51 protein-coding genes (2 of these 51 cut by a window edge) are annotated in these 56416 nt (G+C 71.8%); 28 read left to right on the top strand and 23 right to left on the bottom strand.

Annotated elements, in window-relative coordinates; translation table 11 throughout:
- Positions 1 to 1232, top strand: partial view of an ABC transporter ATP-binding protein gene (locus ACFYOP_RS02505; protein ID WP_356890071.1) — the 3' portion only. The gene continues 502 nt to the left of window position 1, outside the view; 1232 of the gene's 1734 nt are visible here — the last part of the coding sequence; its start codon lies off the left edge, out of view; the stop codon is at positions 1230 to 1232.
- A complete protein-coding gene (locus ACFYOP_RS02500) occupies positions 1229 to 3151 on the top strand; it encodes an ABC transporter ATP-binding protein (RefSeq protein ID WP_356890069.1) in 1923 nt (640 codons plus the stop codon). Before ACFYOP_RS02505 ends, ACFYOP_RS02500 begins: the two co-directional genes overlap by 4 nt.
- 328 nt (positions 3152 to 3479) lie before the next feature.
- Here ACFYOP_RS02500 and ACFYOP_RS02495 read toward each other — a convergent pair whose 3' ends face one another.
- Complete coding sequence (locus tag ACFYOP_RS02495; protein WP_356890067.1) at positions 3480 to 4583, bottom strand: RNA polymerase sigma factor; 1104 nt, start codon at positions 4581 to 4583, stop codon at positions 3480 to 3482.
- A 170-nt stretch (positions 4584 to 4753) separates the two neighbouring features.
- Here ACFYOP_RS02495 and ACFYOP_RS02490 point away from each other — a divergent pair, with 170 nt between their 5' ends.
- Both ACFYOP_RS02490 and ACFYOP_RS02485 read left to right on the top strand, forming a co-directional pair.
- A complete protein-coding gene (locus tag ACFYOP_RS02490) occupies positions 4754 to 5368 on the top strand; it encodes a hypothetical protein (protein ID WP_356890065.1) in 615 nt (204 codons plus the stop codon).
- Positions 5369 to 5421: 53 nt separating this feature from the next.
- Positions 5422 to 6339 carry a nucleotidyl transferase AbiEii/AbiGii toxin family protein gene (locus ACFYOP_RS02485; protein WP_356890063.1) on the top strand — a complete coding sequence of 306 codons (918 nt, stop codon included), beginning with the start codon at positions 5422 to 5424 and terminating at the stop codon, positions 6337 to 6339.
- A 6-nt stretch (positions 6340 to 6345) separates the two neighbouring features.
- Here the strand turns inward: ACFYOP_RS02485 and dnaG are convergent, their stop codons facing one another.
- The 5 genes from dnaG to ACFYOP_RS02460 form a co-directional block, all read right to left on the bottom strand.
- A complete protein-coding gene (dnaG, locus tag ACFYOP_RS02480; protein ID WP_356890061.1) occupies positions 6346 to 8256 on the bottom strand; it encodes a DNA primase in 1911 nt (636 codons plus the stop codon).
- Positions 8257 to 8291: 35 nt separating this feature from the next.
- Positions 8292 to 9572 (bottom strand): FAD-dependent oxidoreductase, encoded by a 1281-nt coding sequence (locus ACFYOP_RS02475; protein ID WP_356890059.1) that lies wholly within the window; start codon positions 9570 to 9572, stop codon positions 8292 to 8294.
- Between the two features lie 181 nt (positions 9573 to 9753).
- Positions 9754 to 11151: a deoxyguanosinetriphosphate triphosphohydrolase gene (locus ACFYOP_RS02470; protein WP_356890057.1), complete on the bottom strand. Its 1398-nt coding sequence runs from the start codon at positions 11149 to 11151 to the stop codon at positions 9754 to 9756.
- Positions 11152 to 11198: 47 nt separating this feature from the next.
- Positions 11199 to 11969: a sirohydrochlorin chelatase gene (locus ACFYOP_RS02465; RefSeq protein ID WP_356890055.1), complete on the bottom strand. Its 771-nt coding sequence runs from the start codon at positions 11967 to 11969 to the stop codon at positions 11199 to 11201.
- A gap of 1035 nt (positions 11970 to 13004) precedes the next feature.
- A complete protein-coding gene (locus ACFYOP_RS02460; protein WP_356890053.1) occupies positions 13005 to 13715 on the bottom strand; it encodes a hypothetical protein in 711 nt (236 codons plus the stop codon).
- Between the two features lie 125 nt (positions 13716 to 13840).
- On the opposite strand from ACFYOP_RS02460, the gene ACFYOP_RS02455 reads away from it, so the two are divergent.
- The 3 genes from ACFYOP_RS02455 to ACFYOP_RS02445 all read left to right on the top strand — a co-directional run bounded on the left by ACFYOP_RS02455 (position 13841) and on the right by ACFYOP_RS02445 (position 17362).
- On the top strand, positions 13841 to 14455 hold the full coding sequence (locus ACFYOP_RS02455) for an ElyC/SanA/YdcF family protein (RefSeq protein ID WP_356890265.1): 615 nt from the start codon (positions 13841 to 13843) through the stop codon (positions 14453 to 14455).
- Positions 14456 to 14516: 61 nt separating this feature from the next.
- A complete protein-coding gene (locus tag ACFYOP_RS02450; protein WP_356890051.1) occupies positions 14517 to 15098 on the top strand; it encodes a TIGR03086 family metal-binding protein in 582 nt (193 codons plus the stop codon).
- A 140-nt stretch (positions 15099 to 15238) separates the two neighbouring features.
- A complete protein-coding gene (locus ACFYOP_RS02445; protein WP_356890049.1) occupies positions 15239 to 17362 on the top strand; it encodes a molybdopterin oxidoreductase family protein in 2124 nt (707 codons plus the stop codon).
- Here the strand turns inward: ACFYOP_RS02445 and ACFYOP_RS02440 are convergent.
- From ACFYOP_RS02440 to ACFYOP_RS02430, 3 genes are all read right to left on the bottom strand, one after another.
- Positions 17310 to 17792 (bottom strand): gamma-glutamylcyclotransferase family protein, encoded by a 483-nt coding sequence (locus ACFYOP_RS02440; protein ID WP_356890047.1) that lies wholly within the window; start codon positions 17790 to 17792, stop codon positions 17310 to 17312. The genes ACFYOP_RS02445 and ACFYOP_RS02440 overlap by 53 nt on opposite strands.
- Positions 17789 to 18091, bottom strand: coding sequence for a divalent-cation tolerance protein CutA (gene cutA, locus ACFYOP_RS02435; protein ID WP_356890263.1), 303 nt, complete (start codon positions 18089 to 18091; stop codon positions 17789 to 17791). The genes ACFYOP_RS02440 and cutA overlap by 4 nt, the downstream gene beginning before the upstream one ends.
- Before the next feature lie 214 nt (positions 18092 to 18305).
- A complete protein-coding gene (locus ACFYOP_RS02430; RefSeq protein WP_356890045.1) occupies positions 18306 to 18908 on the bottom strand; it encodes an NAD(P)H-dependent oxidoreductase in 603 nt (200 codons plus the stop codon).
- A 281-nt stretch (positions 18909 to 19189) separates the two neighbouring features.
- Here ACFYOP_RS02430 and ACFYOP_RS02425 point away from each other — a divergent pair, with 281 nt between their 5' ends.
- The 4 genes from ACFYOP_RS02425 (at position 19190) to ACFYOP_RS02410 (ending at position 21502) form a co-directional block, all read left to right on the top strand.
- Positions 19190 to 19693, top strand: a complete 504-nt coding sequence (locus ACFYOP_RS02425; RefSeq protein WP_356890043.1) for a hypothetical protein — start codon at positions 19190 to 19192, stop codon at positions 19691 to 19693.
- 147 nt (positions 19694 to 19840) lie between these two features.
- The gene (locus ACFYOP_RS02420) at positions 19841 to 20491 is read left to right on the top strand and encodes a class F sortase (protein ID WP_356890041.1); all 651 of its coding nucleotides are present in this window, start codon (positions 19841 to 19843) and stop codon (positions 20489 to 20491) included.
- A gap of 40 nt (positions 20492 to 20531) precedes the next feature.
- Positions 20532 to 21029 carry a MarR family transcriptional regulator gene (locus ACFYOP_RS02415; protein WP_356890039.1) on the top strand — a complete coding sequence of 166 codons (498 nt, stop codon included), beginning with the start codon at positions 20532 to 20534 and terminating at the stop codon, positions 21027 to 21029.
- A 2-nt stretch (positions 21030 to 21031) separates the two neighbouring features.
- Positions 21032 to 21502 carry a MarR family transcriptional regulator gene (locus ACFYOP_RS02410; protein ID WP_356890037.1) on the top strand — a complete coding sequence of 157 codons (471 nt, stop codon included), beginning with the start codon at positions 21032 to 21034 and terminating at the stop codon, positions 21500 to 21502.
- A 23-nt stretch (positions 21503 to 21525) separates the two neighbouring features.
- Here ACFYOP_RS02410 and ACFYOP_RS02405 read toward each other — a convergent pair whose 3' ends face one another.
- Entirely contained in the window at positions 21526 to 22317 is a 792-nt protein-coding gene (locus ACFYOP_RS02405; RefSeq protein WP_356890035.1) for a TSUP family transporter, read from the bottom strand.
- A 546-nt stretch (positions 22318 to 22863) separates the two neighbouring features.
- Here ACFYOP_RS02405 and ACFYOP_RS02400 point away from each other — a divergent pair.
- The 3 genes from ACFYOP_RS02400 to nirD are packed head-to-tail and all read left to right on the top strand — an operon-like array spanning position 22864 to position 27018.
- Entirely contained in the window at positions 22864 to 24060 is a 1197-nt protein-coding gene (locus ACFYOP_RS02400; RefSeq protein WP_356890033.1) for an FAD-dependent oxidoreductase, read from the top strand.
- Between the two features lie 10 nt (positions 24061 to 24070).
- Positions 24071 to 26662 carry a nitrite reductase large subunit NirB gene (gene nirB / locus ACFYOP_RS02395; protein WP_356890261.1) on the top strand — a complete coding sequence of 864 codons (2592 nt, stop codon included), beginning with the start codon at positions 24071 to 24073 and terminating at the stop codon, positions 26660 to 26662.
- Complete coding sequence (gene nirD, locus ACFYOP_RS02390; RefSeq protein WP_356890031.1) at positions 26659 to 27018, top strand: nitrite reductase small subunit NirD; 360 nt, start codon at positions 26659 to 26661, stop codon at positions 27016 to 27018. The genes nirB and nirD overlap by 4 nt, the downstream gene beginning before the upstream one ends.
- Positions 27019 to 27210: 192 nt before the next feature.
- Here the strand turns inward: nirD and ACFYOP_RS02385 are convergent, their stop codons facing one another.
- Positions 27211 to 27636 (bottom strand): VOC family protein, encoded by a 426-nt coding sequence (locus ACFYOP_RS02385; RefSeq protein WP_356890029.1) that lies wholly within the window; start codon positions 27634 to 27636, stop codon positions 27211 to 27213.
- A gap of 270 nt (positions 27637 to 27906) precedes the next feature.
- Here ACFYOP_RS02385 and ACFYOP_RS02380 point away from each other — a divergent pair, with 270 nt between their 5' ends.
- Entirely contained in the window at positions 27907 to 29067 is a 1161-nt protein-coding gene (locus ACFYOP_RS02380) for an alkaline phosphatase PhoX (RefSeq protein WP_356890027.1), read from the top strand.
- On the opposite strand, the gene ACFYOP_RS02375 is transcribed toward ACFYOP_RS02380, so the two are convergent.
- From ACFYOP_RS02375 to ACFYOP_RS02360, 4 genes are all read right to left on the bottom strand, one after another.
- On the bottom strand, positions 29033 to 30058 hold the full coding sequence (locus tag ACFYOP_RS02375; RefSeq protein WP_356890025.1) for a winged helix-turn-helix domain-containing protein: 1026 nt from the start codon (positions 30056 to 30058) through the stop codon (positions 29033 to 29035). The two genes, ACFYOP_RS02380 and ACFYOP_RS02375, sit on opposite strands and share 35 nt — an antisense overlap.
- A gap of 607 nt (positions 30059 to 30665) precedes the next feature.
- The gene (ppdK, locus tag ACFYOP_RS02370; protein ID WP_356890023.1) at positions 30666 to 33374 is read right to left on the bottom strand and encodes a pyruvate, phosphate dikinase; all 2709 of its coding nucleotides are present in this window, start codon (positions 33372 to 33374) and stop codon (positions 30666 to 30668) included.
- Between the two features lie 1098 nt (positions 33375 to 34472).
- Positions 34473 to 35627, bottom strand: a complete 1155-nt coding sequence (dusB, locus tag ACFYOP_RS02365) for a tRNA dihydrouridine synthase DusB (protein WP_356890021.1) — start codon at positions 35625 to 35627, stop codon at positions 34473 to 34475.
- A 126-nt stretch (positions 35628 to 35753) separates the two neighbouring features.
- Positions 35754 to 35984 carry a DUF6243 family protein gene (locus tag ACFYOP_RS02360; RefSeq protein ID WP_356890019.1) on the bottom strand — a complete coding sequence of 77 codons (231 nt, stop codon included), beginning with the start codon at positions 35982 to 35984 and terminating at the stop codon, positions 35754 to 35756.
- Positions 35985 to 36338: 354 nt separating this feature from the next.
- Between ACFYOP_RS02360 and ACFYOP_RS02355 the strand changes: the two genes are divergently transcribed.
- Together ACFYOP_RS02355 and ACFYOP_RS02350 are read left to right on the top strand one after the other, a co-directional pair.
- The gene (locus ACFYOP_RS02355; RefSeq protein WP_356890017.1) at positions 36339 to 37361 is read left to right on the top strand and encodes an aldo/keto reductase; all 1023 of its coding nucleotides are present in this window, start codon (positions 36339 to 36341) and stop codon (positions 37359 to 37361) included.
- A gap of 52 nt (positions 37362 to 37413) precedes the next feature.
- Entirely contained in the window at positions 37414 to 38022 is a 609-nt protein-coding gene (locus ACFYOP_RS02350) for a TetR family transcriptional regulator (RefSeq protein WP_356890016.1), read from the top strand.
- A 418-nt stretch (positions 38023 to 38440) separates the two neighbouring features.
- Here the strand turns inward: ACFYOP_RS02350 and ACFYOP_RS02345 are convergent, their stop codons facing one another.
- Entirely contained in the window at positions 38441 to 38653 is a 213-nt protein-coding gene (locus ACFYOP_RS02345; protein ID WP_356890014.1) for a hypothetical protein, read from the bottom strand.
- Positions 38654 to 38789: 136 nt separating this feature from the next.
- Entirely contained in the window at positions 38790 to 40172 is a 1383-nt protein-coding gene (locus ACFYOP_RS02340) for a glycine--tRNA ligase (RefSeq protein WP_356890012.1), read from the bottom strand.
- Between the two features lie 144 nt (positions 40173 to 40316).
- Between ACFYOP_RS02340 and ACFYOP_RS02335 the strand changes: the two genes are divergently transcribed.
- The 4 genes from ACFYOP_RS02335 (at position 40317) to ACFYOP_RS02320 (ending at position 43579) form a co-directional block, all read left to right on the top strand.
- The gene (locus tag ACFYOP_RS02335; protein WP_356890010.1) at positions 40317 to 41342 is read left to right on the top strand and encodes a metal ABC transporter substrate-binding protein; all 1026 of its coding nucleotides are present in this window, start codon (positions 40317 to 40319) and stop codon (positions 41340 to 41342) included.
- A 29-nt stretch (positions 41343 to 41371) separates the two neighbouring features.
- Positions 41372 to 42136, top strand: coding sequence for a metal ABC transporter ATP-binding protein (locus ACFYOP_RS02330; RefSeq protein ID WP_356890008.1), 765 nt, complete (start codon positions 41372 to 41374; stop codon positions 42134 to 42136).
- A gap of 2 nt (positions 42137 to 42138) precedes the next feature.
- The gene (locus ACFYOP_RS02325; RefSeq protein WP_356890259.1) at positions 42139 to 43050 is read left to right on the top strand and encodes a metal ABC transporter permease; all 912 of its coding nucleotides are present in this window, start codon (positions 42139 to 42141) and stop codon (positions 43048 to 43050) included.
- 97 nt (positions 43051 to 43147) lie between these two features.
- A complete protein-coding gene (locus ACFYOP_RS02320) occupies positions 43148 to 43579 on the top strand; it encodes a Fur family transcriptional regulator (protein ID WP_356890006.1) in 432 nt (143 codons plus the stop codon).
- 65 nt (positions 43580 to 43644) lie between these two features.
- On the opposite strand, the gene ACFYOP_RS02315 is transcribed toward ACFYOP_RS02320, so the two are convergent.
- The 5 genes from ACFYOP_RS02315 to ACFYOP_RS02295 form a co-directional block, all read right to left on the bottom strand.
- The gene (locus ACFYOP_RS02315; RefSeq protein ID WP_356890004.1) at positions 43645 to 43980 is read right to left on the bottom strand and encodes a hypothetical protein; all 336 of its coding nucleotides are present in this window, start codon (positions 43978 to 43980) and stop codon (positions 43645 to 43647) included.
- A complete protein-coding gene (locus ACFYOP_RS02310; protein ID WP_356890002.1) occupies positions 43977 to 44528 on the bottom strand; it encodes a YcxB family protein in 552 nt (183 codons plus the stop codon). Before ACFYOP_RS02310 ends, ACFYOP_RS02315 begins: the two co-directional genes overlap by 4 nt.
- 195 nt (positions 44529 to 44723) lie before the next feature.
- Positions 44724 to 45569, bottom strand: coding sequence for an isoprenyl transferase (locus tag ACFYOP_RS02305; protein WP_356890000.1), 846 nt, complete (start codon positions 45567 to 45569; stop codon positions 44724 to 44726).
- Positions 45570 to 45599: 30 nt separating this feature from the next.
- Complete coding sequence (gene recO, locus ACFYOP_RS02300) at positions 45600 to 46346, bottom strand: DNA repair protein RecO (RefSeq protein WP_356889998.1); 747 nt, start codon at positions 46344 to 46346, stop codon at positions 45600 to 45602.
- A 45-nt stretch (positions 46347 to 46391) separates the two neighbouring features.
- The gene (locus tag ACFYOP_RS02295; protein WP_356889996.1) at positions 46392 to 46661 is read right to left on the bottom strand and encodes a DUF1905 domain-containing protein; all 270 of its coding nucleotides are present in this window, start codon (positions 46659 to 46661) and stop codon (positions 46392 to 46394) included.
- Positions 46662 to 47013: 352 nt separating this feature from the next.
- On the opposite strand from ACFYOP_RS02295, the gene sbnA reads away from it, so the two are divergent.
- The 5 genes from sbnA to ACFYOP_RS02270 all read left to right on the top strand — a co-directional run bounded on the left by sbnA (position 47014) and on the right by ACFYOP_RS02270 (position 53592).
- Complete coding sequence (sbnA, locus tag ACFYOP_RS02290) at positions 47014 to 48084, top strand: 2,3-diaminopropionate biosynthesis protein SbnA (protein WP_356889994.1); 1071 nt, start codon at positions 47014 to 47016, stop codon at positions 48082 to 48084.
- Between the two features lie 12 nt (positions 48085 to 48096).
- The gene (sbnB, locus tag ACFYOP_RS02285; RefSeq protein ID WP_356889992.1) at positions 48097 to 49098 is read left to right on the top strand and encodes a 2,3-diaminopropionate biosynthesis protein SbnB; all 1002 of its coding nucleotides are present in this window, start codon (positions 48097 to 48099) and stop codon (positions 49096 to 49098) included.
- Positions 49095 to 51032 (top strand): FAD/NAD(P)-binding protein, encoded by a 1938-nt coding sequence (locus ACFYOP_RS02280; protein WP_356889990.1) that lies wholly within the window; start codon positions 49095 to 49097, stop codon positions 51030 to 51032. Before sbnB ends, ACFYOP_RS02280 begins: the two co-directional genes overlap by 4 nt.
- Positions 51029 to 52231, top strand: coding sequence for a PLP-dependent aspartate aminotransferase family protein (locus ACFYOP_RS02275; RefSeq protein ID WP_356889988.1), 1203 nt, complete (start codon positions 51029 to 51031; stop codon positions 52229 to 52231). Before ACFYOP_RS02280 ends, ACFYOP_RS02275 begins: the two co-directional genes overlap by 4 nt.
- Before the next feature lie 197 nt (positions 52232 to 52428).
- Positions 52429 to 53592, top strand: coding sequence for a benzoate/H(+) symporter BenE family transporter (locus tag ACFYOP_RS02270; protein WP_356890257.1), 1164 nt, complete (start codon positions 52429 to 52431; stop codon positions 53590 to 53592).
- 43 nt (positions 53593 to 53635) lie between these two features.
- Here the strand turns inward: ACFYOP_RS02270 and ACFYOP_RS02265 are convergent, their stop codons facing one another.
- Positions 53636 to 53857, bottom strand: coding sequence for a hypothetical protein (locus ACFYOP_RS02265; RefSeq protein WP_356889985.1), 222 nt, complete (start codon positions 53855 to 53857; stop codon positions 53636 to 53638).
- A 594-nt stretch (positions 53858 to 54451) separates the two neighbouring features.
- On the opposite strand from ACFYOP_RS02265, the gene ACFYOP_RS02260 reads away from it, so the two are divergent.
- Both ACFYOP_RS02260 and ACFYOP_RS02255 read left to right on the top strand, forming a co-directional pair.
- Complete coding sequence (locus tag ACFYOP_RS02260) at positions 54452 to 55819, top strand: FAD-dependent oxidoreductase (protein WP_356889983.1); 1368 nt, start codon at positions 54452 to 54454, stop codon at positions 55817 to 55819.
- Between the two features lie 125 nt (positions 55820 to 55944).
- Positions 55945 to 56416 carry the 5' portion of a LuxR C-terminal-related transcriptional regulator gene (locus tag ACFYOP_RS02255; protein WP_356889981.1) on the top strand. Its footprint extends 1322 nt past the window's final position, so the window shows 472 of its 1794 coding nt (coding positions 1-472); it begins with the start codon at positions 55945 to 55947; its stop codon lies off the right edge, out of view.

Below are 56416 nucleotides of genomic sequence, written 5' to 3'. Positions count from 1 at the left end.
TCGGCATCTGCGTCTCGCTGATCGTGCGGAGGATGCGGCCGCTGTTCCGCACCATGCAGGAGCGGCTCGACACGGTGAACCGGGTGCTGCGCGAGCAGATCACCGGCAACCGCGTGATCCGCGCCTTCGTCCGGGACGAGTACGAGAAGAAGCGCTTCCGCGGGGCGAACGAAGAGCTGACCGACGTGTCGATGTCCACCGGCCGGCTGATGGCGCTGATGTTCCCGACGGTGATGACGGTGGTCAACGTCTCGTCCGTCGCCGTCGTCTGGTTCGGCGCCCATCGCATCGACAGCGGTGCCATACAGATCGGCGCGCTCACGGCGTTCCTCGCGTATCTGATGCAGATCGTGATGGCCGTGATGATGGCCACCTTCATGTTCATGATGGTGCCGCGCGCCGAGGTGTGCGCCGAGCGCATCCAGGAGGTGCTGGACACCGACTCGAGCGTGGTGCCGCCGCTCGCTCCGGTGACGGCGCTGCGCGACCGCGGGCACCTCGAGGTGCGGGGCGTCGACTTCGGCTACCCGGGCGCCGAGGAGCCGGTGCTGCGCGGCATCGACCTGGTGGCGCGCCCGGGCGAGACGACCGCGATCATCGGCTCGACGGGCAGCGGCAAGTCGACGCTGCTCGGCCTCGTTCCCCGGCTCTTCGACGTGACGAACGGGGAGGTCCTCGTCGACGGAGTCGATGTGCGCGACCTGGACCCGGCGCTGATGGCGAGGACCGTGAGCCTCGTACCGCAGAAGCCGTACCTCTTCTCCGGGACCGTGGCGACCAATCTGCGCTACGGGAAGCCCGATGCCGACGACGACGAGCTGTGGCAGGCGCTCGAGGTGGCGCAGGCGGCCGACTTCGTGCGCGGACTGGAGGGCGGACTGAACGCGCCCATCGCCCAGGGCGGCACCAACGTCTCCGGCGGGCAGCGCCAGCGGCTCGCCATCGCGAGGACTCTGGTGCGGCGGCCGGAGATCTATCTGTTCGACGACTCCTTCTCGGCGCTCGACTACGCCACGGACGCGGCGCTGCGCGCGGCGCTGGCCCGCGAGACCGCGGAGGCGACCGTGGTCATCGTCGCGCAGCGGGTGTCTACCATCCGCGACGCGGACCGGATCGTGGTCCTCGACGAGGGACGGATCGTGGGGGCGGGCAGCCACCACGAACTGATGCGGAGCAATGAGACGTACCGGGAGATCGTGCTCTCGCAGCTGACGGAGGCTGAGGCCGCATGAGCGGGCCGGGTGGACGCATGATGACGGGGCCCGTCGAGCGGTCGATGGACTTCAAGGGCTCGGGCAAGCGGCTGCTGCGGCAGCTCGCGCCGGAGCGGGCGACGCTGTGGGTGATGCTCGCCGCCGGTGTGCTGAGCGTGGCCTTCGCGGTGGTCGGACCGAAGATCCTCGGCCGGGCGACCGACCTGATCTTCGCGGGGATCGTCGGCCGGGAGATGCCGGCCGGCGCCTCCAAGGAGCAGGCCGTGGAGGGCATGCGGCAGGACGGCGGCGACGGCCTGGCCGACATGCTCTCCGGTGTGGACTTCGTCCCGGGCCGCGGCATCGACTTCGACGCCGTGGGCGATGTCCTGCTGCTGGCGCTGGCCGTGTACGTGGCGGCGGGGCTGACGATGCTGGTGGCGACACGCCTGTCGATCAAGGTGATCAACCGGAGCGTGTACCGGATGCGCGAGGAGGTGCAGGCGAAGCTGTCACGGCTGCCGCTGTCGTACTTCGACAAGTCGAAGCGCGGCGAGGTGCTGAGCCGTGCCACGAACGACATCGACAACATCTCGCAGACCCTCCAGCAGACGATGGGGCAGATGATCAACTCGCTGCTGACCATCGTCGGCGTGCTGGCGATGATGTTCTGGATCTCACCGCTGCTGGCGCTCGTCGCGCTGGTGACCGTGCCGGTGTCGGTGTTCGTGGCGGCCAAGGTCGGCAAGCGTTCGCAGCCGCAGTTCGTGGCGCAGTGGAAGTCGACGGGCACGCTCAACGCGCACATCGAGGAGATGTACACGGGACATGCGCTGGTGAAGGTCTTCGGCCGCCAGGAGGAGTCGGCGCAGGCGTTCGCGGAGCAGAACGAGGCGCTGTACGAGGCCGGATTCAAGGCGCAGTTCAACAGCGGCATGATGCAGCCGCTGATGTTCTTCGTCTCCAACCTGAACTATGTGCTGGTGGCGGTCGTCGGCGGTCTGCGGGTCGCGTCCGGTGCGCTGTCGATCGGTGACGTGCAGGCGTTCATCCAGTACTCCCGGCAGTTCTCGATGCCGCTGACGCAGGTCGCCTCGATGGCGAATCTGGTGCAGTCGGGTGTCGCCTCCGCGGAGCGGATATTCGAGCTCCTCGACGCGGAGGAGCAGGAGGCGGACGCGCCGTCCGCGAAGCGGCTCGGGCGGCCGCGGGGCCGGGTGTCGCTGGAGCGGGTCTCCTTCCGGTACGAGCCGGACAAGCCGCTCATCGAGGACCTGTCGCTGACGGTGGAGCCGGGGCAGACGGTCGCCATCGTCGGCCCGACCGGCGCGGGCAAGACGACGCTGGTCAATCTGCTGATGCGGTTCTACGAGGTGACCGGCGGGCGGATCGCGCTCGACGGGGTCGACGTCGCGAAGACGTCCCGGGAGGACCTGCGCTCCGGCATCGGGATGGTGCTGCAGGACACCTGGCTGTTCGGCGGCACGATCGCGGAGAACATCGCGTACGGGGCGTCGCGGGACGTGTCCCGCGAGGAGATCGAGGAGGCGGCGCGGGCCGCGCACGCGGACCGCTTCATCCGCACCCTGCCCGACGGCTACGACACGGTCATCGACGAGGAGGGCGCGGGCGTCAGCGCGGGCGAGAAGCAGTTGATCACGATCGCGCGGGCGTTCCTGTCCGACCCGGTGATCCTGGTGCTGGACGAGGCGACGAGCTCCGTCGACACGCGTACGGAGGTGCTGATCCAGAAGGCGATGGCGCGGCTCGCCCACGGCCGCACGAGCTTCGTGATCGCGCACCGGCTCTCCACGATCCGGGACGCGGACGTGATCCTGGTGATGGAGGACGGCGCGATCGTCGAGCAGGGCACGCATGAGGAGTTGCTGACGGTGGGGGGCGCGTATGCGCGGCTGTACTCGGCGCAGTTCGCGCAGGCGGTGGTGGAGGTGGAGTAACGCGGGGCGGGTCGCCCCTGCGGGGCCGTTTCCCCACCCCTTCCCCGGCTGTACCGGATGTGCGGCTCCGTCCGCGTGGGGCCAAGCCCCGGACCCCTACCGCCCTCCGGGCGGCGGGCCGGGCTCCGCCCGGGCCCGGTACCGCGCTTCGCGCGGTGGCCTCAATCGCCGGCCGGGCTGGAGTTGCCCGGCAACTTCAGCCTCGCCGGCGTTCGAGGCGCGGGGTTCGGGGAGCGCCCCGACAAGACCGGCTCGCCCGGGGGCCCCACGGCCGCCAGGCCGTGGGGGGAGATTGAGGCGGCGGGGGCCCGGGGCCGCAACGCCGCGGTCAGTCCAGGTAGCCGCGGAGTTGGTCCGCGAACGCGTGGTCGCGGAGCTTGTTGAGGGTCTTGGACTCGATCTGGCGGATGCGTTCACGCGTCACGCCGAAGAGGCGGCCGATCTCCTCCAGCGTGCGCGGGCGCCCGTCGTCGAGGCCGTAGCGGAGTTGGACCACCTTGCGTTCGCGCTCGCCGAGCGTGGACAGCACCGCGTCCAGGTGCTCGCGCAGCAGGAGGAACGCGGCGGACTCGACGGGCGACGCCGCGTCGCGGTCCTCGATGAGGTCGCCGAGGGCGACGTCGTCCTCCTCGCCCACCGGGGCGTGCAGTGACACCGGTTCCTGGGCCAGCCGCAGGACTTCGCTGACCCGCTCCGGGGTCAGTTCGAGGTGGCTCGCGACCTCCTCGGGGGTGGGTTCGTAGCCGCGTTCCTGGAGCATGCGGCGCTGGACCCGCACCACCCGGTTGATGAGTTCGACGACGTGCACGGGCACCCGGATGGTGCGGGCCTGGTCCGCGAGGGCGCGGGACATGGCCTGGCGGATCCACCATGTCGCGTACGTCGAGAACTTGTAGCCCCGGGCGTAGTCGAACTTCTCGACCGCTCTGATCAGGCCGAGGTTCCCCTCCTGGACCAGGTCCAGCATGGTCAGTCCGCGGCCCACGTACCGCTTGGCGACGGACACGACGAGCCGTAGGTTCGCCTCGATCAGGCGGCGTTTGGCCATCCGGCCCATGACCACGAGGCGGTCGAGGTCGACGGCGAGCTGCGAGTCGGGGTCGACGGTGCTCGCGAGCTTCTCCTCCGCGAAGAGCCCCGCCTCGACCCGCCGGGCGAGGTCCACCTCCTCCGCGGCGGTGAGCAGGGGGATGCGGCCGATCTCCCGCAGATACTGGCGGAAGAGGTCCGAGGACGGGCCGCTGTCGGTGTACCGCCCCGTGCGCCGCGGCGGCTCGGGAGGTTCGGGCTCCACGGCTTCCTCGACCAGGTTCGGCGGCAGGGCTTCGGGGTGCCCTGCGGGCAGGCCCTGCGCGGGCACCTGTTCGACCGCGGCGGCGACGACCGCGGCGACGGCGTCGGTATGGGTCTCGGACAGGGTCTGGGTCTGCACGGGGCGACCTCCAGGTGATCGCTGCCGGTCGGGGGGCCCTACGCACCGCACCCCAGTGTGGGGTACGACACATCGCTGCCACGAGGGGCGTGCGACGACTTTTTGAGACCCGTGCGTGACCGGCCGGTTACTCGGATGCCCGTCGTACCTGGGTCTGGGAGACTCTGCCGGTGCGTGAGAGCTGTGAGTACGAGACCCATGTGACGGTGCGCTGCGCCGACGAGGCCGGCCGTGACCGGCTCGACGCCTGGGCACGGGCCGCGGGGCTGAAGGTGACACGGATCGTGCTGGCCCGGGGGCGGATGGTCCGGCAGCCGATGCTGACATCGAGGGGCCGGGACGGGCTCGCCGGGCAACGGGCCGCCGCACAGGCGCTGGTGACGCGGTTGCGGGCGGACGGGTTCGATCCGGTGCGGGTGAAGATCGAGTCCGTCCCGTGGGCGCCGGAGGTCCGGCCCGACGGGGAGGGCTACTTCGAGCACCATCTCAAGCTGCTGCTGGACGAGGACTTCGACCGCGAGGCGCTGACCGCGCTCGCCGTCCGGCACGGGGCGCATCTGTCGTGGAACGCCCGCCGGGTGGCGGCCGGGGGCCGGCACGAGCGGTTCGTCACGCAGCGGTGCCGCGGAGTGTCGGCGCGTCAGGCGGGACGGTCGTGCGACGCGCTCGTCGCGGAGTTGCGAGGCGCCGGCCACGAAATCGTCGGTGAGGAGCGGGAGTTCGTGCTGTACGACAGTGATCTGTCGGTGGACGACGGCTGGATCGAAGAGGGGGCGGCACAGTGACGGGGAACGGCAGACGGCCGATACCGGGTGGGCCGGAGTACCGGACCGAGCCGGTGGAGGAGACTCGGCGGCGCGGCTCGCAGCTGCCGCGCACGCTGCAGGTGGGCATGGACCACGCGGGCGCGCGGCGCCAGGTGTTCGACCCGGCGCTGAAGCACTTCCACCGGGCGTTCCGGCCGCTGGACGCCGACGCGCCCGACGCCGCGGCCTGGCAGGCGGCGCGGCGTACCGCGCTGGAGACGGTCCTGGCGGGCGTCGCGGGGTCGGGTCGGGCCGATTCGCTGGTGCTGCGCGGCAGCATGCCGCTGTCGGTCTGGTTCGGGCAGGAGGCGCGGGAGCCGAAGGACCTCGACTTCGTGGTCGTGCCCGCCGACTGGAACATCGAGGAGGAGCGCACCGGCGCGATGCTGCACGAGATCGCGGCGGCGGCCCAGCGCGTGGCCGAGGAGCGGGGCGGCCCGCTGACGATCGACGCGGGCGGCGCCGAGTCCGAGTACATCTGGACGTACGACCGGGTGCCGGGGCGGCGGATGGTGCTGCCGTGGCAGGCGCCCGGTCTGCCCGGCGGCCAGGTCCAGCTCGACTTCGTCTTCAACGAGCGGCTGCCGGTCGACCCGGTCACCGTGGCGGTCGCGGACACCGAACTGTGGGCGGCGAGCCCGGAGCTCTCCCTGGCCTGGAAGGTCCAGTGGCTGCTCACCGACTGCTACACACAGGGCAAGGACCTCTACGACGCCGCCCTGCTCGCGGAGCGCCACCCGTTGCGGTACGAGCTGCTCCACGAGGTGTTCCGGCTCTCCGGCGAGTGGCCGTACCCGCAGCATGAGGAGGTCGGCTTCGCGGACGTCGAGGACGCGCTCCGGTATGTGGAGTGGCACCACTTCGCCGCGGACTACCCGCGGTTCGCCGACGACGAGGAGCTGTACGCACGGCGGCTGCTGGCCGCGCTGGCGCCGACGTTCGCCCGCTGACCGGGGCTACAGAGCCGCCGCGCCCTGATTGCGCAGGGACTGCGCGTACTGCTGGAGCACCCACAGCTCGTTCGCGACCGCCGCGTACCGCTCCGGGTCGCCGCCCGCGCCCAGGCGGGCCATCGTGCCCTGGACCTCCCGGATGCGGCGGTCCACGGCGCGCAGGCGGACCTGGACGAGCTGCGTGCCCGCGTAGACCTCGTCGACCGTCCGGGCGTGCACCGATTCCACGGCGAGCTCGGTGACCAGCGCGCGCACCGTGTCGTCGGGGGCGGCGTCGCGGACGCGGGCCACATAGCCGGAGGGGTCGCGGGTGCCCTGCTCGGCGCCGCCCGCCTCCTCGATGGTCCGGCGCACCGCGGCGTACGGCGGGGCCGTGAACTCGTCGACGCCGTACGCGTCGAAGGCCGGCGAGACCAGCTCGGGGTGCTGGAGGGCCAGCTTGAGCAGTTCGCGCTCGGTGCGGTGGGTGGGGCTGCGCAGATTGAGCGCCGGACCCGACGGCGCGGCCGGGGTGGAGGCGGCGGGCGCCTGGCGCTGCGCCCTGGAGGGGCCGCCGCCACGGCCCCCGCGGTCGGAGCCCCGGTCGCGGGCCCAACGGGCGAGCTGGGCGACGCGCTTGACGACGAACTGGGTGTCGAGGATGCCGAGGATGCCGGCGAGCTGCACGGCCGACTCGTGCTGGATGGCGATGTTCTTGATGCCGGCGACGATCGGGGCCGCCTCGTCGAGAGCGGCGGCGCGGCCGGCCGGCGTCTCCAGATTGTGGCGGGTCACCATCTGCCGGATCGCGAACTCGAAGAGGGGCGTGCGCGTCTCGACGAGCTTCTGCACCGACTCGTCCCCCTCCGCGAGCCGCAGCTCGCACGGGTCCATACCGCCTGGGGTGATCGCAATCGACGTCTCCGCCGCGAACTTCTGGTCGTCCTCGAAAGCGCGCAGCGCGGCCTTCTGGCCGGCCGCGTCGCCGTCGAAGGTGAAGATCACCTCGGCGGTGGCGTTGTCCATCAGCAGCCGGCGGAGGATCTTGATGTGGTCGCCGCCGAAGGAGGTGCCGCAGGTGGCGATGGCGGTGGTGACGCCCGCGAGGTGGCAGGCCATGACGTCGGTGTAGCCCTCGACGACGACCGCCGTGCTGGTGCGGGCGATCTCCTTCTTGGCGAGGTCGATCCCGTACAGCACCTGGGACTTCTTGTAGATCGCCGTCTCGGGCGTGTTCAGGTACTTCGGGCCGTTGTCGTCGTCGCGGAGCTTGCGGGCGCCGAAGCCGACGACCTCGCCGGTGATGTCCCGGATGGGCCACATCAGCCGGCCGCGGAAGCGGTCGATGGGGCCGCGGCGGCCCTCCTGCGAGAGACCGGAGAGGGTAAGTTCCTTGTCGCTGAAGCCCTTGCCGCGCAGATAGCGGGTGAGATGGTCCCACCCGGCCGGGCTGTACCCCACCCCGAAGTGCTGGGCGGCGGCCTGGTCGAAGCCGCGCTCCGCGAGGAACGTGCGGCCGATCTCCGCCTCGGGGCCGTCCAGCTGCTCCACGTAGAACTCGGCGGCGACCTTGTGGGCCTCGACCAGCCTGATCCGCTCGCCGCGCTGGTGGCTCGGGTTGTACCCGCCCTCCTCGTAGCGCAGGGTGATGCCCGCCTGGGCGGCGAGGCGCTCGACCGTCTCGGAGAACGAGAGATGGTCGATCTTCATCACGAAGGCGATCGTGTCGCCGCCTTCCTGGCAGCCGAAGCAGTGGAAGAACCCCTTGCTGGGGCTGACCTGGAAGGAAGGAGACTTCTCGTCGTGGAACGGGCACAGGCCCTTGAGGTTTCCCCCGCCCGCGTTGCGCAGCTGGAGATACTCGGAAACGACGGCGTCGATCGGGACCGCGTCCCGAACCGCCTTCACGTCGTCGTCGTTGATCCTGCCTGCCACGCGTGAATTCTACGGTGGCGCTGCGACACTCCTTCTCAGCCGGTGAGGTTCCCGGTTCCGGCGAGGTCGGTGAGGGCCACGGTCGGATCGCCGAGGGCCTGCGGATCCACCTCCGTCCGGCTCCGGATGAGCTGCTGGATCGGCGCGGTGACGTCCCACACATTGACGTTCATCCCGGCCAGCACCCGGCGGTCCTTCAGCCAGAAGGCGATGAACTCCCGCTTGCCCACGTCGCCGCGGAGCACCACCTGGTCGTACGAGCCGGGCGGGGCCCAGCCCGAGTACTCCATGCCCAGGTCGTACTGGTCGGAGAAGAAGTAGGGGACGCGGTCGTAGGTGATGTCCTGGCCGAGCATGGCGCGGGCGGCGGCCGGGCCGCCGTTCAGGGCGTTCGCCCAGTGCTCCACGCGCAGCGGGATGCCGAGCAGCGGGTGGCGCACGGAGGCGACGTCGCCGGCGGCGTGGATGTCCGGGTCCGAGGTGCGCAGGCTCTCGTCCACGGCGATCCCGCCGCCGTGCTCCCGGCCGGCGAGGTCGAGGCCCGCCGCGTCGGCGAGGGCGGTGCGGGGGGCGGCGCCGATCGCGGCCAGCACCTCGTGGGCGGGGTGCTCCTCGCCGTCGTCGGTGCGGGCCGCCAGCACCATGCCGTCCTGGCCGGTGATCTCGGTGAGCCGTGCGCCGAAGTGGAAGCGGACGCCGTGCTCGCGGTGCAGCTCGGCGAAGAACTGGCCGAGCTCCGGGCCGATGGCCTGGTGGAGGGGGGTGGCCTCGGCCTCGATGACGGTCACCTCCGCGCCGTAGCCACGGGCCGCGGCGGCGACCTCGAGGCCGATCCAGCCGCCTCCGGCGATGACCAGGTGGCCGTTGTCGCGGCCGAGTGCGGCCAGCACATGGCGCAGCCGGTCGGCGTGGGCGAGGCGGCGCAGATGGTGGACGCCGGCCAGGCCGGTGCCCGGGACGTCCAGCCGACGGGGCTCGGCGCCGGTGGCCAGCAGCAGCTTGTCGTAGTGGAGGACGGTGCCGTCGCCGAGGCGCACCGAGCGGCTCTCACGGTCGATGGACACGACCGTCTGCCCGAGGTGTAGCTCGATGTCGGCCCGGGCGTACCAGCCGGGCTCGTGGACGAAGGCGCTCTCGCGTTCGCCCTTGCCGGTCAGATACGCCTTGGACAGGGGCGGACGTTCGTAGGGGTGGTCGCGTTCGTCGCCGATGAGGATCACTCGCCCGGTGAATCCTTCGGCACGGAGGGTCTCGGCGGCCTTGGCCCCCGCCAGCCCACCGCCGACGATGACGAATGTCCGATGTGCGTCGACCACGTGATGCCTCCTCGTTGCTTCTACGCAGCGCAGCCTTCAGCGAGCGTCCCGCACGGAGCGTTATGGCGGAAGAGGGAGTGACCCTCCGGCGTGTCAAACAGGGACGAAACGTCCGCTGTGGGACGGGTGTGGGGCGGATGTGCCCGGTTCGGCGGCGCCCGGCGCGACGGGCGGGCGGCCGTCAGCGGCGTCTCGTGAGACGCGCGTGCAGGGTGCGGGCCGACGCGTCGGTCAGGTTCGCGAGCTGGTCGACGATCACCCGCTTGCGGGCCCGGTCGTCCGCCGCGGCCTCGAACATGGCACGGAACTGCGGCTCGAGCGCCTCCGGCGCGCGGGCGGTGAGCGCCTGCGCCAGCTCCGCGAGCACGATGCGCTGGTCGGCGCGGAGCGCCTCCTGCTCGGCGCGCTGCATCACATAGCGGTCCGCGACGGCCTTCAGCACCGCGCACTCGTTGCGCGTGGCGCGCGGGACGACGAGCTCCGCCGCGTAACGCGTGAGCCCGCCCTCCCCGTACGCCTGGCGGGTGGCGGCCTCCGCGGCGAGTGCGAACCGGCCGATGAGCTGGCTGGTGGCGTCCTTCAGACGGGCCTGGGCGACCGCCGAACCGTCGTAGTGGTGCGGCCACCACTCCTGGTCCACGAGCCGGTCCAGCGCCTCGGACAGCTCCTGCGGATCGGTGTCGTGCGGCACGTAACGGCCGATGGCCACGGACCAGATCGCCGCGCGCTCGGTGTCGGAGAGCAGACAGTTGGGGTCGACGTGGCCGGCGTGCAGACCGTCCTCGAAATCATGCACCGAGTACGCGACGTCGTCGGACCAGTCCATCACCTGGGCCTCGAGGCACTTGCGGTACGCGGGGGCCCCGTGACGGGCCCACTCGAAGACCGGCAGGTCGTCCTCGTACACCCCGAACTTGCCAGAGCCCGGCTCGGTGGGGTGGCCGCCGCGCGGCCAGGGGTACTTGGTGGCCGCGTCGAGCGTGGCACGGGTCAGGTTCAGACCGACGCTGACCGGCTCGCCCGTCTCCGGGGAGTGCACGAAACGCTTCGGCTCGATACGGGTCAGCAGCCGCAGCGACTGGGCGTTGCCCTCGAACCCGCCGCAGTCCCGGGCGAACTCGTTCAGCGCCTGTTCGCCGTTGTGGCCGAAGGGCGGGTGCCCCATGTCGTGCGCGAGGCACGCCGCCTCCACCAGGTCCGGGTCGCAGCCGAGCGCCGCGCCCAGCTCCCGGCCCACCTGCGCGCACTCCAGCGAGTGCGTCAGCCGGGTGCGGGGGCTGGCGTCCCAGGCATGGCTGCGGGTGCCGGGGGTGACGACCTGCGTCTTGCCCGCGAGGCGGCGCAGCGCCGAGGAGTGCAACACGCGGGCGCGGTCGCGCTGGAAGGCGGTGCGGCCGGGGCGCTTGTCGGGCTCGGCGGCCCAGCGGTCGACGGCGGAGTCGTCGTAGCCGTCGGGAGCGATGCCGGTTGCAGTGCCTGTGCCGGTTGCGGTGCCTGTGCCGGTCGCTGTGGCTGTGCCGGTTGCGGTGCCTGTGCCGTTGGCCTTGCCTTCGGCGGAGGTGCTGGTGGTGCCGTCCATGCACCGAAGGTAACCGCAGGGGCCGACAGTCCGGCCACACCGGGCGACTACGCGGCGGACAGTTCCAGCCGCCGGGCCGCCCGCGCGGCGCCCTGGAGGCACAGCGCCTCGTCGTAGCGGTGCAGCAGCAGCCGGGCCAGAGCGGGGTGGGTGCCGAGCGGCTCCGCCGCGACGCAGGGCGCGGCGGCGGCGCTGCGGGTCGAGAACAGGCCGGGCGCGGCGAAGTACGAGGCGACCGCGATCCGGCGCCGGCCGCGCGCCTCCAGTGCCTTGACCGCCGCGGGGACGGTGGGCGCGAGAGCCGAGGCGTACGCGGCGACGACCGGCACTCCGCCGAGCCGCTCGGCCAGCATCCCGGCCATCCGCCGGGTGTCCTCGGCGGACCGGGGGTCGCGGGAGCCGGCGGACGCGAGGACGACACCGGCGCTGCCGCTCGCGCCGTCCTCGGGGCGCCAGCCCGCCTCGGCGAGGCGGTCCGCGAGCGCCTCCGCCAGGAGGGGGTGCGGGCCGAGCGGGCGCGCGATCCGGATGTCCGCGCCGGGCAGCGCGGCGGCGGCCTGCGGGAGGTCGTGCCGGACGTGGTACCCCCGGCTGAGCAGCAGCGGCACGAGAACGGCGGGCGTGCCGTCGGGCAGCGCGGCGAGCGTGTCGCCGAGCAGCGGCTCGTTCAGCTCGATGTGGCCGAGGCGGATGTCGAGACCGGGCCGCAGCTCGCGGACCCGGTCGAGTAGCGCGGTGGCGGTACGCACGGCACGCGGGTCGCGGCTGCCGTGTGCGACGGCGACGAGGGCGGGCCGGGTGGCGGCGGTGAAGGCCATGCGGGGTGGGTTCCGTTCAGTCGGACGTGACTCAGCTGGGTGCCGAGCTGAGCGGTGATACGCGTGAGCAAGTCGACGGTGGTGTCGAACTGCGCGGCGGTGTCGACTGCGCTGTCGAACGGCGGGGGCGGGGGCTGGGACTCACGAAGGTGTTCCGGCTCCGTCATGCATCGATGGTGGCGGGCGCAGGTTGCGGGGTTGTTGCGTGAGGGTGACGGGTCTTTGCGCGGGGCTCACGGCGGGGGTGGGGGGCGGTGCGGGGTGGGCGCGTCCGGGGCCGCGGGCCTGTTCCCCTACCCGCCCCTTCCCGAACCGGGGCAGGCCCCGGACCCCGTACCGCGCACCGCGCGGGTGGGCCGGGCCCCGCCCGGGCCCGGTACCGCGCTCCGCGCGGCGGCCTCAATCTCCCCCTACGGCCTGGCGGCCGTGGGTGGGGGCACCTCCCACGGCACCAGGCGTAGGGGGAGTCCCCCAGGCCGGGCTGGAAGTCCCGCTGCGCGGCAACCCAGCCCGAGCTGGGCACGCCTGACCTCGCTGCGCGAAGCAGGAGCTCCCACAGGGGCAACTCCAGCCCCGCCTGGAGGTCCCTCCCACGGCCGCCAGGCCGTAGGGGGAGATCGAGGCGCCGGGCTCGGGGGCGGAGCCCCGAGAAGACCGGCCACTCCAGCCCCGCCGGCGTTTGAGGCGCGGGGCTCGGGGCGGAGCCACGACAAGACCGACCAGCCCAGCCCCGCCGGCGATTGAAGCGCCGGACCCGGGGCACCGCCCCCACAAGACCGGCACGCTCCCAGCTCGCGGGCGTTTGGGCGCGGGAGCCTGCGGCCCGACCACTCCAGCCCCGCCGGCGATTGAGGCGCGGGGCCCGGGGGCGGAGCCACGACAAGACCGGCCAACCCATCCCCGCCGGCGATTGAAGCGCGGGGCTCGGGGCGGAGCCACGACAAGACCGGCCAACCCAGCTCCGCCGGCGATTGAAGCGCCGGACCCGGGGCACCGCCCCCACGAGCCGGCACGCGCCCCGCGGGACCGGCAACGTCACCCCGCCAGCCACACCCGGAGCGCGCCCACCTCCTCGCAGCCGTGCCGGACCGCCGACGTGAGGTCGGCGCCGTGCTCGTAGCCGACGGCCGGGAGGTCCGGCCACAGGCGGGAGACGGACGACACGCAGCCCGCCCACGCCCCGTCCGTGTCGCCGGACGTCGTGAAGACGTTGGAGAGGCCGGCCGCTCCGCCGCCCACGTTCACCACCGCGCCCGCGACCACGCGGCCGTCGTCGGCGCTCCGGCCGGCGAGGAAGGTGACGGCCGGGTCGGCGAGGAGTTGCGGGCGGAAGAGTGCCGACAGGCTCTCGTCCGCGTCCCAGGCCGTCGCCCATTCGGCCAGTTCCGCGGGGGTGGTGAGCGGCGCCCATGCCACTCCCGGCGGCGGGGCCGGCGCGGGGGTGCCGGCCGGCCGGTGGAGCCAGCGGGCCTCGAAGAGGACGTCGAAGCCCGCCCCGGACAGGTCCAGCGACGCGAAGCTGTCCTTGACCGAGCAGCCCCCGCCCGCGGTGTCGATCGCGGCGAGCACGTCGTCCGCCGTCGCGTCCTCGCTCAGTGTGACCGCGTCGGGGTAGAGGAGCGGGGTGCGGCGCGGGTTGGTCCAGGCCCGGGGGCCGAAGTCGCCGGGGAGCCCGTGCGCGCGGCACATGGCCTCGCACCATTCGGCGTTGTTGCGGGCGGCCGTGCGCGCCCTGTCGTCGATCATGAGGTGATGCTGGCCGAACGGCGCCGCTCCGGGCGAACCTTTTTCGGCCGCCGGGCGTCTGACCGTCTGTGAGAGCGACCGGGGTGACAAGAACCGCCAAGCGGCGGCGGACCGTGCAGGCGGTCATGCTCGGGTGCGTGCTCGGGCTCGCGCCCGCGACGTGGATGCACGCTGTCGCCGACAGCCGTGTCCGTACGGTCGCCGACGCCCCCGCGCGGGACGTCGCCGTCGTCTTCGGCGCCGGGCTGTGGGAGGGCCGGCCCTCCCCGTATCTGGCGCACCGGCTGGACACCGCCGCCGAGCTGTACCGGACCGGCAAGGCCAAGGTCGTGCTGGTCACCGGGGACAACAGCCGGGTGGAGTACGACGAGCCGGACGCCATGCGGACGTATCTGACCGAGCGCGGTGTGCCGGACGAGCGGATCGTCAGCGACTACGCCGGGTTCGACACCTGGGACTCCTGCGTACGGGCGAAGAAGATCTTCGGGGTGGAGCGCGCGCTGCTGGTGAGCCAGGGTTTCCACATCCGCCGGGCCGTCGCGCTGTGCCGGTCGGCGGGGGTGGAGTCGTACGGCGTCGGGGTTTCGGAGCCGCACGACGCGACCTGGTACTACGGCGGGGTGCGCGAGATGTTCGCGGCGGGAAAGGCGTCGCTGGACGCCGTCTTCCGGCCGGATCCGCGCTTCCTCGGGGCGCGCGAGCCGGGTGTCCATGACGCTCTCGCGCAGCCGGTGCGCTGACCGGGCGGCACGCGGCCCGGTGCGCTCGCATCGCGCTCCCCGGCGCGGAACAGTGAGCTCCATGAACAAAGACGTGGCAACACTCCTGTCCCGGCACACCGAGGCGCTGGGTCTCTTCACCGACCGGGTGCACGCCGTCCGCGACGACCAGTGGGACGGACCGACGCCGTGCACCGAGTGGTCGGTGCGCGATCTCGTCAACCATCTGACCGCCGAGCAGCTGTGGGTGCCGGACCTGGTGACCGACGGCGCGACGATCGAGGACGTCGGCGACGCGTACGACGGCGACGTCCTCGGCGAGCACCCCAAGCGGAGCTGGGACGCGGCCGCCCGCGCCGCCCGCAAGGCGTTCTCCGACGACGGCGCCATGGCGGGGACGGTCCAGCTGTCGTACGGGGAGACGCCGGTCACGGCCTACTGCTCGCAGATGATCAGTGACGCCGTGGTGCACGCCTGGGACCTGTCGCGTGCCATCGGCGCGGAGGAACGGCTGCCGGACGCGCTGGTGGCCTTCACGCTGGGCGAGGTCGGCCCGTACGCCGCCGAGCTGTCGAAGTCCGGGCTGTTCGCCCCGCCGATCGAGCCGCCGCCGGGCGACGACCCGCAGACCCGGCTGCTGGCGATGACCGGCCGCCGCGCCTGAGCCGTGTCCCGCGTCCCACCGGCGCCCTGGTGCTCACGGCGGCACCTCACGCCGCCGTGAGCCCTTCCCTGAGCGCGGCGTACCTCGTCTGTAATGCGCCGCGTCCGCCCTCGTAACACGAATGTTCCACGCTGGGCGGCATGCGCGACGAGACCACCCCGACCCACTGTCCCTACTGCGCCCTGCAGTGCGGTATGAATCTGCGCGGCGTCCCGCAGCCCGGCGCGGGCGCCGGGACGGCCGTCGAGGTGGTGGAGCGCCCCGACTTCCCCGTCAACCGGGGCGCCCTGTGCGGCAAGGGCCGCACGGCGCCCGCCGTTCTCTCCTCCCGGGTGCGCCTGACCGGGCCGCTCATCAGAAGCCACGCCACAGGCCGGCTCGAGCCGGCCACCTGGGAGGAGGCACTGCGTACGATCGCCGACGGGCTGCGGCGTACGCGAAAGCGGCACGGCGCCGACGCGGTGGGCGTCTTCGGCGGCGGCGGACTGACCAACGAGAAGGCGTACACCCTCGGGAAGTTCGCCCGCGTCGTGCTCGGCACCTCGCAGATCGACTACAACGGCCGTTTCTGCATGTCGTCGGCGGCGGCCGCGCACACCAAGGCGTTCGGTGTGGACCGCGGTCTGCCGTTCCCGCTGGAGGACATCCCGAAGAGCGGCTGCGTGATCCTGGTCGGTTCGAACCTGGCGGAGACCATGCCGCCGGCGCTGCGCTATCTGACCGAGCTGAAGGAGAACGGCGGGAAGCTGATCGTCGTCGACCCCCGGCGGACGAAGACGGCGGAGGTGGCCGACCTGCATCTGGCACCCCGGCCCGGCACCGATCTGGCGCTCGCCCTGGGCCTGCTGCACGAGGTGGTGGCGCAGGGGCGCACCGACGAGGAGTTCATCGCCGCCCGTACGAGCGGCTGGGCGGACGCCCGGGCCGCCGCCATGGCGCACTGGCCGGAGCTGGTCGAGCGGATCACGGGCGTGGGGGTGCCGGAGCTGCGCGAGGCGGTACGGCTGTTCTGCGACGCGCCGTCCGCGATGGTGCTCACGGCCCGCGGGCCCGAGCAGCACTCCAAGGGCACGGACACGGTCAGCGCGTGGATCAACCTGTGCCTGGCGACGGGCCGGGCGGGCCGGCCGCTCTCCGGCTACGGCTGTCTGACCGGGCAGGGCAACGGGCAGGGCGGCCGTGAGCACGGCCAGAAGGCCGACCAGCTGCCCGGCTACCGCAAGCTGGACGACCCGGCAGCGCGGGCGCATGTCGCCGAGGTGTGGGGCGTGGCCCCCGAGTCGCTGCCCGGACCGGGCCGCAGCGCCTACGAGCTGCTGGACGCGCTGGGCGGGGACGTGAAGGCGCTGCTGCTGATGGCCTCGAACCCGGTGGTGTCCGCGCCGCGCGCGGCGCACGTCGAGGAGCGGATCAGGTCGCTGGACTTCCTGGCCGTCGCGGACGTCGTCCTCTCGGAGACGGCGGCGCTCGCGGACGTGGTGCTGCCGGTGACGCAGTGGGCCGAGGAGACGGGCACGATGACCAACCTGGAGGGCCGGGTGCTGCTGCGCCGCAAGGCGGTCGACGCGCCGGCCGGGGTCCGCAGCGACCTGGAGGTGCTGGGCGCGCTGGCCGGACTGCTGGGACACGAGAAGGGCTTCCCGGCCGATCCGGAGGAGGTGTTCGAGGAGCTGCGGCGGGCGTCGGCGGGCGGCCTGGCGGACTACTCGGGCATCACCTACCGCCGGATCGTGGAGGAGGACGGCGTGTTCTGGCCCTGCCCGGCACAACCGGAGGACGAGGTCCCGCACCCGGGGACGCCGCGGCTGTTCCTCGACCGGTTCGCCACGGCCGACGGGCTGGCCCGGTTCGTTCCGGTCGGGCACCGGCCCGCCGCGGAGGAGCCCGACGCCGAGTACCCGGTGCTGCTGACGACCGGGCGGGTGGTCGCCCACTACCAGTCGGGCGCGCAGACGAGACGGGTCGACGAGCTGAACGCCGCCGCGCCCGGCCCGTTCGTCGAGCTGCATCCGCAGCTGGCGGAGCGGATCGGCGTCGCGGAGGGCGAGCCGCTCGCCGTGGTGTCCCGGCGCGGACGGGCGACCGGTCCCGCGCGGATCACCACCGGGATCAGGCCGGACACGGTCTTCATGCCGTTCCACTGGCCGGGCGAGGGCCGGGTCAACACGGTCACGAACCCGGCGCTCGACCCGACCTCCCGTATGCCCGAGTTCAAGGTGTGCGCGGTCCGGCTGGAGCCGGCGGACCCGGCTGCCGGGGCCTGACCGTTCCGCGCCAGTCGCCGCCGTCCACGGGGGTGCCGGCGGCGCGCAGCTCGCGGGCCACGCGCTCGGCGGCGACGTACACCCAGGCGGTGACGGCCGTGCCGTCGTCGAGGAGGACCGTGCGTGCCGTGCGCTCGTACAGGTTCTCCGGGCGGCCCGGCCGGCCGGTGTACTCCTCCAGCCGGTCGAGGACTCCGAGCAGCCGCCCGTAGTCCTCCGGGGCCGCCCACACCGCCTCTCCGGTGACCGTGCACGGCCCGCCGGGGTCGTCGACGGCGTACGGGAAGCCGGGGCCCCGGTAGAGCCGTGCGCTGCAGAGCAGGGCGGGCCGCTCCGTGGTGGTGCGGCCGCGCAGGAACAGGTCGTGGTTGCGCTCTCCCGGACGCAGCGTGCCGTAGACGAAGAACGGAAGCCGCTGCCGCCTGTTCATCGCGCCACGGTCTCTGCCCGTACCCAGCCTGCGTACGCCGCGTTCCCGCGCACCACGGGCATGGCGATGATCTCCGGTGTCTCGTAGTCGTGGGCCGCGGTCAGATGGGCCTCGAGGGCGTCGTAGCAGGCGGGTGTGGTCTTGAAGAGCACCTGCCACTCCTCCGCGGTCTCGATGGCGTTCTGCCAGTGGTAGACCGAGGTCACCGGCGCGGAGATCTGGGCGCAGGCCGCGAGCCGGGCCTCGACGGCGCCCTGCGCCAGTTGGTGTGCCTTCTCCGCGCTGTCGGTCGTGGTCATCACGGCGAGCAGCGGTGGCGTGGCGGGGGTCTGTTCCACGGCACGGGCTCCTTCTCGGTCGTCGGATCCTCCGCGGGCGCGCGGCCTCGCGCACAGGACGGGTGGGGCCGTGAACGCGGCCCCACCCGCCACCGTACGCACCGGGGGCCGCGCCTCGGCCGCCGCCACCGTGCACCGGCCCGCGCGGCCGGCAGCCCTTCGCGTCGGGCCGGTCTCAGCCGGCGTACGGGCGGACGGACTTGGCGGTCCTGAGCGCCTCGCCCCACCAGCCGAGCTGGTCGAGCATCGTCTTGGCGGCGGCGTCCGGGGCGGCGGGGTCGCGGTGGTTGCCCGCGTCGTCGAAGTGGGCGCCCGCGTTGTGGAAGGAGACCGTGTCGCGGACGGTCACGGCGTGCAGCTCGGCGAAGACCTGCCGCAGCTGCTCGACCGCGCGCAGCCCGCCGGAGATCCCGCCGTAGGAGACGAAGCCGACGGGCTTGGCCTGCCATTCGCCGAAGTGCCAGTCGATGAGGTTCTTGAGGGTGGCGGGGAAGGAGTGGTTGTACTCGGGGGTGATCACGACGAAGGCGTCGGCGCCGGCCAGCTTCGGGGTGACCTTGCCGAGCTCCGCGCGCACCTCGGGCGAGGGGTTGTAGGAGAGCGCGGTGGGCAGCTCGGCGTCGGCGAGGTCGACGACCTCGACCTGGAAGTCCTCGCGCGCCGCGGCACGGGAGAGGAACCAGTCGGCGACGGTGGGCCCGAAACGGCCGTCGCGGTTGCTGCCGATGACGACGGCGAGCTTCAGAGGGGACGTCTGGTCAGGCGTGTTGATGTCCATGCGGAGGAGCTTGGTACCTCAAGTTTGGTTGAGGTCAAGCGGCGTCCAGGAATTTCTCGCCGCGTACCGTACGGGCGGGGCCTCACCCGTTCGGCACGGCACGCCCGGCGACTGCTCCCGCCCTCACCTTGGCGGCCTTGACCTGCGGGTACGCGATCTGTCCAGGGCGACACGCCACTTCGGACGAGGGAATCTGAGGGCCCATCAGCAGGCGTGCCGGACGCCCGGCCTCTTATCTCAGAGGAGACGAGACACCGCACAGCGCGCTTCCGGAGGACCCCATGCGCACCACCGCCCGCCTGTTGACCGGCACCGCGATGGCGATCGCCACGATAGGACTCGGCGCCCACGGGGCGTACGCCGGAGACTTCGGCGAGCTCGAGGTGTACCCGTCCCCCGCCACCCCCGGCACGAAGGTCACCGTGAACACCACGGCCTGCGGCAAGGACGGCCACGGCGTCGGCGACGCGCGGTCGGTCGGCGCCGGCGAGTTCAAGCTGTGGCCCGGCACGCACAAGGAGACCGTCGTGGGCCACTTCACGGTCCCCGAGGACACCAGGCCGGGAACGTACGGCATCGAGGTGCGCTGCAAGAACGGCAAGGAAGCCACCGGCGACCTCGAGGTGCACCACAAGCAGCCGAGCGGGCACGTCAGAACCGGAGTCGGCGGCAGCGTGGGCCCCGACACCACCCAGATCGCGGCGGGCGCGGCGGTACTGACCGCGGCCGCTGTGGGCGGGACGCTCCTTCTGCGCCGCCGGGCGAGCGGCGCGCAGAGAGGCTGACGGACCGGTAGACCAACCGGGACCCCGTGCCGCCGGATCCCCCGCTCCCGTCAGGCCTCGAGCCGACGGGGGCGGGGCGACTTCTCACGCCGGGCGGCATTTCGCCCGTGTGCACGACGCGACCTTCGACGCGACCTTGGAGGACCGATGACCGCCCAGGACACCGTCCGACGCAGGAGCAAGGGGTGGGGCCTGGCCGTCGCCGTCTTCGTCGGGCTGTGGCTGGTCCAGAACGGCGCCCGTGACGTCACCCCGCCGGTCCCGTCCGCCGCCCAGGCCTTCGCGGCCGGCCCCGACCAGCACACCGACGCGGCGGCCGACCCGCTGCCGCCCTCGGAACCGGTCCGGCTGCGCATCCCCCGGATCGGCGTCGACGCCCCCGTCACGGGCCTCGGCCTGGACGCCGAGGGCAGCCTCGAGGTCCCACCGGCCGCCGACCGCAACCTCGCCGGCTGGTACGAGGACGGCACCACCCCGGGCGCCGAGGGCACCGCGATCGTGGCCGGCCACGTCGACAACGCGCAGGGACCGTCCGTCTTCTACAGCCTCGGCGCCCTGAAGAAGGGCCACCGGATCGAGGTGCTCCGAGCGGACGGCAGAACCGCCGTCTTCACCATCGACGCGATCGAGGTCTACGAGGCCGACGCCTTCCCCGACCAGAAGGTGTACGGCGCTGGCGACCGGGCCGAACTGCGCGTGATCACCTGCGGCGGCGGCTTCTCGGACGAAACCGGCTATCAGGGGAACGTCGTGGCGTACGCGCACCTGATCGGGGTGCGGCACGACGGTGCGGACTGAGACCATAGCCATGGATACAGTGTCCATGTACTGTATCGGCATGAGCACAGCACCCGAGGGCCCCACGCCCGGCTACCTGGTCTGGCGTCTTTCGACGAAGTGGCGCGTCGCGGTCGACCGCGCGCTCGCTCCCCTGGGGCTGACTCACGCGCAGTACACCGTGATCGCCTCCCTGCACGGCATACGGCAGTCGGGGCACCGGCCCAGCCAGCGGCAACTCGCCGACCACACGGGCCTCGAACCGCTCTACATCTCGAAGCTGGCCCGCGCGCTGGAGTCGTCGGGACTCGTGCGGCGCACGCCCGACCCCGCCGACACCCGGGCCGTGCAGCTCTCGCTCACCCCTGCCGGAGAGGAGAAGGCACGCCGCGCCGTCACCGAGGTCCACACGCTGCTCGACCGGCTGCTCGACCCGCTGGGCGGGCTCGAGGCACCGCGCACCCGGGCGCTGACGCGTGAGCTGCGCCTGCTGCTCGAAACACCTCTCGACGCGCCGCCCGACACCTACGAGGACACGTCCACGCCACCCGAGGAGTAACCATGTCGTCCACCACGCCGATCCTGCTCGACAGCCGGCTCATCGGGCGGGCCCACCACGCGGCCCGCGCCCTGCTCGACCGTGAACTGAGCCGCACCGGAACCACCTTCCACCAGTCGATGGCGCTGAACGCGGTCGCCGCCGAGGGCGGCACCGCCGAGACGGACCGCATCGTCGAGCTGCTGACCTCCACCCTGAAGATCGACGGGGCCGTGGCCCGGGACACCGTGGCGGAGCTGCTCGCCACCGAGCTGCTCGAACCGCTGGAGCCGCTGCGGGAACCGAGCCCGCGGGTGGCGCTGACCGAGACCGGCCGCGCCGAACAGACCCGGCTGGCCGCTTTCGCCACGGAGTTCGGCCCGCGGGTGTACGGAGGGATCCCGGCCGAGGACCTGGCCGTCGCGGGCCGGGTGCTGACCGAGGTCATCGCACGGGCGGACGCCGCGTACGTCGAGACCGCCGACCGGTACTGAGGGCCGTCACGTATTGAGGACCGTCACGCCGTCCACTGGTCGAAGCCGAGCTTCGCGACGAGCGAGAAGACGACGACGAGCAGCACGCCGCGAACGAACTCGCTGCCCTTCCGCAGTGCCATGCGTGCCCCGAACATCGCGCCGACCAGATTGAACACGGCCATCAGCGCGCCCAGCTGCCACAGCACGGTGCCCTGGTACCCGAACATCGCGAGGGCGCCGGCGTTGGTGCACACGTTCACGATCTTGGCGGTGGCGGAGGCCGTCACCAGGTCCAGATGGAGCACCGCGGTGAGCGCCAGCACCAGGAACGTGCCGGTGCCCGGCCCGAACAGCCCGTCGTAGAAGCCGATGCCGCCGCCGACGAGCACGATCGCGAGGACGGTACGGGTCCGGGTGACACGGCGCCTGTCGGCGTCCGCGGCGGGGGCCGTGCCGAACGAGGGGCGCAGCATCACGAACCCGGCGACGCCGAGCAGTACGACCATGATCACCGGGCGCAGCATCTCGCTGCTGATGCCCGCGGCGAAGAAGGCGCCGCCCATCGAGCCGGCGAGTGCGGCGAGCCCGATGCGGACGGCGGTCTTCACCTGCACCGGGGCCTTGCGTACGTAGGTGATCGCGGCGCCCGACGTGCCGACGATGGCGACCGCCTTGTTCGTACCGAGGATGTGGGCTGCCGGGACCTGCGGCAGCCCGAGCAGCAGCGCGGGGAGCAACAGCAGCCCGCCGCCGCCGACGACGGCGTCGATCCAGCCGGCCGCGGCGGCGGCGAGGCAGAGGAAGAGGAGGGTGGTGAGGGATATGTCGGGCACGGCGTGAGCCTATGGAGGGGGTGCGTGTGCCGTCCAACGATCGCGGAAGTCTTGAGGCTGACCTGAGGTTGGCCGGGCGTGGGCGCCGCTGCGCGGAGCCTGTCCCCTCCCCGCCCCGTCCCGAACCGGGCTCCGCCCGGACCCGTCCGGAGGCTCCGCCCTCGTGCCGCCGCGCCTCAATCGCCGGCTGGGCTGCAGTGCAGCCCGGCCGGGGGGACTCCGCTACGCCTGGCTGCCGTGGGAGGCGCCCCCGCCCACGGCCGCCAGGCCGTAGGGGGAGATTGATGCCACCGCGCGAAGCGCGGTGCCGGGGCCCGGGAGCGGAGCCTGGGACAGGGCCCGGGGGCGAAGCCCCAAACCGGGGTCCGGGGGCGCAGCCCCTGGTTTCGGGAAGGGGCGGGGAGGGGGACAGCCCGCCGCAGGCGCCACGCACCCCCACGGGATACCGCCGCCTCACACCCCCCGCCCCCCGCCGCTGAGCGCAAGGTTCCCCGTGGGAAACAGAAGGGGACCTGACGGGTAACACCCGCGACGCACGCTGCATGCATGACTTCGGAGATCGTGGTGATCGGCGGCGGGACGGCGGGCGTGCGGCTGGCGCGTCAGCTCGGCGCGGGTGCTCGCCTCACGGTCCTCGGCGAGGAGACGCACGCGCCGTACAACCGGGTGCTGCTCGCGGAGGTGCTCGCGGGCCGGTACGGGCCGGAAGTGATCGCGCTGCCGGACGTTCCGGTGCGGCGCGGGGTGCGGGCGACGTCGGTCGACCGCGAGCGGCGGGTCGTGCACTGCGCGGACGGCACGGCCGTCGGCTACGACCGCCTCGTGCTCGCGACCGGCTCGAACCCGGTGCTGCCGCCGCTCCGCGGCATCGGCCCGGGGCTCCCGGACGGCGTCCACCCCTTCCGCACCCTTGACGACTGCGCGGCCCTGTCCGACGCCGTCCGACCGGGCACGCGGGTGGTGGTGGTCGGCGGCGGGCTGCTCGGTGTGTCGGCGGCCCGTGCGCTGGCGGTCCGCGGCGCGAAGGTGCTGCTGGCCCAGCAGGGCGAGCACCTCATGGAGCGGCAGCTCGACGTGTCCGCGTCGGGCCTGCTCCGGGCGCATCTGGAGCTGCTCGGCGTCGAGGTGCACACCGAGTGCCGGGTGCGCGGGCTGCGGACCACCCCCGAGGGGGCGGTCGGCGCGGTGGTCCTCGCGGACGGCTTCGCGCTGGACGCGGAGATCGTGGTGCTGGCCTGCGGCGTACGGCCCCGGGTGGGTCTCGCGGTCGACGCGGGGCTCGAGGTGCGGCGGGGGGTCGTCGTCGACGACGAACTGCGCACCTCCGACCCGTACATCCACGCCATCGGCGACTGCGCCGAGCACGACGGCGTCGTGCAGGGTCTGGCCGGCCCGGCGCTGGAGCAGGCGGACGTCCTCGCGTCCGTGCTCAGCGGCCGGGGCGGCCGCTACTCCGGCACCCGCGCGCTGACCCGGCTCACCCTGGCGTCCGCGACGAGCCCCCTCGACCTGGCCGCGTTCGGCGACCCGACCCCCCGACCGGGGGACGACGTCGTCCAGCTCGCCGACGCCACCCGGGGCGCGTACCGCAAGGTCGTCGTCCGCGGGGACCGGCTCGTCGGCGGCGTACTGCTCGGGGATCTCGCGTCCGTCGGCGCGCTCGCCCGGGCCTGGGAGGGCGACGAGGCCCTGCCGGACTCCCTCCCCCTGCTCCACCTGCTCACCAATGATGGAGGCCTCTGACATGGCTGCGATGTCCCCTTCCGCGACCACTCCCACGATCGTGGTCGTCGGCCACGGAATGGTCGGCCAGCGTTTCCTCGAGGCCCTGGCCGAGCGTGGCGTCACCGAGCGGGCACGGGTCGTCGTGCTGTGCGAGGAGCCACGCCCCGCCTACGACCGGGTGCGGCTGACCTCGTACTTCTCCGGGAACACGCCCGACGACCTGTCGATGGTCGAGGACGGTTTCATGGAGCGGCACGGTATCGAGCTGCACCTGGACGACCCGGCGGAGCGCATCGACACCGCCGCGCGCACGGTCACCTCGCGCGCCGGCCGGACCCTCTCGTACGACACGCTGGTGCTGGCGACGGGCTCGTACCCGTTCGTGCCGCCGGTGCCCGGCAAGGACGCCGAGGGCTGCTTCGTCTACCGGACCATCGAGGACCTGCTCAAGATCGAGGAGTACGCGAAGACGGCCCGTGTGGGCGCGGTCGTCGGCGGCGGGCTGCTGGGCCTGGAGGCGGCGGGTGCGCTGAAGGGGCTGGGCCTCGAGACGCACATCGTGGAGTTCGCGCCGCGGCTGATGCCCGTGCAGGTCGACGAGGGCGGCGGCGCGGCGCTGCTGCGCACCATCGAGGGCATGGGGCTCTCCGTCCACACCGGCGTCGGCACCCAGGAGGTCACCGCCGACGAGGGCGGCGCCGTCAACGGCATGGCGCTGTCCGACGGTTCGACGCTCGCGACGGACCTGGTGGTCTTCTCCGCGGGCGTACGGCCCCGGGACCAGCTCGCCCGGGACGCGGGCCTCGCCGTCGGCGAGCGCGGCGGCATCGTCGTGGACGAGCAGTGCCGCACGTCGGACCCGGCGGTCTTCGCGATCGGGGAGTGCGCGCTCGCGTCGGACGGCCGGGTGTACGGACTGGTGGCGCCCGGCTACGAGATGGCGGAGGCGGCGGCCGCGGCCCTGGACGGCCAGGAGCAGACCTTCACCGGCGCGGACACCTCCACCAAGCTGAAGCTCCTGGGCGTGGACGTGGCCTCGTTCGGCGACGCGCACGGCGCGGCCGACGGCTGCCTCGACGTCGTGTACTCCGACTCCCGCGCCGGCGTCTACAAGAAACTGGTCGTCGGCCCCGAGGGCGAACTGCTGGGCGGCATCCTCGTCGGTGACGCCGAGTCGTACGGCACGCTGCGGGCCTTCACCGGCTCGGTGCCGCCGATGGCCCCCGAGCAGCTGGTGCTGCCGGCCGGCGCCGGTGCACCGGTCGCGCTCGGCCCCTCGGCACTGCCCGACGAGGCGGTCGTCTGCTCCTGCCACAACGTCACCAAGGGCACCATCCGCGGCGCGGTCACCGAGCACTCGTGCACGACGGTCCCCGAGGTCAAGAAGTGCACCAAGGCCGGTACCGGCTGCGGCAGCTGCGTCAAGGTGCTCGGCCAGCTCGTCAACGCCGAGCTGGAGGCGTCGGGCGTCGAGGTCGACAAGGGCCTGTGCGGCTGCTTCGGGCAGACCCGCCAGGAGCTGTACGAGATCGTGCGCGCCCTGCGCATCACGTCGTACCAGCAGCTGCTGGACGCGCACGGCCGGGAGACGGCTCGCGGCAAGGACGGCTGCGAGATCTGCAAGCCGGCCGTCGGATCCATCATCGCCTCGCTCGCCCCGACGATCGGCGCCTCCGGCTATGTGCTGGACGGCGAGCAGGCCGCCCTGCAGGACACCAACGACCACTTCCTCGCCAACATGCAGAAGAACGGGTCGTACTCGATCGTGCCGCGCATCCCCGGCGGTGAGATCACTCCGGAGAAGCTGATCGTCATCGGCGAGGTGGCCCGCGACTTCGGTCTCTACACGAAGATCACCGGTGGTCAGCGGATCGACATGTTCGGCGCCCGCGTCGACCAGCTCCCGCAGATCTGGGCACGCCTGGTGGACGCCGGCTTCGAGTCCGGGCACGCGTACGGAAAGGCGCTGCGCACGGTCAAGTCCTGTGTGGGCCAGACCTGGTGCCGCTACGGCGTGCAGGACTCGGTCCGCATGGCGATCGACCTGGAGCTGCGCTACCGGGGCCTGCGCGCGCCGCACAAGTTCAAGTCGGGGGTCTCCGGCTGCCAGCGCGAGTGCGCGGAGGCCCAGTCCAAGGACTTCGGCGTGATCGCGACGGCGAACGGCTGGAACCTGTACGTCGGCGGCAACGGCGGCGCGACGCCGCGCCACGCTGACCTGCTGGCCCAGGACCTTTCCGACACCGAACTGGTGCGGCTCATCGACCGGTTCCTGATGTTCTACATCCGCACCGCCGACCGGCTGGAGCGGACGTCGACCTGGCTGGACCGCATCGAGGGCGGTCTCGAGCACGTGCGGGACGTGGTCGTGAACGACTCGCTCGGCATCTGCGCGGAGCTGGAGTCGATGATGGACGACCATGTCGCGGGCTACCGCGACGAGTGGGCCGAGACGCTGAACGACCCGGAGCGGCTGATGCGGTTCCAGTCCTTCGTCAACGCGCCCGACGTCCCGGACCCGACGGTGAAGTTCGTGCCGGAGCGCGACCAGGTCAAGCCCGACCTGCCCCTGCTGACCATCCGATCGTTCGACCAGACCCTGGAAGGTGCCGCCCGATGACCGCGACGACCCTCGCCCCCGCCACGACGGACGTCCAGATCCAGCTCAGGCTGGGTGAGGACTGGGCGGCGCTGTGCCCGCTGTCCCGGCTGACGCCGGGCCGGGGCGTGGCGGCCCTGCTGCCGGACGGCCGTCAGGTCGCCGTCTTCCTCGACCGTGAGGGCCGGCCCTACGCCATCGACAACCGTGACCCGTTCAGCGGCGCGCAGGTGCTGTCGCGCGGACTGGTCGGCTCTGTGGCCGGCCGGCCGTTCGTCGCCTCGCCGCTGCTGAAGCAGCGCTTCGACCTGGGGACCGGGCGCTGCCTGGACGACGACTCGGTGTCGGTGACGGCGTACGAGGTACGGGTCGGCTGAGCGGCGGCCATCGGCTCCGCTCATGCGCCGTCTGTCACTGCCCTGACGCGGGCGCATGAGCGGGCAAGCTCCGCAGAGCGCGTCGCGAGAGCCAAGCACGTGCTCCCTGAACCTGCTTCAGGATCCCGGGCTGGCTCTTCGCGCAGGAGAACGGCACATCACCGGGTGCCGGGCCACGTGGCCCGGCACCCGTCACGCGTCGCCCTCGGCCATCGCCCGCTGCATGGCCTCGACGTCCATCCACATGACCTCCCACAGGTGGTTGTCGGGGTCCTGGAAGGAACGGCCGTACATGAACCCGTAGTCCTGCGGGTCGTTGGAGGGCGATCCGCCGGCGGCGAGCGCGCCGTCCACCAGCTCGTCGACCTTCTCGCGGCTGTCCGCGCTCAGGCAGAGGATGGCCTCGGTGCTGGTCGCCGCGTCGGCGATGTCCTTCTTGGTGAAGTCCTTGAAGCGGGCCTCCGTCAGCAGCATCGCGTAGATCGTGTCACTGAAGACCAGACAGGCCGCGTTCTCGTCGGTGAACTGCGGGTTGAAGGAGTAACCCAGCTTGCTCCAGAAGGCCTTGCTGGTCTCCAGGTCCTTGACGGGCAGGTTGACGAAGATCATCTGAGCCATGACGGTCTCTCTCCTGTGGGGCCCGCGGTGTGCGCGGTGCCGGTGTGCGCGGTGCCGGTGTGCGCGGTGCCGGTGTGCGCGGTGCTTTCGAAGGGGTAGACGGGCGGCCCGCGGCGGACTCATCGGTGTCCGCGGAGAATTCTTCGGACGACTTCCCGGGGTCACCCTCCGTTGAAGTCTGCGCCACCCACCGCTTCTATGGTCCGGGAGCGCGCGACCCCGCGGCACCGACCGGCGCCGCGGGGCGGTCATCCCACCCTGGAGTGACAAGTGGAACGTCGCAGCTTCCTTCGCGGAGCGGTCGTCGGCACCTCGGCCACCGCCTTCGGCTTCACCCTGTGGCAGGGCGCCGCCTCCGCGGCCCCGGCCCAGCCCGGCTCCGGCCCCTACGGGGCGCTCCGTCCGGCGGACTCGAACGGAATCCAGCTGCCGGCCGGCTTCACCAGCCGGGTGATCGCCCGGTCGGGCCAGAAGGTCGGCTCCACCTCGTACACCTGGCACAAGGCTCCTGATGGCGGCGCCTGCTTCGCCGACGGCGGCGGCTGGGTCTACGTCTCCAACTCGGAGATCTCCTCCACCGGCGGCGCGAGCGCCGTGAAGTTCTCCTCGGCCGGCGCCATCACCGGCGCCTACCGCATCCTGTCCAACACCAACCGCAACTGCGCGGGCGGCGCCACCCCGTGGAACACCTGGCTCTCCTGCGAGGAGGTCAGCACCGGCTACGTCTACGAGACGGACCCGTGGGGCGTCAACGCCGCCGTACGCCGGCCCGCCATGGGGCGGTTCAACCACGAGGCCGCCGCGGCCGACCCGGTGCGCAAGGTGATCTACCTGACCGAGGACGCGTCGGACGGCTGCCTCTACCGGTTCGTCCCCGCCACGTGGGGCAATCTGTCCTCCGGCACCCTTCAGGTGCTCAAGGCCGGCCCGGCCACCTCCGGTTCCTTCACGTGGGCGACCGTGCCGGACCCGGACGGTTCCCCGACCCCCACCCGAGACCAGGTGTCCGGCGCCAGGCTGTTCAACGGCGGCGAGGGCTGCCACTACGCCGACGACAAGGTCTGGTTCACCACCAAGGGCGACAACCGGCTCTGGCAGCTGAACCTGCTGAGCAACACGTACGAACTGGCCTACGACGACTCGTTGGTCGTCGGCGGCTCCGCGCCGCTCACCGGCGTGGACAACGTGACGGGCGCCGCCTCGGGGGACCTGTTCGTGGCGGAGGACGGCGGCAACATGGAGATCTGCGTGATCACGCCGGACGACGTCGTCGCGCCGTTCCTGCGCGTCACCGGCCAGTCGTCGTCGGAGATCTGCGGACCGGCCTTCTCCCCCGACGGCAGCCGGCTGTACTTCTCCAGCCAGCGCGGAACCAGCGGCAGTTCGTCGGGCGGCATCACCTACGAAGTGAGCGGTCCGTTCCGCGCATAGCGAGCTCGGGCTCCGCGGTGGCGCCGCCGCGCAGCAGGGCGGCGCCCAGCGGGGTGAGGGAGTGCAGCACCGCGTTGCCGTGGCGCAGGGTCACCACCAGGCCCGCCTCACGGAGTACGGCGGCGTGCTGGCTCGCGGAGGCCAGGGACACCCCTGCCCTGCGGGCCAGTTCGCTGGTCGTGCAGCCGCCGCGGATGGCCTGGAGCACCGCGGAGCGCGTATGGCCGACGAGACGGCCCAGTGAGACGCCCCCGGCGTCGCCGGCGGACTGCTCGCTGGTGTGCGAGACCGGGTAGACCAGCACCGGCGGCAGGGACGTGTCGCGGTAGACCACCGGGGTCCCGCGGCAGAAGAACGACGGCTGGAGCAGCAGGCCGCGCCCGTCCAGGTGCAGTTCGCGGTCGACGGGATAGTCGGCCTCCAGGACCGGTGCCCGCCAGCGCAGCACCGGCGGCAGGGAGGCGAGCAGCTCCCCGGCGCCGCCGTCGAGCAGCGCCCGGCCGCGCACGACGCGGTCCGCCTCCACCCGGCCCTGGATCTGGGCCCAGTACGGCTCGACGGCCGCGCGGTAGTACGCGCGCAGGACCTCCACGAGCCGGGCCACCGACTCGCCCCTGCCCTCGGCGAGGGAGAGCAGCCGGCCCGGCAGCGAGCGCAGGGGCGAGCGGTGGGCGGCGGCGAGGGCGACTTCCGCGTGCAGTCGGGACGGGGGCGTCGCCCGCAGCGCCTCGAGGCCCGCGTCAAGGCCCTCCGAAGACTCCGGCGGCGTGAGAAAGTCCGGGAAATATCCGCGCTGGGGCACGAGCGCGGAGAGCAGTCGTGTTTCACTTTTCAACCGCGTTCGCGCCTGGGCACGCCATTCACCGAAGAGGAGTGCGCCCCTTCGGTCGCGCAATCGGTGAAAACTGAGAATGGATTCCCACAACGCGTCCGGCCTGGCCGCCATCCTCACCCGCGCCAGGTCGTCCGCGTTGAAATGAATACGAAGCACCGAACCCCCACTGTTGCACCCGCCATCGCCCCCATCACTGAGTATGCATGCCATCACAGGTTGTTACCACGGTGTTTCAGCCACAGTTGAAACGCCTCGCGGCCCATGGGGGCCAACCGAAAAGCTGTACGACGTCGGGCATGAAACCTACTTCACCGAAGTGACGCAGCGAGGACCGTGGGGGGCTTTGCGCGTCCGGCGGCGGTGACGAAGGTTGCGGCTCCGTGTCCGGCACGGGAAATGGAGCGCGGTCGGCGGGTGGGGATCCGCAGGCCGCGCTCCTGTCCGTTGCACGGGCCCGGCGGACGGCAGAAATTCGACCATTGTTAAGAAGCCGGAAGCTAAATTGCTCCGTAATTCAACTGACTCAGGATTCAAGAGGAACCTTCTGAAACTCCCGCCGGGCCGGCTGGGCCGGCACCACGTAGCCGGCAGCCGGCCACCGCACGAGGGGCCCAGGACATGCGGAAGGGGCGGGCGCCCCGCACAGGCGCCCGCCCCTTCTCTGGTGAGCCGGAACCGCCACCGGGCAGCCGGTGAGGGTCGAGGTACCGGGCTCCGGGTTTTCGTGCCCCGGGCCCGGTGGCGGTTCCGGGGTCCGTTGGTCCTAGCGGGAGTCGCTGCCGGCCGACTGGGCCGCCGCGCGGCCCGCCTCGAGCCGCGCCACCGGGATGCGGAACGGCGAGCAGGAGACGTAGTCCAGGCCCACCTCGTGGAAGAAGTGCACCGACTCCGGGTCACCGCCGTGCTCGCCGCAGACGCCGAGCTTGAGGTCGGGCCGGGTGGCCCGGCCGGCCTCGACCGCGCTGCGGACCAGGGCGCCGACGCCGTCCTTGTCGATGGTCTCGAAGGGCGAGACCCCGAAGATGCCCTTCTCCAGGTACGCGGTGAAGAAGCTGGCCTCCACGTCGTCGCGGGAGAAGCCCCACACGGTCTGGGTCAGGTCGTTGGTGCCGAAGGAGAAGAACTCGGCGGCCTCCGCGATCTGACCGGCGGTCAGCGCGGCACGCGGCAGCTCGATCATCGTGCCCAGCGCCAGCTCCAGCTCGATCCCGGTCCGCTGCTGCACCTCCGCGATGACCTGCTCGGCCTCGTCGCGGACGATTTCCAGTTCCTGGACGGTGCCGACCAGCGGGATCATGATCTCGGCGCGCGGGTCGCCCTTGGCCTCGACGCGCTGCGCGGCGGCCTCGGCGATCGCCCGTACCTGCATGGTGAACAGGCCGGGGATGACGAGCCCGAGGCGTACGCCGCGCAGGCCCAGCATCGGGTTCTGCTCGTGCAGCCGGTGCACGGCCTGGAGCAGGCGCAGGTCGTTCTCGTTGTGGTCCTTGCGGGCCTCCGCGAGGGCGACGCGCACCGAGAGCTCGGTGATGTCGGGCAGGAACTCGTGCAGCGGCGGGTCGAGCAGACGTACCGTCACCGGCAGTCCGTCCATCGCCTCGAACAGCTCGACGAAGTCCTGCTTCTGCTGCGGGAGCAGCGCCTTCAGGGCGTCCTCGCGCTCGTCGTCGGTGTCGGCGAGGATCAGCTTCTCGACCATCTCGCGGCGCTCACCGAGGAACATGTGCTCGGTCCGGCACAGGCCGATGCCCTGAGCGCCGAAGCGGCGGGCGCGCAGCGCGTCCTCGGCGTTGTCGGCGTTGGCCCGTACGCGCAGCCGGCGTACGCGGTCCGCGTAGGCCATGATCCGGTGGACGGCCTGGACGAGCTCGTCGGCGTCGTCGGCGCCCGCGTGCATCCGGCCCTCGAAGTACTCGACGACCGGCGACGGCACGACGGGGACCTCACCGAGGTACACCTTGCCGGTGGAGCCGTCGATGGAGACGACGTCGCCCTCCTCGATGACGGTGCCGTTCACCGTCAGCCGGCGGCGCTTGGTGTCGACCTCGAGCTCCTCGGCGCCGCAGACACAGGTCTTGCCCATGCCGCGGGCGACGACGGCGGCGTGCGAGGTCTTGCCGCCGCGGGAGGTCAGGATGCCCTCGGCGGCGATCATGCCGTCCAGGTCGTCCGGGTTGGTCTCGCGGCGGATCAGGATGACCTTCTCGCCGGAGCGCGACCACTTGACCGCGGTGTAGGAGTCGAAGACGGCCTTGCCGACGGCCGCGCCCGGGGAGGCGGCGATACCGCGTCCGAGCAGCTCGGTCTTCGCCTTCTCGTCGAAGCGCGGGAACATCAGCTGCGCGAGCTGGGCGCCGTTGACGCGCTGGAGCGCCTCGGCCTCGTCGATCAGGCCCTGGTCGACGAGCTGGGTGGCGATGCGGAAGGCGGCGCCGGCGGTGCGCTTGCCGACACGGGTCTGCAGCATCCACAGCTGGCCGCGCTCGATGGTGAACTCGATGTCGCAGAGATCCTTGTAGTGGTTCTCCAGCGTCTCCATGATCTGCATCAGCTGGTCGTACGACTTCTTGTCGATGGACTCGAGGTCGGCCAGCGGCACGGTGTTGCGGATACCGGCGACGACGTCCTCGCCCTGCGCGTTCTGCAGGTAGTCGCCGTAGACGCCCTGGTGGCCGGAGGCGGGGTCGCGGGTGAAGGCGACACCGGTGCCGGAGTCGGGGCCGAGGTTGCCGAAGACCATGGAGCAGATGTTGACGGCCGTGCCGAGGTCGCCGGGGATGCGCTCCTGGCGGCGGTAGAGCTTGGCGCGGTCGGTGTTCCAGGACTCGAAGACCGAGCAGATGGCGAGGTCCATCTGCTCGCGCGGGTCCTGGGGGAAGTCGCGCCCGGCCTCGGACTTGACGATCTTCTTGAACTGCTTGACGAGCTTCTTGAGGTCGGCGGCGTCGAGGTCGGTGTCGACGGTGACCTTCTTGGCGGCCTTGGCCTCCTCGAGTGCCTCCTCGAAGAGCTCGCCGTCCACGCCCAGCACGGTCTTGCCGAACATCTGGATGAGACGGCGGTAGGAGTCCCACGCGAAGCGCTCGTCGCCGGCCTGCTGGGCGAGACCCGCGACCGAGGCGTCGGAGAGGCCGATGTTGAGGACGGTGTCCATCATGCCCGGCATCGAGAACTTGGCGCCCGAACGCACCGAGACCAGCAGCGGGTTGTCGGCCTGGCCGAGCTTCTTGCCCATCGTCGTCTCGAGGGCGTCGAGGTGCGCACTCACCTCGTCGCGCAGCGCGGGCGGCTCTTCGCCGCTCTCGAGGTAGACCTTGCACGCCTCGGTGGTGATCGTGAACCCGGGGGGGACCGGAAGACCGAGGTTGGTCATCTCGGCGAGGTTCGCGCCCTTTCCACCGAGCAGGTCCTTGAGCTCTTTGTTGCCCTCGGTGAAGTCGTAGACGAACTTCTGATCTTTGTTTTCCGACACGGGTCTCGACTCCTCGAGGACTCGGTGGCTGCCCTGACGGCGAGGAACATACCCAGATCGAAGGCATCTCGGTACGTCCACTTGCGCGTCATACGGCCTTAACCACTCGTCCGCCAGCAGATCGAAAGTCCCGGGGGATGCCGGGGGTGCTCAGGGTTTGTTCAACTCTTGAACTGATGATCACGCGACGTTGCGATCACGAGCGCTGTACACACACAGCGCCACAAGACGCTCCATGAAGCGAACCCCAAAAGGGTGGCACTCAGTGCCACCCTTTGGAAAGTGCAGCCGCTCCGTTTTCGCTCATCTGAGCGCACCCCCTATCAGGGGTGGCGAGGATCACGCCGCCGGAGGCCACGGAATTCCATCATCCGGACCGGTCGGCGACCTCCGTAACGCGCCGGGACACACCGGCTGAGGAGGCCGAGATCCGCGTCCTCCGGGCTCCGGCCGGCGCTTCCCCGGCGAGTCGACTGCGGCAGCAGCGAGGCGGCACGGGCCCCGCGCGACCTGCGGCCTCCGCCGGCCTGGTGCCGTGCGGGGAGTCCTCGACCGCCAAGCAGGTGTGCGGCGGCCCCGACCCGGTCCGCGGCCGCCCGGTAGGGCGGGGTGCGGCGTCGTCCGTACGGTGTCGTGGGCCGACGGCGTGAAGGAGAACGGCACTTCGCCCGGCGCTCCGGTGATCACCGTGTCGACGACGATCCGAGGCGAGGCGCCGACCAGGGCGAACGGCACCCTCTGACGCTCCGGTTCGGCCGGCAGCCGACGGGCGCCGGGACGCAGCGGGGCCCTGACCCGGACCTTCCGTGGAAGAGGTCACCGAGCGCGGCGCTCACCTCGCCCGCCCGGGAGGCATCGGGAGGCATGAGAGCCGCTGACCCGCATCAGATGAGCGGCTGTGTCCTCCACCGTCCGACCGGCCGACCACCCGCGGCGCGTCCGCGTCGGACAGCCGGTGGCGGACAGCCGGTGGCGGATGGCGGGTGACGGGTGACGGGTGGCCGAGCGTGGCCGGGACCTCCTTGGTCGCCCGACCATGTCCCAGGGCCGCCCTGTCGAATGGACCGACGACCGCTACGCGGCGGGCAGCGTCGACGCTCAGCCGCCGGACGTGTCGAGCTCGGCCTCCGCGCCGATGCCCGCGCAGTCGTACGGGTCCTTCAGCCAACCGTCCGGAAGGACGACCCGGTTGTTGCCGGAGGTCCGCCCGCGCGGACCGTCCGCGCCCGTCGGCCACGGCTGATCCAGATCGAGCGCGTTCAACTGAGCGCCGAGCTCGTCCAGCGACGAGGTGACCGCCAGCTTCTTGCGCATCTCCGAGCCGACGGCGAAGCCCTTCAGGTACCAGGCCACGTGCTTGCGGAAGTCGATCACGCCGCGGGACTCGTCGCCGATCCACTCCCCCAGCAGCGTCGCGTGCCGCAGCATCACCTCCGCGACCTCGCGCAGCGTCGGCCGAGCGTAGCCGTCCGGGCGGCCCTCGAAGGCCGCCACCAGGTCGCCGAAGAGCCACGGCCGGCCCAGGCAGCCGCGCCCCACGACCACGCCGTCGCAGCCCGTCTCGCGCATCATCCGCACGGCGTCGTCGGCCGACCAGATGTCGCCGTTGCCCAGCACGGGGATCTCGGGGACGTGCTCCTTGAGGCGGGCGATCGCGTCCCAGTCGGCGGTGCCGCCGTAGTGCTGGGCCGCCGTGCGCCCGTGCAGGGCGATGGCCGTGACGCCCTCCTCGACGGCGATGCGGCCCGCGTCGAGGAAGGTGATGTGGTCGTCGTCGATGCCCTTGCGCATCTTCATGGTGACCGGCAGGTCGCCGGCGTTCGTCACCGCCTCGCCCAGGATCGCGCGCAGCAGCGGCCGCTTGTACGGGAGCGCCGAGCCGCCGCCCTTGCGGGTGACCTTGGGGACCGGGCAGCCGAAGTTCAGGTCGATGTGGTCGGCCAGGCCCTCGTCCACGATCATGCGCACCGCCTTGCCGACGGTGACCGGGTCCACCCCGTACAGCTGGATCGAGCGCGGCGTCTCGGTCGCGTCGAAGTGGATGAGCTGCATGGTCTTCTCGTTGCGCTCGACCAGCGCGCGCGTGGTGATCATCTCGCTGACGAACAGGCCCTTGCCGCCGGAGAACTCCCTGCACAGGGTGCGGAAGGGCGCGTTGGTGATGCCGGCCATGGGCGCGAGGACGACCGGCGGCTGCACGGCGTGCGGGCCGATCCGGAGCGTGTTCGTGGAGGCGGGGGCGAGCGTGGTCATTCGCCCATTGTCCCGCACTCGCGGGGGTGCGGGGGCGAGGGACGGACGGGCGGGACGGAGGTGCGGGCGGCGGCGCACGAGCAGGGGCCCGGACCGCGTGATGCGGTCCGGGCCCCTGCGTGCGGATCAGGCCTGGGCCTGGCTCTCCTGCTGCGCCGCCGCGCCGTCGGTCTGCGGCTCGGCCTCCGGCGCGACATCGAGGGCGCGCTCACGCATCTTGCGCACCAGCTCCTGCTTCTGGTCCTCGGACGCCTTGCGGTCGACGTCGCGGGTGAGGCCGCTCGCCTGCTGTTCGGCGCGGGACATCTTCTTGCGCTGTCCACCGACACCGAGAAGGTTGTTACGGCTCTTGGCCATGGGGTTCTCCCATCGTGGGTGAGAAGTGACTCGGGAAGCGTCTGACGGGGGCGGGAGACCGCCGCCCTCTCACTCGTAGATCTGGAAGAACGAAGACATGGCCTGACGGTACCGCGTCCGCGAGGCGGTCGGCAGCCACTTTTTCGCTGCGGCGCCCGCGGCGGGCGAGCGCACGCCGGCCGAAGACGTCTCCGCAGTCAGCCGCCTTCGCCCGCGCTCACCGGGGTTCAGCGGCGTCCATGGCGTCCACCGCATTCACTCGCGCGAGCGAATGACGACTGACAGATATTGCAATCTGTCACCCGTCATGTCACTGTTGTCGGTGTCACTCGACCCACGCCTTGGGAGACTCTGATGACCACCACCACCGCGCCTGCTTCCCGCGCCCTCGGCTCCACGGGCCCGAGGGTCTTCCCTCTCGGCCTCGGCTGCATGGGCATGTCCGCTCTGTACGGCAGCGCCGACCGCACCGAGTCGGTGGCGACCGTCCATGCCGCGCTCGACGCGGGCGTCACCCTGCTCGACACGGGCGACTTCTACGGGATGGGGCACAACGAGCTGTTGATCAACGAGGCGCTGCGCACCGCCCCCGCAGCCGCTCGCGAAAAGGCCCTGGTCAGCGTCAAGTTCGGCGCGCTGCGCACCGTCGAGGGCGGCTTCACCGGAATCGACGGCCGGCCGGCCGCGGTCAAGAACTTCGCGGCGTACAGCCTCCAGCGGCTCGGCACGGACCACATCGACGTCTACCGGCTCGCCCGCCTCGATCCCGACGTCCCCATCGAGGAGACGGTGGGCGCGATCGCCGAGCTGGTCGAGGCGGGCCATGTCCGGCACATCGGCCTGTCGGAGGTCGGCGCGGAGACGATCCGCCGTGCGGCGTCCGTGGCCCCGATCGCCGATCTCCAGATCGAGTACTCGCTGATATCGCGCGGCATCGAGAAGGAGATCCTGCCGGCCGTCCGCGAGCTCGGCATAGGCGTCACCGCGTACGGGGTGCTGTCGCGCGGCCTGATCAGCGGCCACTTCTCACGCGACCGGGAGCTCGGCCCCGGCGACTTCCGCGGGATGAGCCCCCGCTTCCAGGGCGACAACCTCCACCACAACCTGGACCTGGTCGACCGGCTGCGCGCGGTGGCCGACGGCAAGGGGATCAGCGTCGCGCAGACGGCGATCGCCTGGGTGCTCTCGCGCGGCGAGGACATAGTGCCCTTGATCGGCGCCCGCACCCGCAGCCGGCTCGAGGAGGCGCTGGGCGCCCTGGAGGTCACGCTGACCGATGCCGACCTCACGGCGATCGAGGAGGCCGTACCGGCCGACGCGGCGGCCGGCGAACGGTACCCGGCAGCACAGATGGCCCACCTGGACAGCGAGAACTGAGCCGCGCGGTACCGTCTCGGTGCCCCCTGTTCAGCGAAAGGCACCAGACGCCATGACGCCCGAAGCACTGACCCCCGAGCGCATCCTCGAAGCCACCGAGGACGTGCTGCGCCGGTACGGCCCGGCGAAGGCCACGGTCGTGGACGTGGCGCGGGCACTGGGTGTCAGCCACGGCAGCGTCTACCGGCACTTCCGTACCAAGGCCGCGCTGCGGGAGGCGGTCACGGAGCGCTGGCTGCACCGGACGGTGGACGAGCTGGCGAAGATCGCCGGCGGCTCGGAGCGGCCCGCGCCGGAGAAGCTGCGCCAGTGGCTGTCGACGCTCTTCGAGGCGAAGCGGAGGAAGGCGGGCGCCGATCCCGAGCTGTTCGAGACCTTCGGCGTACTGATCGGCGAGAACAGCACCGTGGTGGAGGACCACATCGCCGACCTGGTCGGGCAGTTGAGCGGGATCGTCGAAGAGGGCGTGCAGACACACCAGTTCATGCCGGTGGAGCCGCAGGGCGCGGCACGGGCGGTGTTCGACGCGACGACCCGCTTCCACGACCCGGCCTATGCACCCGAGTGGTCGAAGCCGGGGATCGACGCCGAGTTCGCGGCGGTCGCGGACCTCTGCCTGCGCGGGCTCACGGCCCGACCGACGGACCAGCCCGCGGGCTGAGGAGAGTCGGCAGTCGCGTCGGCTGTGGCCTCTCGGGGCGGGTTCCCTGGGCAGGGCACCCGGTCGTGAGCGCTCCACGTGGCAAAGCCCGCGCCCGAAGCCCTCACGCCGCCGAGCGCGGCCTGCTCGGCAGGCGCCGGGGCCGCGAACCCGCGGCGGCATGGGCCTCGCGCCGCCGGGCCGCGTCGCAGGACCCACGTCGTACGTACGGCCTGCGCCCTGCCGCAGGGCGGCCCACGGTGCCGAGCCCTCACGCCGCCCGGGGCCTCGGCCAAATGCCGGGGCAGCGGACCCGTGTCCGCAGGGTGTCGCGCGCCGCATCGCGGGGCCCGGCCCGGCCGGGTCCACCCGTCCGGCCCGCGCCGTGCCGCACGGCCGCTTCACGACGGTCAGGGCCGCCAGGGCCGTGCCGCGGGGCTCAGCCCTCGCCGGCGGTCGGGTCGACGGTCGCCTGGTGGGCCTGTGTCAGGTGTTCCTCGGCCTTGAGCCACGGCAGGAACTGCGCGTTCTTGCGCCAGTCGCAGGTGCCGCAGCTCAACTGCCGCTGGATTCCCGCCTTTTCCACCCGTACCACGTGTTCGCGTCCGTGCTGGTCCCATCTGCGGACCTTGCTGGTCGTCATGGACGGCATATGTGCCTCCTGTGCCTGGCCTGCCTGTACCTCGGCCTGCCTGTGGGTGCGCGCGGGCCCAGTGTGCACGAAGCCCCCGGTTCCGTTACCCGGAACCGAGGGCTTCGAACGCTGTGAACGCGTCGGAGGCGGGGCGTCAGCAGCCCAGCAGACGGCTGCCCAGGTAGCCCTGGATCTGGTCGAGGGAGACACGCTCCTGCTTCATCGTGTCGCGCTCGCGCACGGTCACCGCGTTGTCGTCGAGGGTGTCGAAGTCGACGGTCACGCAGAACGGGGTGCCGATCTCGTCCTGGCGGCGGTAGCGGCGGCCGATGGCGCCCGCGTCGTCGAACTCGATGTTCCAGTTCTTGCGCAGGTCGGCGGCGAGGCCCTTGGCCTTCGGGGAGAGCTGCGGGTTGCGGCTCAGCGGCAGCACCGCGACCTTGACCGGCGCGAGGCGCGGGTCGAGGCGCATCACGGCGCGCTTCTCCATGACGCCCTTGGCGTTGGGCGCCTCGTCCTCGTTGTACGCGTCGAGCAGGAAGGCCAGCATGGCGCGGCCGACACCGGCCGCCGGCTCGATGACGTACGGCGTCCAGCGCTCGCCGGCCTCCTGGTCGAAGTACGACAGGTCGGTGCCGGACGCCTTGGAGTGCGCGGAGAGGTCGTAGTCGGTGCGGTTGGCGACGCCCTCGAGCTCGCCCCACTCGCTGCCGCCGAACTGGAAGCGGTACTCGATGTCGGCGGTGCGCTTCGAGTAGTGGGAGAGCTTCTCCTGCGGGTGCTCGAACCAGCGCATGTTCTCCTCACGGAGACCCAGATCGCGGTACCAGTTCCAGCGCTGGTCCATCCAGTACTGCTGCCACTCCTCGTCCTCGCCCGGCTTGACGAAGAACTCCATCTCCATCTGCTCGAACTCGCGGGTGCGGAAGATGAAGTTGCCCGGAGTGATCTCGTTCCGGAAGGACTTGCCCATCTGCGCGATGCCGAACGGCGGCTTCTTGCGCGAGGTCTGCTGCACCTGGCCGAAGTTGGTGAAGATGCCCTGGGCGGTCTCGGGGCGCAGATAGGCGACCGAGCCGGAGTCCTGCGTCGGGCCGAGGTGGGTCGAGAGCAGGCCGGAGAACTGCTTGGGCTCGGTGAAGGTGCCCTTGTTGCCGCAGTTGGGGCAGTTCAGGTCGGCGAGGCCGTTCTCGGGGGCGCGGCCGTGCTTCTCCTCGTACGCCTCCTCCAGGTGGTCGGCGCGGTAGCGCTTGTGACAGGAGGTGCACTCGGTCAGCGGGTCCGTGAAGGTGGCGACGTGGCCGGAGGCCTCCCAGACCTCGGTGGCCAGGATCACCGACGAGTCGATCCCGACGACGTCCTCGCGCGAGGTGACCATGTAGCGCCACCACTGGCGCTTGATGTTCTCCTTGAGCTCGACACCCAGCGGTCCGTAGTCCCAGGCGGCCTTCTGGCCGCCGTAGATCTCGCTGCAGGGGTAGACAAAGCCACGGCGCTTGCTCAGGTTGACGATCGTATCGATCTTGTCGGCGGCCACGGTGCTCTCTTCATTACGACGACGACGAACGGAGAATGACTCAGGTTACCGGCGGCGCTACCCCCGGGATCAAATCGGATCGGACGGAGGTGCGGGACGGACGTTTATTGACAATCGTTTCCGTCTTTGTTGAAAATGAGTGTCATGAACGTACGACGCCTCATACCCACCGCCGCCACCGCCGGAGCAGTCACGCTCGGCCTCCTGGCCGTTTCCGCCTGCTCCACCTCCGACGCCGCGAGCGTCGACGGCGACGGCGACGGCGACGGCAGGCTGAAGGTCGCCGCGTCGTTCTACCCCATGCAGTATCTCGCCGAAGAGATAGGTGGTGACAAGGTCTCCGTCACCACCCTCACCAAGCCGGGCGTAGAGCCGCACGACCTGGAGCTCAAGCCCCGCCAGACCGCCGAGCTCAACGACTCCGGTCTGATCCTCTACCTCAAGGGCGTCCAGCCCGCCGTCGACAAGGCCATCGACCAGAGCAGCGTGAAGTACAAGGTGGACGCCACCACGCTCACGCGCCTGGAGAACTTCGACACCTCCGGCGGGCACGAAGAGGCCGGGCACGAAGAGGCCGGGCACGAAGAGGCCGGGCACGAGGAACCCGGACACGAAGAGGCCGGGCACGAGGAGCACGAGGCCGAGGCCGGCGCCGACCCGCACATCTGGCTCGACCCGGTGAAGTACGCCGAGGTCGCCAAGGGTGTCGGCGCCCAGATGGAGAAGGCCGACCCGGACCACGCCGCGGAGTACCAGAAGAACACCGACGCGCTGGTCACGAAGCTCACCGCCCTCCACACCGACTTCGAGCAGGGCCTGAAGAACTCGGACACGAAGACCTTCATCACCACCCACTCCGCCTTCGGCTACCTCGCCGAGCGCTACGGCCTGGAGCAGGAGGGCATCTCGGGCGTCGACCCCGAGTCCGAGCCCAGCCCGGCGCGGATCAAGGAGCTCCAGACCATCGCGAAGAAGGACAAGGTCACCACCGTCTTCTTCGAGACGCTGGCCAGCGACAAGACCGCGAAGACCCTCGCCAAGGACACCGGCCTGAAGACCGACGTCCTCGACCCGCTCGAGGGAATCACGGACCGGTCCAAGGGCGATGACTACATCGAGGTCATGCGCTCGAACCTCGCCGCGCTGCAGAAGGCCCTCGGCGCGAAGTGACGCAGTACCACCAGGAGAGGCGGCCCCCCATGAGCACCGAGCCGGTCATTTCCGTCCGCGGAGCCCGCGCCACGCTCGGCTCGCGCCCCGTCCTGCGCGGCATCGACCTCACCGTGGACCGCGGTGAGGTCGTCGCCCTGCTCGGCGCCAACGGCTCCGGCAAGTCCACCGCCGTGCGCTCGGTGATCGGCCAGGTGCCGCTCACCGAGGGCCGGATCGACCTGTTCGGCACGGAGCTGCGCCGTTTCCGGCAGTGGGCGCGGGTCGGTTACGTGCCGCAGCGCACGACCGCCGCGAGCGGTGTGCCGGCGACGATCCGCGAGGTCGTCGCCTCGGGCCGGCTCTCGCGTGCCCGTTTCGGGCTGCCCTCGCGCGGTGACAGGGCGGCCGTGCAGCGCGCCATCGAGCTGGTCGGCCTGGGCGACCGCGCCGGGGACTCCGTCGGCGCCCTGTCCGGCGGCCAGCACCAGCGGGTGCTGATCGCCCGGGCGCTCGCCGCCGAACCCGAGCTGCTGATCATGGACGAGCCGATGGCAGGGGTCGACCTGGCCAGCCAGGAGGTGCTGGCGGGGACGCTGCGCACGCAGGTGGCCGCCGGTACGACGGTGCTGCTGGTGCTGCACGAGCTGGGACCGCTGGAGCCGCTGATCGACCGCGCCGTGGTCCTGCGCGACGGCTGCGTGGTCCATGACGGGCCGCCCCCGGAGGCCGTCGGCCAGCACGCCCTGCCGGGCCACGACCACGTACATCCGCACGCGGCCGACGAGCCGCTCCGCACGGGACTGCTCACATGATCATGGAAATGCTGGAATCCGCGTTCATGCAGCGCGCACTGCTGGCGGCACTGCTGGTCGGCATCACCGCCCCCGCGGTCGGCATCTATCTGGTGCAGCGGCGGCAGGCCCTGATGGGCGACGGAATCGGCCATGTCGCGATGACCGGCGTCGGGCTCGGCTTCCTGATGTCGACCAACCCCATCTGGATGGCGACGCTGATCTCGATCGTCGGCGCCGTGCTGATGGAGCTCATCCGCACCTACGGCCGCACTCGCGGCGACATCGCGCTGGCGATGCTGTTCTACGGCGGCATGGCGGGCGGTGTCCTGCTGATCGAGCTCTCGGACACCGGCTCCACGGCCAACCTCACCACCTATCTCTTCGGCTCCCTCTCCACGGTCTCCGACCAGGACGTCGTCGCGATCGTGCTGCTCGCGGCGTTCGTGGTGGCGGTGTCGCTGGGTCTGCGGCGGCAGCTGTTCGCCGTCAGCCAGGACGAGGAGTTCGCCCGGGTCACCGGCCTGCCGGTGCGAGCGCTGAACCTGCTGGTCGCCGTCACCGCGGCGGTCACGGTCAGCGTCGCCATGCGGGTGGTCGGCCTGCTGCTGGTGAGCGCCCTGATGGTGGTTCCGGTGGCCGCCGCCCAGCAGATCTCGCGCTCCTTCAAGGCGACGTACGCGCTGTCGGTCGCCATCGGCGTGGCGGTCGCCCTGGCCGGAACTGCCACGTCCTACTACCAGGACGTGCCGCCGGGGGCGACGATCGTGATGCTCGCCATCGCTGTGTTCGTCGTGCTGACCGCGCTGGCCACACCCCTGGCACGGCGGCGGGCGAAGGCCATGGAGGCGAGCGGCGCGGACGGCGCGGGCGGGACCGAGTGCACCGTCGACGTTCCGGGTACGCGACGCCCGGGCGACGACGTCAAGGTCTGAGCCCGGCAGGGGGGCGCGCTCCCCTGCCCGGGACGGGTCCGCGCGCGGGCCTGGCACAATGGCCCGACGTATGTGCGGGCCAAGCGAGGAGGCACCTGTGACCACGGCGCCAACCGGCGGGAACACCGCCCCGGTACGAGGCCGGTCGACCCGGCAGCGGGCCGCGGTGGCGGCGGCGCTCGACGAGGTGGACGAGTTCCGCAGCGCGCAGGAGCTGCACGACATGCTCAAGCACCGCGGCGACTCGGTGGGCCTGACGACGGTCTACCGCACGCTGCAGTCGCTCGCCGACGCGGGTGAGGTCGACGTGCTGCGCACCAGCGAGGGCGAGTCGGTGTACCGGCGCTGCTCGACCGACGACCACCACCACCATCTGGTGTGCCGGATGTGCGGCAAGGCGGTCGAGGTCGAGGGCCCGGCGGTGGAGCAGTGGGCGGAGTCGATCGCGGCGCAGCACGGCTATGTGAGCGTGGCGCACACGGTCGAGATCTTCGGCACGTGCGCGGAGTGCGCGGCGAAGGCCGGCTGACCTGTACGACGGTGGCCCGCACGCCCGGCTCCTGGCCGGGGTGCGGGCCACCGTCGTGCGCCGGGTCAGCGGTCGAAACAGTCGTAGGACCCGTCGTCGTCGCGGCCGACGGTGTTGTGGTCCCAGCAGTGCAGGGCCGGCGCGATCGTGTGGAGGCGCCACAGGAGCGCCGCCGCCAGGCACGCGGTGGCCGCGAGAGCGAGCACGGAACGGCGCCCCGCGAGCCGGAGGCCCCGAAGAGCGGCGCCGGCCGCGAGCGCGGCGAAGAAGAGGGCGAGGCCGGCGTCGTTGGGACGCAGCCCGGCGAAGGTCTCCGTCTCGACCGTCACGCCGAAGCTGAGCCAGGCCAGGAGAGCGGCGGCCGCGAAGAGCGCGGCGCTGCCGCAGCCCCGCACGCTCATCCCTTCTGCGGCGCCTTCTCCAGGTGCCTTTCGAGCAGGGTCCTCAGCCGCTCCGCGCCGGCCGGTTCCGTCACGCCCCGCTTGGGCAGCACCATGACTCCCACGCTGTGCTTGTCGCCGGTGAGGAGGACGAACACGTCGTCGGTCTCCGCGTAACGCGAGTACCCCGTCCAGTTGGTGGTGGCGTCGGCGTCGCGGGTGGTCAACCGGATGCCGCTGTCGTCGACGACGGCACGGAACTCGCCCTGCCGGGCCGCCGGCTGGTGCAGCTGGCGTCCCTGTATCCACGGCATCAGGTACAGGCAGGCGAAGGCGAGGACGCCGGCGCCCATCATGAGCCACAGCCGCCAGGTCATCGCGTTCATCAGCACGAGGTACCCGAAGCAGACGGTGCACAGCACGCCGGCGAAGAGCAGCAGACGCCGCATACGGCGGCCGACGGGCGTGGCCCGCGCACGGGCCCGCAGGGCGGAGACCATGTCACGGGCCGTGGGCTCGTAGACCAGCTCCACCGTCTGTTCCGAGTGCTGACGCTCCGCCTCGGTCATGGCCCCTCCCCGGTCCGCCGACGAGCTGTGATCGTAGCGGCCGGGCCGGCCACGGCCGTGCGGTGCCCGGCGCGTACGCCGCGGCCGGTGTCCGGGGCCCGTCCGTACCTCGCCGTGCGGTGCCCGGCGCGTACGCCGCGGCCGGTGTCCGGGCCCGTCCGTACCGTGCCGTACCTCGCCGTGCGGTCCGGCGGATCAGGAGGCCGGGGTGTCGGGGCGACCGCGCATCGCCTCGAGCTCCTCGTTCGGGATCGCGCCGCCGAAGCGGCGGTCGCGCTGCGCGTATTCGAGGCAGGCGCGCCACAGGTCGCGGCGGTCGAAGTCGGGCCACAGCACGTCCTGGAACACCATCTCGGCGTAACTGGACTGCCAGATCAGGTAGTTCGAGATGCGCTGTTCGCCGCTGGGGCGCAGGAAGAGGTCGACGTCCGGCATGTCCGGGTAGTAGAGGTACTTCTGGAAGGTCTTCTCGTTGACCTTCGACGGGTCGAGCCGGCCCGCCGCCACATCGCGCGCGAGGGCCTGCGCCGCGTCCGCGACCTCGGCCCGGCCGCCGTAGTTGACGCAGAAGTACAGGGTCATCGCGTCGTTGCCGACCGTCTGCTCCTGCGCGACCTGGAGCTCCTGGACGACGGACTTCCACATCTTGGGCATACGGCCGACCCAGCGGATCCGGATGCCGAGCTCGTCCATCTCGTCACGGCGGCGGCGGATGACGTCGCGGTTGAAGTTCATCAGGAAGCGCACCTCGTCGGGCGAGCGCTTCCAGTTCTCGGTGGAGAAGGCGTAGAGGGAGAGGTTCTTGACGCCCATCTCCAGGCAGCCCTTGAGCACGTCCAGCACGACGCCCTCGCCGACCTTGTGGCCCTCGGTGCGGGGCAGGCCCCGCTCCTTGGCCCAGCGGCCGTTGCCGTCCATGACGCACGCCACGTGGTTCGGCACCAGCTCGGCCGGGATCCTGGGCGGGCGGGCACCGGAGGGGTGCGGCTCGGGGACCTTGTACTCGCGGCGGGACCGGCCCAGGATTCCGCGTCGTGCCATGCGGTTCACATCTCCTATTTCGCTGCTTCGCTACTTCTCTACGTACCGCAGGGAGCGCAGGCCGCGCTCCAGGTGCCAGTGCAGGTAGGCGGACACCAGCCCGCTGCCCTCCCTGACGTGGCGTGCCTCGCACGCGTCCGCGGTCGGCCAGTCGCCGGTCAGCAGCGCGCTGAGCAGCCTGACGGCCTCCGCAGAGGGTACGACGCTGCCGGGCACCCGGCAGTCGCCGCATACGACGCCGCCGGCGGCCACCGAGAAGAACCGGTTGGGCCCGGGCAGCCCGCAGCGGGCGCAGTCGTCGAAGCTGGGGGCGTAGCCGTTGACGGCGAGGGAACGCAGCAGGAACGCGTCGAGCACCAGGTTCGGCGCGTGCTCGCCCCGCGACAGCGTGCGCAGTCCGCCGACGAGCAGCAGATACTGCTGCACGGCCGGCTCGCCCTCGTGGTCGGTGAACCGCTCGGCGGTCTCCAGCATGGCCGTGCCGGCGGTGTAGCGGGCGTAGTCGGTGACGATGCCGCTGCCGTACGGGGCGATGGTCTCCGACTGGGTGCACAGCGGCAGCCCGCGCCCGATCAGCTCGCTGCCGCGCGCGAAGAACTGCACGTCGACGTGGGAGAACGGCTCGAGCCTGGCCCCGAACTTGGACTTGGTCCGCCGCACCCCCCGCGCCACGGCCCGTACCCGGCCGTGACCGCGGGTGAGCAGCGTGATGATGCGGTCCGCCTCACCCAGCTTCTGGGTGCGCAGGACGACGCCGTCATCACGGAACAGGCTCATGGCCCCATTCTCCCGCACCGGGGACGGCATCCGGCCCCGGTACGGTCAAGGCGCGAGGCGCTCCTCGATGCGAACGGTCACGGTGTCGCCGGCCTCCTTGCCGATGGCCCTGCGCACGTCGGCCTTGACGGGCAGCTTGTGCCTGCCGTCACCGAGGGCCATGAACGAGCTCCGGAAGGGATGCCCGTCGATGGTCCCGCGGACCTTGACGAGCCCTCGCGTCCCGAAGTACTCGACGGACTCGGGCCAGACCAGGTAGGTCCAGCCGCCTTCGGCGGGGCTCTTCTGCAGCGTGGCGCTGAATTCCTTGTCCATGAGGGGTGGACCGCCGGGCGGGCCGGAACTCATCGGCCGGACGGCGGTGGACCCCGCGGCCGGGCGGCGGTGGACCCCGCGGGCGGGCGGTGGTGGCCCGGCCGGCGGGCGCCCCCGCGGCCGAAGAGGCGGCAGCCCCGGCGGGCAGTACTGTCATGGCGGAATAAAGAATTCCCTTTCTCCACGCACACGGGCCGCCGAAATGCAATTCACCTTTCAACCTTTCCCGGCCACTGAAACGACTTGGCCGAAGCTCGACCACGTGTCAGAATTGAAGCGGCCGCAGACGAACGGGGGTTCGTGGCCACGGGGGACGGGGGAAAGGTCCCTTCTGCAACGCGTGCGCCCGACCATGCGCACCGCCGACAAGCCCACGGGTGACCGCAGCGGCTCATTTCGCCATGCGCAATTCCCGTATTTCACGGTTTGGATTCTGGTGATAGCGGAAGAAGTTTACGATCTCGTACTGGATGATCTGTTCATCCGGCTCGATCAACTGGTTCCGGGCAGTTCGCTCTACCTGAAGATCGAGGGTCTCAATCCAGCAGGTTCCGTCAAACTCAAGACGGCGATCGCGCTCGTCGCGGACGCCGAGAAGCAGGCCGAAAAGAGCGGGCGCGCCTTTCCGCGCACCCGGCTGATCGAATCGACGTCGGGGAACCTGGGCATCGCGCTGGCCATGGTGTGCGCGGCCAAGGGATACGCGCTCACCTGTGTCACCGACCCGAACGCCAACCGCCAGTCCGTCCGGCTGATGCAGGCGCTCGGCGCGGAGGTCGTCGTGATCGACGTCCCCGACACGAACGGCGGATTCCTCCAGTCGCGCATCGACTACATCGGTGAACGGCTGTCCCGCGAACCGCAGTTGTACTGGCTGAACCAGTACGCCAACCCGGCCGGGCCCGAGGCCCACCGGGACCGCACCGGGCGGGCCATCTTCGAGCACATCGGCCACGCCGACTACGTCTTCATCGGCGCGGGCACCACGGGGACGCTGATGGGCTGCGGCGCCTTTCTGCGCCGGCACAGCCCGGCCACCCGCGTCATCGCCGTCGACACGGTCGGCTCCGTGACCTTCGGCGGCCCTCCGGCACGGCGGCACATTCCGGGGCTCGGCACCAGCAGACGACCGGAGATATTCGACCGGGACATGGTGGACGACCTGATTCTGGTGCCCGAATCGGCATCCGTCGAGATGTGCCGGATGCTCGCCAAGGAACGCGGTCTGCTCTTCGGCGGATCGACCGGGACAGTGCTCTTCGCCGTGCAGCAAGCGGCGAAACACATTCCGGAGGGAAGCACGGTGGTCGCCGTGTCCCCTGATTTCGGGGACCGCTATCTCGACACCCTCTACGACGACCAATGGGTGGCAGAGCGCGGGCTCGGAGCAATCGACGAAGAAATACCTCGGGCGCACGCCTGAGAAGGGGGAGAAATGTTCGACTTCAGTATTGTCACGGGAAAGGCCGTCGGGGAAATCCTGCGGGATTCCCGCGCCGCGGTCATCGACATCGTGGAGCGCGCCTACCGGGCACACGACCGGGGCGACTCGGTCAATCCCGACAGCTACTTCCTGCGGTTCCCGGACAAGCCCGACTCGCGGATCATCGCCCTGCCGGCCTTCCTCGGTGACGACGTACAGCTCGCCGGCATCAAGTGGATCGCCAGCTTCCCGCGGAACACCGCGTCCGGCCTGCCGCGCGCCTCCGCGGTCCTCGTGCTCAACGACTACGAGACCGGCTACCCGGTCGCCTGCCTGGAGGCGGCGGGAATCAGCGCGGCCCGCACCGCCGCGTCGGCCGCCGTCGCCGCCAGGACCCTGCGGCCCGGTGGTTACCGCGGCACCACGGTCGCCGTGGTGGGCGGCGGGGTCATCGCCCGCAACATCTGCGACTACCTGCACGCGGCCGGCTGCGCCCCGGACTCCTATCTGGTGCACGACATCGACGAGGCGTCCGGCCAGGCGCTCGCCGACCATGTGCGCGCCACGCAGGACCGTGCCGCCTCGTTCACCGCCGACCTGGACACCGCCCTGGCGGCCGAGACCGTGGTGTTCGCCACGACGGCGCTCGCGCCGTACGTCACCAAGCCGTTCGGGCCGGGTCAGCTGGTGCTCAACATCTCGCTGCGCGACCTGGCGCCCGAAGTGGTCCTGGCGGCCGACAACGTCCTGGACGACGTCGACCACTGTCTGAAGGCCGACACCTCGCCGCATCTGGCCGAACAGCTCTCGGGTTCCCGCGCGTTCGTGACCGGCACCCTCGCCGGTGTGCTGAGCGGCGAGGCCGAGCTCTCCGCGGACCGGCCGGTGATCTTCTCGCCGTTCGGCCTCGGCGTCCTCGACCTGGCGGTCGGCGCCCATGTGCTCACCGAGGCGCACCGCGGCGGCACGGCCCTGCCGGTGCCGGACTTCTTCGGGGAGACGAGCCGGTGGTGACCACACATCCCCACGGTTCCAGGGGCTCGACGGCCGTGGCGCCCCCGGTACCGGGCTCCCTCGTGATCGTCGGTCTCGGATCCCGCGGCCTCGGCGTCCTGGAGCGGCTCGTCGCCCATGCCCTCGCCGACCCGTTCCCGCTCGTGGTGCACCTGGTGGACCCGGTGGTGGCGGGACCGGGCTTCCACCGCGCGGACCAGCCCGACCATCTGCTGCTGAACACCGTCTGCGCACAGCTCACGGCGTTCGCCGACGCGGACATGGTGGACGGCCCCGTACTCCCGGCCGGGCCGTCGCTGCACGCATGGTGCCAGGAACGCGATCTGCGGCTCGGCGAGGACGGCTTCACCGTCCGGCCGGGCCGGGGCCGGCGGATCAGGCCCAACGACTTCCTGCCCCGCCGGCTGCTGAGCGAGTACCTCGCCTGGGCGGCCGGGCGGATCACGGAAGCGGCGCCCGACTGCCTCACCCTGGTACGCCACACCACCACGGCGGTCGACATCCTCGCCGACGGCGAGGATGACGGCGAGACCGTGGTGCTCGCCGACGGCGGACGGATCACCGCCGACGCCGTCTTCGTCACGGTCGGGCACCACTCGCTCCACCTGCCCGCCCCGCCCGCCGCCGACCCCCGGCTGATCACCCGCCCGTACCCGCTGCCCGACGCGGTCGGCGGCGTCGCCCCGGGCGACCGGGTCGCCGTGCTGGGTACGGGCCTGACGGCCATGGACGTGATCGCCACCCTCACCGTGGGACGCGGCGGCCGCCATGTCCGCGACGGGGAGCGGCTGCGGTACGAGCCCGGAGGGCGCGAGCCGCTGATCGTGCTGGCCAACCGTTCCGGGCTGCCGGCCCGCAGCCGGCCGCATCTGAATCCCGGCCGGGTCCGTCCCGTACCGCTCGTGCTCACGGTGCTCCGCCTGGCCGCACTGCGCGCCGGACGGCCGGGCGGCCGGCTCCGCTTCACCGACGACGTGCTGCCGCTCGTCGTCGCCGAGATGGAGCTCGCCTGGTACCGCACGCTGCTGGCCCGCGAAACGGACGGCGGCGCGGCGCACGCGCCGCGCGCCGCCGCCGAACTGGCCTCCGGCGTGGGCGCCTTCGGCCACGACCGGCTGCTCGCCGAACTGCGCGCCCGCTTCGGCCCGTCCCCCGTCCGCGACCTGCTGGACGGCGTCACGGACACGCAGGAGCACGGCGACGGCCCGCCCGCCCGCACCTGGCCCGGTCGCCGCGCGTACACCGCGTCCTTCACGGCCGAGGTGGCGGACGATCTCGCCGAGGCACGGGCGGGCCTGGGCGTCAGCCCTCTCAAAGAGGCCCTGGAGGTCCTGCGCGACCACCGCGACGTGCTGCGCGCCGCCGTCGACGCGCCGGGCCTGGACGACGAGTCGCTGGCGCACTTCTTCCACGCCGTCGCCCCGCTGGTGAACCGCCTCGTCATCGGTCCGCAGCTGGACCGCTCCGCGGAGCTGCTCTCCCTCATCGAGGCGGGAGTGGTACGGATCGGCCCCGGCCCGGCCCCGAAGGTCGTCCCACCGGCCGGCAACGGCCCCTGGCGACTGGAGTCGACGCTGCTGGAGCGTCCGGCCGCCGAGGAGGTCGACCATGTGGTGCACGCCCATGTGACCGAGCCGGTGGCCGAGCGGGTGCCCGGTTCGCTGCTGCGGCGGCTGGCCGAGTCCGGCCGCGCCCGCACCCTCACCGCCGGCGAAGTGCCGCTGCCCGGGCTGGAGGTGGACCGACGGGGGCGGAGCGTCGGCCGGACCGGGCAGACCGAACCGCGCCTGTTCTTCCTGGGCCCGCACACCGAGGGCTCCAGCTACTACAACCACTACGTCCCCTCCCCCGGCGCACCCTCGCGTGCGCTGCTGGACGCGGAACTGGCCCTCGCCACGGCGCTGCAGTCGCCGACCGACAAGAGGAAGCGATGAGCAACAGCGAGAAGTACAGCCCCTGGACGCACGCCTACCACGCGGAGACCCGGGCAGCGCAGGGCGACGGCTGGCGCTCCCCCACCACCGGCGCCGTGCCGCCCGCCATCAGCCTGGGCGCCACCTTCGCCCGGGACGACCAGTACCGCACCCCGGCGGGGCTCGCCTATCTGCGCGACCAGGGCGCACCGGGGTACGAGCAGGTCGAGGACGTGGTGGCGGGCCTGGAGGGCGGCTCGCGGGGTCTGGTGTTCTCCTCCGGCATGGCCGCGGCGACCGCCGTCTTCCAGGTGCTGCCCGCCGGCTCCCGCGTCGTCGTGCCGCGGACGATGTACTTCGGACTCACCAAGTGGCTCCTGGAGTTCGGCCCGGACCGCGGTCTCGACGTGGTCCAGGTACCGATGGACGACCTGGACGCGGTCGCCTCGGCGGTGGCCGCGGCGCCGACCGCCCTGGTGTGGGCCGAGTCCCCGGCGAATCCCACCTGGACGGTGACGGACATCGCGGCGGTGGGTGCGGTGGCGCGCGAGGCGGGCGCCCTGTTCGGCGTCGACAACACGGTGCCGACCCCGGTGCACACGCGGCCGTTCGAGCTGGGCGCCGACATCGTCATGCACTCCGGCACCAAGTACCTCAACGGCCACACCGACGTGGTGGCCGGTCTGCTGGTGCTCGCGCCCTCCCCGAGTGAGCGGGCGGACGCCCTGTGGGAGCGGCTGGAGCTGCACCGCAGGCTCACCGGCCCGATCCTCGGCCCGCTGGAGACCTATCTGCTGATGCGCGGGATACGCACCCTCTTCCCCCGTATGCGGCAGATCTCGGCCACCGCGCTGGCACTCGCCGAACACTTCGCCGACCATCCGCTGATCCGCAAGGTCACCTATCCGGGGCTGCCCGGCGGCCCCGGGCACGACATCGCCGCACGTCAGATGACCGGCGGGTTCAGCGGAATGCTCTCCCTGCACGTGGACGGGGAGTGGCAGCGCTCGCTGCGCGCCGCCCAGCACTGCGAGCTGTTCATTCGCGCCACTTCGCTGGGCGGGGTGGAAAGCCTGATCGAACACCGATACACCTTCGAGGGACCGGGCAGTTGCTCCCCCCAGGACATGCTCCGTATCTCGGTGGGACTGGAGAACCCGGCGGATCTCGTCGCAGACCTCGAACAGGCCCTGGAGCGGGCCGTGAAGGAAGACCGTTGAGCCGTGACATCCGCAGCCCCCGCACCCCGGAGTCCGGCACCCCGCCGGACGCCGGCCCCGCGCCGGACGGCCCAGCGCCGGACACCGCCGAACAGAGCGCGGCAGAGCAGGGCGCAGCCGGCCCAGGCGACGCCGACAAGGGCGCGGCCGAGCAGTGCGCGACCGACGCGGGCAGGGGCCCCGGCTTCTGGCGCGACATGTCCGTCTCCGCCGTCCTGGCCGGATTCGTCGCCGTCGTCGTCTCCTACTCGGGGCCGCTGGTCATCGTGCTGGCGGCCGCGTCGGCCGGGCGGCTGGACAGCGCGCAGACCAGCTCCTGGGTGTGGGCCATCTCCATCGGCAGCGGCCTGACCTGCATCGGACTGAGTCTGCGCACCCGGATGCCGGTCATCACCGCCTGGTCGACACCCGGCGCGGCGCTGCTGGTCACCAGCCTCGGCGCGTACTCGTACGCCGAGGCGATCGGCGCGTTCGTGGTCACCGGCCTGCTGATCACGCTGGTCGGGCTGACGGGGGTGTTCGGCCGGCTGATGCGCCAGGTGCCCGGTGCGGTGGTCTCGGCGATGCTCGCGGGCATCCTGTTCTCCTTCGGCACAGGGGTGTTCACCTCTCTCAAGTCCGCCCCCTACATCGCCGGTTCCGTCCTGGTGGCGTATCTGCTCGGCAAGCGGCTGCTGCCGCGCTACGCCGTGCTCGTCGCGCTGGCGGCGGGTGTGGTGGCCGCGGCGGCCGGCTCCCGGCTGAACGTCCACCTCGACGGCCTCGAACTGGCCGCGCCGGTGTTCACCGCGCCGCACTTCTCCGTCGCCTCCCTGATCGGCATCGCCGTGCCGCTGACGCTGGCGACGCTGGCCTCGCAGAACGCCCCGGGCATGGGTGTGCTGGCGGCGGCCGGTTACCGGCCGGACGACCGGCTGCTGATCGGCTCCACCGGCCTGGCCTCCACCGCCCTGGCGCCCTTCGGCTCGCACGCCGTCAATCTCGCGGCCATCACGGCGGCGATCTGCACCGGCCCGGAGGCGCACCAGGATCCGCGCCGCCGATATGTGGCGGGGGTCTCCTGCGGTGCGTTCTATCTGCTGATCGGCATGTTCGGTTCCACGCTGGTGGTGCTGTTCGCCGGCCTGCCCAAGGAACTGGTCGCGGCGGTCGCCGGTGTCGCCCTGTTCGGCGCGCTGGCGGGCGGGCTGACGGGCGCGGTCGCGGAGGAGAAGGACCGCGAGGCGGCGCTCATCACGTTCCTCGCCACGGCGTCCGGGATCACCCTCTTCGGGATCGGGTCCGCCTTCTGGGGCCTGTTGTTCGGCGTGCTCGCCCATGTGATCCTGACCCGGCTGCGCCGCCCGGCCAGGACGGCCTGACCGCTGCCGGCGCGCCCCCGCCGCGGGAGCGCGCCGGCGCCGCTCAGAGGACGTCGCCCCGGCTGCGCGCGTTCACGTACGCCGTCGTCGCGCTGATCCGCTCGGCGGCGGTCGCGGGGCGCACGCTGTCCGGGGCGCACTCCCACTCCCGGCCGCCGCCGACGGGTCTCAGCGACAGGAACGGGCCCGCCTCGCCCATGAGCCGGCCCACGCGCCCGGTGCGGGTGTCGACGACGTACGAACCGATCGGCGGGATCTGCGTCATGGGGCCTCGCCCTGTCCCCTGGGCAGCGCGGCAGTGATCGGGCGGACCGTGTCGGCGTCGCGGCGACCCCGTCCGACGAGCGCGGTCCCGGACCGTTTCGGAGCAACGCGCAATGAGCTCACGGCTTCCTCCAACCGACATGCGCGTCAGGGGGTGACGCGGTGCCTTTTCGTCGCTCGACATGATTTCCCGCCCATGGTCGACTTCACGAATCGCATTACGGGGGAGACGCTCCGCGGCTACGCTGATCAAGAGTGTGTCCACTACAACTGGGCAGCTGGGCGGGGCTGTCGAGCCGTGGCCGGAACTCAACGGCGGGCGGCTCGGAATTCCTCGGCACGGGTACCGCAAACCGACGGCATTTTCGCGCAGATGTGCCGAATGGCCCCCGCCGGCCGCCTTGCGCGGAGCGCCTCCCGGCCACACGGAAGCCGGTGGCCGCCGCTACCGCCCCCACGACCTCCATCAAGGAGACCTTTGAGGGGGCATAAGCCTGCCTTATGAGGTCATAGAGCCAGGCCGAGTACTGACTTAGGCTTGCCTTTGTTTAGGGTTGCCGACGAGCCAGTTGTCGCCGCTCGAAGGGAACCTGTCATGCCCCGCCCCTTGCGGGTAGCCATCGTCGGAGCCGGCCCCGCCGGTATCTACGCCGCCGATGCGCTGCTGAAGTCCGAGGTGGCCGCTGCCGACCCCGGCGTGTCCATCGACCTCTTCGAGCGTATGCCCGCGCCCTTCGGCCTGATCCGTTACGGCGTCGCCCCCGACCACCCGCGCATCAAGGGCATCATCACGGCCCTGCACCAGGTGCTCGACAAGCCGCAGATCCGCCTCTTCGGCAACGTCGACTACGGCAACGACCTCAGCCTGGACGATCTCCGCACCTTCTACGACGCGGTGATCTTCTCCACCGGCGCGACCGCCGACCGGGCGCTCGACATACCGGGCGTCGAGCTGGACGGCTCGTACGGCGCGGCCGACTTCGTCTCCTGGTACGACGGGCACCCGGACTGGCCGCGCACCTGGTCGCTGGAGGCCGAGAAGGTCGCCGTGCTCGGCGTCGGCAACGTCGCGCTCGACGTGGCGCGCATCCTCGCGAAGACCGCGGACGAGCTGTTGCCGACCGAGATCCCGCCGAACGTCTACGACGGACTCAAGGCCAACAAGGCCGTCGAGATCCACGTCTTCGGGCGCCGCGGGCCGGCGCAGGCCAAGTTCAGCCCCATGGAGCTCCGGGAGCTGGACCACTCCCCCAACATCGAGGTCATCGTCGACCCCGAGGACATCGACTACGACGCGGGCTCGATCGAGACCCGCCGGGGCAACAAGCAGGCCGACATGGTCGCGAAGACGCTCGAGAACTGGGCGATCCGGGACGTCGGCGAGCGGCAGCACAAGCTGTTCCTGCACTTCTTCGAGTCGCCGACGGAGATCCTCGGTGAGGACGGCAGGGTCGTCGGCCTGCGCACCGAGCGCACCGCGCTCGACGGCACGGGCAACGTGAAGGGCACCGGCGAGCTCAAGGACTGGGACGTCCAGTCCGTCTACCGGGCCGTGGGCTACCTCTCCGACGAGCTGCCGAAGCTGCCCTGGGACGTCACGACGGGCACGGTCCCGGACGAGGGCGGCCGCGTGATCGAGGAGTCCGGCGAGCACCTGGACTCCACGTACGTCACCGGCTGGATCCGGCGCGGCCCGGTCGGCCTCATCGGCCACACCAAGGGCGACGCGAACGAGACCGTCGCGAACCTGCTCAAGGACTACGCGAACGGCCGCCTCCAGACGCCGGCCTCGCCCGAGCCGGAGGCCGTGGAGTCCTTCCTCACGGAGCGGAACGTCCGCTGGACGACCTGGCAGGGCTGGTACGAGCTCGACGCGGCCGAGAAGGCGCTGGGCGAGCCGCAGGGCCGCGAGCGCGTGAAGATCGTCGAGCGCGAGGACATGCTCAGGGCGAGCGGCGCCTGATCACGCATGGAGGCCCGGTGGGCGAGCGCCTGCCGGGCCCGCCGACCGGGCGCCCTTCGGCGGCGTGGCCAGGGCTTTCGGCGGTGACCGGGCCGCTCCTATCCTGAGGTGGGAAGGGAGCGGCCATGGCCGTCCAGTCGGCCCCCTCCGTAGAGCGGGCGCGGGACGCGGCGGCCCGGGAATCCTGGGCCGAGGCGTACGTACTGCTGCACGCTCTCGACCGGGACGGACGCCACGCGGACGGGCGGCGACGCCCCGGCTCCCGCGCGCTCTCCCCCGGCGACCTCGACCTCCTCTCCGACGCGGCCTGGTGGAGCGGGCATGTGGACGAGTCGGTCGACACCCGGCTGCGCGCCCACGCCGGGTACGCGGCGGCCGGTGACCGGCGCCGGGCGGGGTCCGCCGCGTGGTGGCTCTTCTACGAGTACCGCAGCCTGGGCCGCCCCGGCGCCGCCGCGGGCTGGCTGCACCGGGCACGGCAGCATCTGGAGCACGAGCCGGACTGCCCGGAGCAGTGCTTCCTCGCCTGGACCGAGTCGGAGGAGGCGCAGACCGCTGCCGACCCCGAGGCGGCGCTGGCCGCCGTCCGGCGGATGC

Source organism: Streptomyces sp. NPDC006294, from assembly GCF_042870895.1.
Classification (GTDB): domain Bacteria; phylum Actinomycetota; class Actinomycetes; order Streptomycetales; family Streptomycetaceae; genus Streptomyces.
Note: the sequence above shows the minus strand (reverse complement) of the source record. Positions and strands in the feature narration are given on the sequence as shown.

Coding starts and splice junctions, on each gene's coding strand:
- ACFYOP_RS02500 (WP_356890069.1), top strand. CDS start 1,229: ATGAGCGGGCCGGGTGGACGCATGATGACGGGGCCCGTCGAGCGGTCG.
- ACFYOP_RS02470 (WP_356890057.1), bottom strand. CDS start 11,151: ATGGACGGCACCACCAGCACCTCCGCCGAAGGCAAGGCCAACGGCACA.
- ACFYOP_RS02465 (WP_356890055.1), bottom strand. CDS start 11,969: ATGGCCTTCACCGCCGCCACCCGGCCCGCCCTCGTCGCCGTCGCACAC.
- ACFYOP_RS02460 (WP_356890053.1), bottom strand. CDS start 13,715: ATGATCGACGACAGGGCGCGCACGGCCGCCCGCAACAACGCCGAATGG.
- ACFYOP_RS02455 (WP_356890265.1), top strand. CDS start 13,841: ATGCTCGGGTGCGTGCTCGGGCTCGCGCCCGCGACGTGGATGCACGCT.
- ACFYOP_RS02450 (WP_356890051.1), top strand. CDS start 14,517: ATGAACAAAGACGTGGCAACACTCCTGTCCCGGCACACCGAGGCGCTG.
- ACFYOP_RS02445 (WP_356890049.1), top strand. CDS start 15,239: ATGCGCGACGAGACCACCCCGACCCACTGTCCCTACTGCGCCCTGCAG.
- ACFYOP_RS02440 (WP_356890047.1), bottom strand. CDS start 17,792: ATGAACAGGCGGCAGCGGCTTCCGTTCTTCGTCTACGGCACGCTGCGT.
- cutA (WP_356890263.1), bottom strand. CDS start 18,091: ATGACCACGACCGACAGCGCGGAGAAGGCACACCAACTGGCGCAGGGC.
- ACFYOP_RS02430 (WP_356890045.1), bottom strand. CDS start 18,908: ATGGACATCAACACGCCTGACCAGACGTCCCCTCTGAAGCTCGCCGTC.
- ACFYOP_RS02425 (WP_356890043.1), top strand. CDS start 19,190: ATGCGCACCACCGCCCGCCTGTTGACCGGCACCGCGATGGCGATCGCC.
- ACFYOP_RS02420 (WP_356890041.1), top strand. CDS start 19,841: ATGACCGCCCAGGACACCGTCCGACGCAGGAGCAAGGGGTGGGGCCTG.
- ACFYOP_RS02415 (WP_356890039.1), top strand. CDS start 20,532: ATGAGCACAGCACCCGAGGGCCCCACGCCCGGCTACCTGGTCTGGCGT.
- ACFYOP_RS02410 (WP_356890037.1), top strand. CDS start 21,032: ATGTCGTCCACCACGCCGATCCTGCTCGACAGCCGGCTCATCGGGCGG.
- ACFYOP_RS02400 (WP_356890033.1), top strand. CDS start 22,864: ATGACTTCGGAGATCGTGGTGATCGGCGGCGGGACGGCGGGCGTGCGG.
- nirB (WP_356890261.1), top strand. CDS start 24,071: ATGTCCCCTTCCGCGACCACTCCCACGATCGTGGTCGTCGGCCACGGA.
- nirD (WP_356890031.1), top strand. CDS start 26,659: ATGACCGCGACGACCCTCGCCCCCGCCACGACGGACGTCCAGATCCAG.
- ACFYOP_RS02385 (WP_356890029.1), bottom strand. CDS start 27,636: ATGGCTCAGATGATCTTCGTCAACCTGCCCGTCAAGGACCTGGAGACC.
- dusB (WP_356890021.1), bottom strand. CDS start 35,627: ATGACCACGCTCGCCCCCGCCTCCACGAACACGCTCCGGATCGGCCCG.
- ACFYOP_RS02360 (WP_356890019.1), bottom strand. CDS start 35,984: ATGGCCAAGAGCCGTAACAACCTTCTCGGTGTCGGTGGACAGCGCAAG.
- ACFYOP_RS02355 (WP_356890017.1), top strand. CDS start 36,339: ATGACCACCACCACCGCGCCTGCTTCCCGCGCCCTCGGCTCCACGGGC.
- ACFYOP_RS02350 (WP_356890016.1), top strand. CDS start 37,414: ATGACGCCCGAAGCACTGACCCCCGAGCGCATCCTCGAAGCCACCGAG.
- ACFYOP_RS02345 (WP_356890014.1), bottom strand. CDS start 38,653: ATGCCGTCCATGACGACCAGCAAGGTCCGCAGATGGGACCAGCACGGA.
- ACFYOP_RS02335 (WP_356890010.1), top strand. CDS start 40,317: ATGAACGTACGACGCCTCATACCCACCGCCGCCACCGCCGGAGCAGTC.
- ACFYOP_RS02330 (WP_356890008.1), top strand. CDS start 41,372: ATGAGCACCGAGCCGGTCATTTCCGTCCGCGGAGCCCGCGCCACGCTC.
- ACFYOP_RS02325 (WP_356890259.1), top strand. CDS start 42,139: ATGGAAATGCTGGAATCCGCGTTCATGCAGCGCGCACTGCTGGCGGCA.
- ACFYOP_RS02315 (WP_356890004.1), bottom strand. CDS start 43,980: ATGAGCGTGCGGGGCTGCGGCAGCGCCGCGCTCTTCGCGGCCGCCGCT.
- ACFYOP_RS02310 (WP_356890002.1), bottom strand. CDS start 44,528: ATGACCGAGGCGGAGCGTCAGCACTCGGAACAGACGGTGGAGCTGGTC.
- ACFYOP_RS02305 (WP_356890000.1), bottom strand. CDS start 45,569: ATGGCACGACGCGGAATCCTGGGCCGGTCCCGCCGCGAGTACAAGGTC.
- recO (WP_356889998.1), bottom strand. CDS start 46,346: ATGAGCCTGTTCCGTGATGACGGCGTCGTCCTGCGCACCCAGAAGCTG.
- ACFYOP_RS02295 (WP_356889996.1), bottom strand. CDS start 46,661: ATGGACAAGGAATTCAGCGCCACGCTGCAGAAGAGCCCCGCCGAAGGC.
- sbnA (WP_356889994.1), top strand. CDS start 47,014: ATGCGCACCGCCGACAAGCCCACGGGTGACCGCAGCGGCTCATTTCGC.
- sbnB (WP_356889992.1), top strand. CDS start 48,097: ATGTTCGACTTCAGTATTGTCACGGGAAAGGCCGTCGGGGAAATCCTG.
- ACFYOP_RS02275 (WP_356889988.1), top strand. CDS start 51,029: ATGAGCAACAGCGAGAAGTACAGCCCCTGGACGCACGCCTACCACGCG.
- ACFYOP_RS02270 (WP_356890257.1), top strand. CDS start 52,429: ATGTCCGTCTCCGCCGTCCTGGCCGGATTCGTCGCCGTCGTCGTCTCC.
- ACFYOP_RS02265 (WP_356889985.1), bottom strand. CDS start 53,857: ATGACGCAGATCCCGCCGATCGGTTCGTACGTCGTCGACACCCGCACC.
- ACFYOP_RS02260 (WP_356889983.1), top strand. CDS start 54,452: ATGCCCCGCCCCTTGCGGGTAGCCATCGTCGGAGCCGGCCCCGCCGGT.